At 47.2% G+C, this 57,671-nt stretch carries 47 protein-coding genes, 1 tRNA gene and 2 other annotated features; of the genes, 2 read left to right on the forward strand and 46 right to left on the reverse strand.

Going from position 1 to position 57,671, the window contains the following annotated elements; translation table 11 throughout:
• Positions 1-607: 607 nt before the first annotated feature.
• The 44 genes from HF638_RS28410 to HF638_RS12250 all read right to left on the reverse strand — a co-directional run bounded on the left by HF638_RS28410 (position 608) and on the right by HF638_RS12250 (position 50,531).
• Complete coding sequence (locus HF638_RS28410) at positions 608-2,236, reverse strand: LysM peptidoglycan-binding domain-containing protein (protein WP_348982100.1); 1,629 nt, start codon at positions 2,234-2,236, stop codon at positions 608-610.
• 194 nt (positions 2,237-2,430) lie between these two features.
• Positions 2,431-3,315: a branched-chain-amino-acid transaminase gene (gene ilvE / locus HF638_RS12040; protein WP_017692630.1), complete on the reverse strand. Its 885-nt coding sequence runs from the start codon at positions 3,313-3,315 to the stop codon at positions 2,431-2,433.
• Positions 3,316-3,463: 148 nt separating this feature from the next.
• Complete coding sequence (gene pheA / locus HF638_RS12045) at positions 3,464-4,336, reverse strand: prephenate dehydratase (protein ID WP_169480439.1); 873 nt, start codon at positions 4,334-4,336, stop codon at positions 3,464-3,466.
• Positions 4,333-5,301 (reverse strand): homoserine kinase, encoded by a 969-nt coding sequence (gene thrB / locus HF638_RS12050; protein ID WP_169480440.1) that lies wholly within the window; start codon positions 5,299-5,301, stop codon positions 4,333-4,335. Before thrB ends, pheA begins: the two co-directional genes overlap by 4 nt.
• Positions 5,298-6,368: a threonine synthase gene (gene thrC, locus HF638_RS12055; protein WP_169480441.1), complete on the reverse strand. Its 1,071-nt coding sequence runs from the start codon at positions 6,366-6,368 to the stop codon at positions 5,298-5,300. Before thrC ends, thrB begins: the two co-directional genes overlap by 4 nt.
• A gap of 115 nt (positions 6,369-6,483) precedes the next feature.
• Entirely contained in the window at positions 6,484-7,770 is a 1,287-nt protein-coding gene (locus tag HF638_RS12060; protein ID WP_169480442.1) for a homoserine dehydrogenase, read from the reverse strand.
• A gap of 58 nt (positions 7,771-7,828) precedes the next feature.
• Complete coding sequence (locus tag HF638_RS12065) at positions 7,829-8,266, reverse strand: ACT domain-containing protein (protein WP_017692625.1); 438 nt, start codon at positions 8,264-8,266, stop codon at positions 7,829-7,831.
• A gap of 227 nt (positions 8,267-8,493) precedes the next feature.
• A complete protein-coding gene (gene obgE / locus HF638_RS12070) occupies positions 8,494-9,804 on the reverse strand; it encodes a GTPase ObgE (protein ID WP_169480443.1) in 1,311 nt (436 codons plus the stop codon).
• 17 nt (positions 9,805-9,821) lie between these two features.
• On the reverse strand, positions 9,822-10,619 hold the full coding sequence (locus tag HF638_RS12075) for a Spo0B domain-containing protein (RefSeq protein ID WP_248278126.1): 798 nt from the start codon (positions 10,617-10,619) through the stop codon (positions 9,822-9,824).
• Between the two features lie 90 nt (positions 10,620-10,709).
• The gene (gene rpmA, locus HF638_RS12080; protein ID WP_017692622.1) at positions 10,710-11,021 is read right to left on the reverse strand and encodes a 50S ribosomal protein L27; all 312 of its coding nucleotides are present in this window, start codon (positions 11,019-11,021) and stop codon (positions 10,710-10,712) included.
• A gap of 23 nt (positions 11,022-11,044) precedes the next feature.
• A complete protein-coding gene (locus tag HF638_RS12085) occupies positions 11,045-11,374 on the reverse strand; it encodes a ribosomal-processing cysteine protease Prp (RefSeq protein WP_036605912.1) in 330 nt (109 codons plus the stop codon).
• Between the two features lie 14 nt (positions 11,375-11,388).
• The gene (rplU, locus tag HF638_RS12090; RefSeq protein WP_017692620.1) at positions 11,389-11,700 is read right to left on the reverse strand and encodes a 50S ribosomal protein L21; all 312 of its coding nucleotides are present in this window, start codon (positions 11,698-11,700) and stop codon (positions 11,389-11,391) included.
• Between the two features lie 14 nt (positions 11,701-11,714).
• Positions 11,715-11,799, reverse strand: a sequence feature (ribosomal protein L21 leader region).
• Between the two features lie 56 nt (positions 11,800-11,855).
• On the reverse strand, positions 11,856-13,106 hold the full coding sequence (locus HF638_RS12095) for an Rne/Rng family ribonuclease (RefSeq protein WP_169480444.1): 1,251 nt from the start codon (positions 13,104-13,106) through the stop codon (positions 11,856-11,858).
• A gap of 106 nt (positions 13,107-13,212) precedes the next feature.
• Positions 13,213-14,073 (reverse strand): M50 family metallopeptidase, encoded by an 861-nt coding sequence (locus HF638_RS12100; protein ID WP_169480445.1) that lies wholly within the window; start codon positions 14,071-14,073, stop codon positions 13,213-13,215.
• Positions 14,066-14,914 carry a M23 family metallopeptidase gene (locus HF638_RS12105; RefSeq protein WP_169480446.1) on the reverse strand — a complete coding sequence of 283 codons (849 nt, stop codon included), beginning with the start codon at positions 14,912-14,914 and terminating at the stop codon, positions 14,066-14,068. The genes HF638_RS12100 and HF638_RS12105 overlap by 8 nt, the downstream gene beginning before the upstream one ends.
• Positions 14,915-15,062: 148 nt before the next feature.
• Positions 15,063-15,857, reverse strand: coding sequence for a septum site-determining protein MinD (gene minD / locus HF638_RS12110; protein WP_017692616.1), 795 nt, complete (start codon positions 15,855-15,857; stop codon positions 15,063-15,065).
• 3 nt (positions 15,858-15,860) lie between these two features.
• Positions 15,861-16,523: a septum site-determining protein MinC gene (minC, locus tag HF638_RS12115; RefSeq protein ID WP_017692615.1), complete on the reverse strand. Its 663-nt coding sequence runs from the start codon at positions 16,521-16,523 to the stop codon at positions 15,861-15,863.
• 74 nt (positions 16,524-16,597) lie between these two features.
• Complete coding sequence (gene mreD, locus HF638_RS12120) at positions 16,598-17,131, reverse strand: rod shape-determining protein MreD (protein ID WP_062837799.1); 534 nt, start codon at positions 17,129-17,131, stop codon at positions 16,598-16,600.
• A complete protein-coding gene (gene mreC, locus HF638_RS12125) occupies positions 17,131-18,003 on the reverse strand; it encodes a rod shape-determining protein MreC (protein WP_169480447.1) in 873 nt (290 codons plus the stop codon). The genes mreD and mreC overlap by 1 nt, the downstream gene beginning before the upstream one ends.
• A gap of 186 nt (positions 18,004-18,189) precedes the next feature.
• Positions 18,190-19,224: a rod shape-determining protein gene (locus HF638_RS12130; RefSeq protein ID WP_063568116.1), complete on the reverse strand. Its 1,035-nt coding sequence runs from the start codon at positions 19,222-19,224 to the stop codon at positions 18,190-18,192.
• Between the two features lie 183 nt (positions 19,225-19,407).
• A complete protein-coding gene (gene radC, locus HF638_RS12135) occupies positions 19,408-20,097 on the reverse strand; it encodes a RadC family protein (RefSeq protein WP_169480448.1) in 690 nt (229 codons plus the stop codon).
• Between the two features lie 40 nt (positions 20,098-20,137).
• Positions 20,138-20,749 (reverse strand): Maf family protein, encoded by a 612-nt coding sequence (locus HF638_RS12140; protein ID WP_169480687.1) that lies wholly within the window; start codon positions 20,747-20,749, stop codon positions 20,138-20,140.
• Between the two features lie 93 nt (positions 20,750-20,842).
• Complete coding sequence (locus HF638_RS12145; RefSeq protein ID WP_169480449.1) at positions 20,843-21,085, reverse strand: DUF4321 domain-containing protein; 243 nt, start codon at positions 21,083-21,085, stop codon at positions 20,843-20,845.
• Positions 21,086-21,230: 145 nt separating this feature from the next.
• Entirely contained in the window at positions 21,231-22,454 is a 1,224-nt protein-coding gene (locus HF638_RS28890) for an SPOR domain-containing protein (protein WP_169480450.1), read from the reverse strand.
• Positions 22,455-22,574: 120 nt separating this feature from the next.
• Positions 22,575-23,894 (reverse strand): UDP-N-acetylmuramate--L-alanine ligase, encoded by a 1,320-nt coding sequence (murC, locus tag HF638_RS12155; protein ID WP_047841184.1) that lies wholly within the window; start codon positions 23,892-23,894, stop codon positions 22,575-22,577.
• Positions 23,895-23,950: 56 nt separating this feature from the next.
• A complete protein-coding gene (locus tag HF638_RS12160) occupies positions 23,951-25,327 on the reverse strand; it encodes a bifunctional folylpolyglutamate synthase/dihydrofolate synthase (protein ID WP_169480451.1) in 1,377 nt (458 codons plus the stop codon).
• Positions 25,328-25,405: 78 nt separating this feature from the next.
• Positions 25,406-28,072, reverse strand: a complete 2,667-nt coding sequence (locus HF638_RS12165) for a valine--tRNA ligase (protein WP_169480452.1) — start codon at positions 28,070-28,072, stop codon at positions 25,406-25,408.
• Between the two features lie 60 nt (positions 28,073-28,132).
• Positions 28,133-28,414 (reverse strand) — a binding site (T-box leader).
• 155 nt (positions 28,415-28,569) lie between these two features.
• Positions 28,570-30,111 carry a LysM peptidoglycan-binding domain-containing protein gene (locus HF638_RS12170; protein ID WP_169480453.1) on the reverse strand — a complete coding sequence of 514 codons (1,542 nt, stop codon included), beginning with the start codon at positions 30,109-30,111 and terminating at the stop codon, positions 28,570-28,572.
• A gap of 365 nt (positions 30,112-30,476) precedes the next feature.
• Positions 30,477-31,382 (reverse strand): RluA family pseudouridine synthase, encoded by a 906-nt coding sequence (locus HF638_RS12175; RefSeq protein ID WP_169480454.1) that lies wholly within the window; start codon positions 31,380-31,382, stop codon positions 30,477-30,479.
• Positions 31,379-32,683, reverse strand: a complete 1,305-nt coding sequence (hemL, locus tag HF638_RS12180) for a glutamate-1-semialdehyde 2,1-aminomutase (protein ID WP_169480455.1) — start codon at positions 32,681-32,683, stop codon at positions 31,379-31,381. The genes HF638_RS12175 and hemL overlap by 4 nt, the downstream gene beginning before the upstream one ends.
• 21 nt (positions 32,684-32,704) lie before the next feature.
• Positions 32,705-33,706 carry a porphobilinogen synthase gene (hemB, locus tag HF638_RS12185; RefSeq protein WP_169480456.1) on the reverse strand — a complete coding sequence of 334 codons (1,002 nt, stop codon included), beginning with the start codon at positions 33,704-33,706 and terminating at the stop codon, positions 32,705-32,707.
• Positions 33,707-33,808: 102 nt separating this feature from the next.
• Entirely contained in the window at positions 33,809-35,371 is a 1,563-nt protein-coding gene (cobA, locus tag HF638_RS12190; RefSeq protein ID WP_169480457.1) for a uroporphyrinogen-III C-methyltransferase, read from the reverse strand.
• Positions 35,372-35,375: 4 nt separating this feature from the next.
• Entirely contained in the window at positions 35,376-36,332 is a 957-nt protein-coding gene (gene hemC / locus HF638_RS12195) for a hydroxymethylbilane synthase (protein ID WP_169480458.1), read from the reverse strand.
• 2 nt (positions 36,333-36,334) lie between these two features.
• Complete coding sequence (locus HF638_RS12200) at positions 36,335-36,985, reverse strand: precorrin-2 dehydrogenase/sirohydrochlorin ferrochelatase family protein (RefSeq protein ID WP_169480459.1); 651 nt, start codon at positions 36,983-36,985, stop codon at positions 36,335-36,337.
• Between the two features lie 5 nt (positions 36,986-36,990).
• The gene (locus HF638_RS12205) at positions 36,991-37,818 is read right to left on the reverse strand and encodes a cytochrome c biogenesis protein CcsA (protein ID WP_445255349.1); all 828 of its coding nucleotides are present in this window, start codon (positions 37,816-37,818) and stop codon (positions 36,991-36,993) included.
• A gap of 14 nt (positions 37,819-37,832) precedes the next feature.
• Complete coding sequence (hemA, locus tag HF638_RS12210; RefSeq protein ID WP_169480460.1) at positions 37,833-39,218, reverse strand: glutamyl-tRNA reductase; 1,386 nt, start codon at positions 39,216-39,218, stop codon at positions 37,833-37,835.
• Positions 39,219-39,499: 281 nt separating this feature from the next.
• Positions 39,500-40,159, reverse strand: a complete 660-nt coding sequence (gene yihA, locus HF638_RS12215; protein ID WP_169480461.1) for a ribosome biogenesis GTP-binding protein YihA/YsxC — start codon at positions 40,157-40,159, stop codon at positions 39,500-39,502.
• A 156-nt stretch (positions 40,160-40,315) separates the two neighbouring features.
• The gene (lon, locus tag HF638_RS12220) at positions 40,316-42,655 is read right to left on the reverse strand and encodes an endopeptidase La (RefSeq protein WP_169480462.1); all 2,340 of its coding nucleotides are present in this window, start codon (positions 42,653-42,655) and stop codon (positions 40,316-40,318) included.
• Positions 42,656-42,741: 86 nt separating this feature from the next.
• Complete coding sequence (lonB, locus tag HF638_RS12225) at positions 42,742-44,496, reverse strand: ATP-dependent protease LonB (protein ID WP_169480463.1); 1,755 nt, start codon at positions 44,494-44,496, stop codon at positions 42,742-42,744.
• Positions 44,497-44,664: 168 nt separating this feature from the next.
• Positions 44,665-45,762, reverse strand: coding sequence for a flavodoxin-dependent (E)-4-hydroxy-3-methylbut-2-enyl-diphosphate synthase (gene ispG, locus HF638_RS12230; RefSeq protein ID WP_017692591.1), 1,098 nt, complete (start codon positions 45,760-45,762; stop codon positions 44,665-44,667).
• 121 nt (positions 45,763-45,883) lie between these two features.
• Positions 45,884-47,137 (reverse strand): ATP-dependent protease ATP-binding subunit ClpX, encoded by a 1,254-nt coding sequence (gene clpX / locus HF638_RS12235; protein ID WP_062837817.1) that lies wholly within the window; start codon positions 47,135-47,137, stop codon positions 45,884-45,886.
• Positions 47,138-47,149: 12 nt separating this feature from the next.
• Positions 47,150-47,740, reverse strand: coding sequence for an ATP-dependent Clp endopeptidase proteolytic subunit ClpP (clpP, locus tag HF638_RS12240; protein WP_169480464.1), 591 nt, complete (start codon positions 47,738-47,740; stop codon positions 47,150-47,152).
• A gap of 379 nt (positions 47,741-48,119) precedes the next feature.
• Positions 48,120-49,460 carry a trigger factor gene (gene tig, locus HF638_RS12245; protein ID WP_169480465.1) on the reverse strand — a complete coding sequence of 447 codons (1,341 nt, stop codon included), beginning with the start codon at positions 49,458-49,460 and terminating at the stop codon, positions 48,120-48,122.
• A gap of 138 nt (positions 49,461-49,598) precedes the next feature.
• Positions 49,599-50,531, reverse strand: coding sequence for a hypothetical protein (locus HF638_RS12250; RefSeq protein WP_481856157.1), 933 nt, complete (start codon positions 50,529-50,531; stop codon positions 49,599-49,601).
• Between the two features lie 233 nt (positions 50,532-50,764).
• Here HF638_RS12250 and HF638_RS12255 point away from each other — a divergent pair.
• Together HF638_RS12255 and HF638_RS12260 are read left to right on the forward strand one after the other, a co-directional pair.
• Positions 50,765-50,838 (forward strand) — tRNA-Arg (locus HF638_RS12255).
• A gap of 286 nt (positions 50,839-51,124) precedes the next feature.
• Positions 51,125-52,354: a CynX/NimT family MFS transporter gene (locus HF638_RS12260; protein WP_169480466.1), complete on the forward strand. Its 1,230-nt coding sequence runs from the start codon at positions 51,125-51,127 to the stop codon at positions 52,352-52,354.
• Positions 52,355-52,478: 124 nt separating this feature from the next.
• Here the strand turns inward: HF638_RS12260 and HF638_RS28815 are convergent, their stop codons facing one another.
• Positions 52,479-56,426 (reverse strand): S8 family serine peptidase, encoded by a 3,948-nt coding sequence (locus HF638_RS28815; RefSeq protein WP_169480467.1) that lies wholly within the window; start codon positions 56,424-56,426, stop codon positions 52,479-52,481.
• A gap of 379 nt (positions 56,427-56,805) precedes the next feature.
• A complete protein-coding gene (locus tag HF638_RS12270; RefSeq protein ID WP_169480468.1) occupies positions 56,806-57,579 on the reverse strand; it encodes a class I SAM-dependent methyltransferase in 774 nt (257 codons plus the stop codon).
• Positions 57,580-57,671: the final 92 nt, after the last annotated feature.

Consider the following 57,671-nt stretch of genomic DNA (forward strand, 5'->3'; position numbering starts at 1 on the left):
GCATGTATTAGGCATGCCGCCAGCGTTCGTCCTGAGCCAGGATCAAACTCTCCAATAAAGTATTGAAAAGAGCGATAAGCTCATTTTGAATCTGACGAGATTAAAAATCTCATTTGTGCTCCAGTCGATTCAAGCCAAGGCTTGTCTCAAACTTTTGCGTTCATTCTGCAAGCAGAATGTTTACTCACTCGTTGTTCAGTTTTCAAAGATCAAACTTGTTTCATTATTTCTTTTGTTTCCCGTGTCAGCCGTGTGTTTCAGCGGCGACTTAAATAATATATCATACGGCTGAATCTAATGCAACAGTTTTTTTCATTTCTTTTCTGTTAGTAGTTTTGCACCAGCTAAAGCTATCGTATCCGTTCCCTAATTTGTCCTATCATAATGGTGCGCTCATAGGGTACAAATATTCTAACACACTAATGAAAGGGTTTACAACACTTTCGTAATAAAATGCTCCTCATCAATCCTAAATAGCCACATCTTCGTTATACATGCGTGAATCAATCTATACTCAAACAAACGATAAGCCAGCTCACAATTACAGAGCTGGCTTCCCGCTGATATAACAATCACCCTACTTCTTCAACAATCACAAACTTCTAGATTAGTTTTGTATCCATGGATTACGACGCTTTTTGTTTGATTTCCGTTGGTTGGAGGTAGTCGCTCCTTCTCTGGATGTTTTCCCAGACACGGTCACCTTGGATTTATTCTTCAGAGGAGCCTTGGTTGTTCTGCGTTTCGTAGCTGCCGGCTTATTCCCGGCTTGCTTGGACTTCGCCTCCGAATCCGCTCCAACCTCTTCAAGCGCTACCTGACTTAAGTTAGCGTCGTCACGGCCCCCTTTTTTACCCCCCTTACTTTGGCCTTGTGGAGGGTACAATTCACCAAAAGCACCAAGCGGAGACGGCGGAACCATGTTTTGGGTTGGGTACGGATTTTGATAAGCATACTCGATAGGCTGGTTTGGCATCGTTGATGTGGACATTTCAGGCGGCATACCGTACGAAGGACCATACATATTCCAAGCCGGATCCTGATAACCATGTGAAGGATAAGTATACTGAGGCACATGTGTATGTGAACCACATCCGCATGGAGGGTAAGGAAGCATCGAATATGGGGATATAAAAGGCGGCTGATGATTCATATGACTAGGTGCGACATACGATGGGAATGGACTATTCACATGGGCAGCTGGCGATATTGGAAATGAGTTGTTTTGCATTTCTGGGGACAAATTCGGCACAACGTTGTTGTGATTATGGCTCTGCTCCGCCCCAGTCCACGGACTGTTCGGCAGATCACTGCCACTATAAGGACTAATTTCCGGAATCCCTGGAAACGGTGCATTGTTGCTCGCTCCTGCCGTGTACATGTCTTGTTGAACACCATACACCTCTTGTACAGGAACGGGGATTTGAACATAAGGGTGCTCCGCTGGCGCATGATGTAACTTATTACCACAACCACAAGGTTTTTTCGTCGCTGGTGCAACCTCAACTGGAGACTTTGTATTAGGCATTACAGGCAAAGGCATAATTTCAGGCGAAAGATTGGGCATTGTGTATTTCTTGGATTCTGCTACAGGTTTTACATGAACTTCAGGTTTAACCTCTTCTTTTTTGTGCGTTTCCTTTTCAGGCTTCACTTCAGGAAGCTCAGGCAACTGTGGCAGTGCCTCCAGTTCAGGTTTCACATTTGGCTTTACCGGATTGGCTGGTGGTGGAGCAGGCACTGGAACTGGAACTGGAACCTCAGCTACTGGAGCAGGAGGAGTTGGTACAACTGGCGCCGGTGGTTCCGGTTCTTTGACTCCTGTGTATTCCTTACCTTCAGGCGACAATTTTTCATGCGCAGCAATGTTGCTGGCACCCGAATTAGATGTGATGTTTCCTTGTGCGTGCATGGATGGAATATAAACAGTCTCCCCCACCAGCAGAGCGTTCGGATTTTTCAACTGTGGATTGGCATTGATCATATCTTTTAAAGGAACTCCCCAGGCTTGTGACAACTTCCATAACGAATCTCCTTGCTGAACCTTGTGACTGTGCAGCACGCCTTCCGGTTTCGGTGTTACTGGCTCTGCAGGGATTTTGACCTTCATGCCAATATCCAGCTTGTCGGGATTTGTGATTTGCGGATTAGCCGCGATCAATTTGTCCAGCGCTACATTGTATTTTTGGGACAGCAGATATAATGTGTCGCCTTTTTTCACCATGTGTATTTTCACAGGGAACTAACCTCCTAGACGTCATACTTGGGCAGTACATTCGCCCATACCGTTACTACATCCTATGCAGAAACCGGGCTAATGACATCAACTAAACAAAAAAAATCCTCCTGTCTCTAAAATCCCCATACGCCAGGTATGTTGAATTTTATCGGACAAGGAGGATTCCTGTTCCCTATGCTATTCGCTCAAACTTAAGATTCCCACACTTTATAGCCATCTTTGTCAACAATCTGACGGAATGCTTCCAGCAGTCTCAGCGTTACCGGACCTGCTACACCCGTACCAATTGTTCTTCCATCGACTTCATATGCAGCGATAACTTCTGCAGCTGTCCCGGTGAAAAAGACTTCGTCTGCGATATACACATCATGCAGGGTGAATGGCACTTCTTTTAATTCAAGCTCCAGTTCTCCACATAGATCGATAATCGCTTGACGTGTAATTCCTTCAAGTGCTCCGAGATAACAAGGCGGCGTGTACACTACACCATTTTTGATGATGAAGATGTTATCACTTGAACCCTCAGTAACGTAACCTTGGGAGTTCAGCATAATCGCTTCACCAGCACCTGAATAGTTAGACTGGATTTTAACCAGGATGTTATTCAGATAGTTCAATGATTTAATTTTCGGATTCAATGCGTCCGGAATGTTCCGGCGTTGGGATACAGACACTGCTTTCAATCCAGTAAGATACGCTTCCTCCGGATAGATCGCCAATTGTTCCACGATGATGATCACAGATGCCTTAGGGCAACGTAACGGGTCCAAGCCCAGATTACCAGGGCCGCGCGATACAATAAGACGAATATAACCATTACGCATATCATTGCGGCGTACCGTTTCAGCCATGACTTCCAGCATCTCATCAATGGACAGCGGGATGTTCAAACTGATGGATTTCGCCGAATCATACAAACGATCCAAGTGGGCCTTACATCTGAAAATGTTTCCGTTATAAATCCGAATACCTTCGAAAATCCCGTCTCCATACAAAAATCCATGATCATATACCGAAACGGTTGCGTTCTCCTTGGTCACATACTGACCATCCAAATAGATCCATTGTTCTGCCACCGATGACTGCACCTCCATAAAATATCCATTCCCTAAACTCCGAAACGTTATTAACCCGTCCATTGTACACCAAATGACAAGCGATTACTCGCTCATTCTACCCCGACTTATGACAACCTTCTAACATTCACAACCACCATCAGGTCGATTACCTCGAAGGATATGTATAACAAGGATAGCTACCAAGAACGCGCACCTGACAATTCAATGCCTCAATCTCGGCCATGGCTGCGGTCAGCAAAATCGAATCGACCGTTTCCACAACATCAATGTAAAAATAGTAACTGCCCAATCGTTTCTTCGTTGGACGAGACTCGAGACGGGTCAGGTTCAGCTTCCGCCAGGCAAAAGCCGACAATACCTGATGCAACGCACCCGGTGCATCTTCTGGCAACGTCACCAGCAAGCTGGTTTTTACATGATCCGGTTCACGCGGAATGTTCACAGGTTCATGGCCGATGAGCACAAAACGGGTATAGTTGTTGTCATGATCTGTAACTCGTTCAGCCATAATGTCCAGGCCATGCTTCTGAGCAGCAAGCTTTGTACCGATCGCCACCCAGCCCTTACCCGGATTCTTTTTCACAATTTCTACAGCTTCGGCTGTACTGTTCACACCTTCAAGGTCTGCCCCAGGCGAATGCAGCCGAATAAAATTCTGACACTGCGGAATAGCCACAGGATGGGACATGATCTTAGTAATTCTACTGAAATCATACTCGCCACTCTCTGTCTTAAATTCCGAGCCATGTCCAATCACATTCTGGATGGATGGGTATACCCACTCTGCTTGCATCGGAATATCCACTTCATTCACAAGCCAGTCCATATGAAGACTAACGGAGCCTTCAATGGTATTCTCAATCGGAATAACACTGTATTGTGCATTCCCACTATCCGTTGCTCGAAAAACATCCGAAATCAGCTTGAAGTGAAGCAAATCTAACGGTTCACCGTTAAACAAGAAATCAATCGCTTCATGAGAAACGGAGCCTTCAGGTAATACTGCAATTCGTTTCATGCATTAACTTCCCCTTTGATTCTGTCCAAAAAAGGACGTTCGTCTTGATCAGGTAGCAAGGTTACACCGTCCAAATCCGGATCGAGCCACAGTGCAGAAGCAGTTATGCCCTCCCGCTCCATGGTGTTCAGCAAATATTGTTCCAATTCCGCTTTGCGGGTGTCATGACGATCTACCAAAGTCAACACGGTCGGTCCAGCTCCGCTCAGGGCAGCTCCCAACGCTCCATGATCGACGGCATGTTCCAATATCTCAGCCATGCCTGGCACTAAGGATGCCCGATATGGTTGGTGAATTCGATCTGACATCGCCTTCTGAATCATGTCCAGTCGTCCACTTGCCAAAGCGGCAACGAGCAGTGAGGATCTGCTAATGTTATGCACCACATCAGACATGCCAAATTGCTCTGGAATCACATTCCTTGCTTTTGAAGTAGACAGCTGGAATTCAGGTACAATAACCAAAGCCTGCAAATCCTGGTGTGGTTCAATACGTATATGATCTACCTGTTGACCATTCCATGCAGCCGTAATAATACCGCCATACAGAGATGCTCCCACATTATCAGGATGCTTCTCAAGGGATGTGGCCATATCCAGGAGCTTGGCATCCGATAAAGGAGCGCCAATTAATGCATTCGCTGCCGCCAGTGCACCAACGATGGCTGATGCACTGCTCCCGAGTCCCCGCGTAAGCGGAATATCGGAATACATGGAAATCTCCAATTCAGGTACAGACACCCCAGCTTCATTGAATACCATCTGTGCAACTTCGTATATCAAATTCGATTTATCTGTTGGCAGGCCTGTCAAATGATTGCCATGAAGATGAAATGTCGTCTGCTCGGCAGGTTTCATTTCCAACCAGGCATACAAAGACAATGCCATGCCCAGGGTATCAAACCCTGGACCGAGATTGGCTGTGCTTGCAGGTATTTTTACGGTTACCTTTTCACGCAAACTCATACAGATTGCTGCTCCAGTTGTGCAATGGCCGCCATTACTGCTTCTTCCGTATCTTCAACAACAAGTGGCTCAGTCGCTACTGTTTTGATCGCAATATTAGGATCTTTCAGGCCATTACCAGTGAGTACACAAACGACAGTCTCTCCGCCTTTAAAGTACCCTTCACTCTTCAGTTTGTATACACCGGCAAGGGAAGCAGCAGAAGCAGGTTCTGCAAAAATCCCTTCACGAGAAGCAAGTGTACGATACGCCGTCAGGATTTGTTCATCAGTTACATAGTTAATCTGTCCGCCAGATTCCTCAGCTGCAGCTACTGCTGTTTTCCAGCTTGCCGGATTACCGATTCGAATCGCTGTTGCCACCGTTTCAGGTTCAAGGATCGGTTCGCCTTTGACAATAGCCATCGCACCTTCAGCTTCGAAACCAACCATGCGTGGCAGCGTGTTGGATTTGCCTGCCTCTTTATATTCTTTGAAACCTTTCCAATAAGCCGAGATATTACCCGCATTACCGACTGGAATAGCCAGAACGTCCGGTGCTTCGCCAAGTTGTTCAATCACTTCAAACGCCGCTGTCTTCTGTCCTTCAATCCGGAACGGATTCACAGAGTTTACAAGTGTGATCGGATGTTTGGCTGTAATCTCACGCACAATCTCCAGTGCACGGTCAAAGTTACCATTGATCGCAATCACTTTAGCTCCATAGATCATGGCTTGGGCCAGTTTACCCAGTGCAATGTTGTTATTCGGGATCAGCACGATACAATTGAGACCGCCACGTGCGGCATAGGCCGCTGCAGCTGCTGACGTATTACCTGTAGATGCACACATGATCGTGCGACTGCCCTCTTCCAGTGCTTTGGCAACAGCCATAACCATTCCGCGGTCTTTGAAAGAACCCGTAGGGTTCAAGCCTTCGTATTTGAAATAGAGGTTCAAACCGAGTTCCTCAGACAGATTCTCTGCATGAATCAACGGTGTGTTTCCTTCCTGAAGCGTAAGCAGGGGTGTATTTTCATTAACCGGAAGGTGCTCTCTGTATGTTTGCAAAAGTCCTTGATATCTCATTGTGGGTAAACTCCTTTATGTTTTAATAATCTAAAATAATGACCTGTTGTTACGCATATGATTAACTTGTACGTTATAACTGAAATAATTGTGATGCTCTAAGTGATACGGAAACTTATCCTTCCACCCGATACACACTCTTAATGCGCCGAATGACGCTGAGTGATTCAAAATGTTTTAACACTTTATCCATGCTCGCTTTACTTGCATTATGCGTAACGATAATGATTTCGGCATCCGGGTTGTGCTCATTCGGCTGTTGAACAACCGAGGCCAGACTGACATCATATTCTGCGAAAATTTGTGTAATTTGTGCCAATACTCCGGCTTTGTCGTCTACGTGTAGTAAAATAAAGTTTTTCGACACGATCTGCTCGTCGCTTTGCAGTCGCTTCGTCTTATAAGACACAATCGCTTTTAGACCGTTTACGCCAAGCTTAAGGTTTTTGGTGACCGCCACAATGTCAGCTACAACAGATGTTGCCGTTGGGAGTTCTCCCGCACCTGCACCGTAGAACATGGTCTCCCCTACAGCTTCGCCGTGTACATATACTGCGTTGAATACACCGTTGACTGAAGCAATAGGATGATTCTGTCTAACCATAGTCGGCTGTACGCTAATCGTGATCTCATCGTCAATACGGTCCGCAATACCAAGTAATTTCATCTCATACCCTAGTCTTCTGGCATACGTAATGTCTTCACGGGTCACGGAGGATATGCCTTTAACGGTTACATCCTTCAACTCCACATTGGTACGGAAACCGAGCGTACTCAAGATCGCCATTTTGCGAGCTGCGTCAAGTCCTTCCACATCGGAGGTTGGATCGGATTCGGCGTATCCCAAAGCCTGTGCTTCAGCCAGCACTTCTTCATAGGATGCACCTTCCTGACTCATTTTGGTCAAAATAAAGTTCGTTGTTCCGTTCACAATCCCCATAATGCGGGTAATCCGGTCGGAAGAGAAACCTTCAATCAGTGTACGAATGATCGGAATACCTCCCGCAACACTCGCCTCATAGAACACGTCACATTGTTTTTCCTGTGCCTTCGCCAAAATCTCCGAACCATGCAGAGCCATGAGATCCTTGTTCGCTGTTACGATGTGTTTCCCACGTTCCAACGCTTCGAGAATATACTCCTTCGTCTGATCAATACCGCCCATGACTTCAACGATGACATCAATATCCGGATGACGAATGACTTCCCAAGGATCTTCCGTAAGCTTGGCACGGTCTACAGCAATGACACGGTCTTTCTCTGTATTTTTCACTGCAATCTTCTCGATGATAATCGGCGATCCAACCTGACTGCTCAGATCCTCCTGATTTCCCTCCACAATGCGAACGACTCCCGTTCCGACAGTTCCCAGACCCAACAATCCGACTTTTACCGGTTTCACTAACGATCTACCCCCTAATGTCTATTCTTGTCTGTCAGTCCTGTATGATAAAGCCTAATTAACCTTGGCCTACAATACGTGTGCGTCTCACTCCAGGCATATCTTGCATCCGATCCAGCATTTCTCCAATTTCTCCGTGAAGATGTGTCGTCTCCACTGAAATGACGACATTGGCTCTTCCCTGAAGCGGGATACTCTGATTAATTGTAAGTACATTGGCCCCATAACCAGCTACATGTCCAAGCACACGAGACAAGATACCCGACTGATGCTCCAGATCAATGGAAATCGTTACAATTCTCTCGCGCTCAAGCTGGTTGATCAGATGAATTCCATCCTTGTACTTGTAAAAGGCACTCCGGCTTAATCCGACCTGCTCAACCGCCTCATGCACTGTTTTAACATCACCGGAAGCCAGTAGCTCTTTTACCTGCATGGTCTTCACCACAGCCTCTGGTAAAATATCTTCCCGTACTAAGTAATAGCGTTCGTTCACAGAACGTCCTCTCCTCAAAGACTCATGTATTCATATAGTGGACATTATATAGGATCTACGCCAAAAGGGCAATACATGACACGCCTATTTTTTGAAATACGTTCCTCACAGTATACAAGTTTATCCCTCTCCCATGTCAGGAAAAACAAAAAAACGCAGAGTTGTGGGTCAACTTCCCACTTCTCTGCGTTCATATATCTACTGGTCTCTCCACGGAAGACGGCTACTTAGTAGTAACTGCTACCTTCCACGAATTCGAATTCAAAGTCTCCGATGCGCACGATGGTGCCTTCTACAGCTCCGCGCTTACGCAACTCAGCATCTACACCCATATAACGCAGTGTACGTGCGAGTTTCAGTATAGCCTCGTGCGAGTTCAGTTGCATCCGTTTCATCATGCGGTCAATCTTGGCACTTTCGACAACGAACATTTCATTCTCACGCACAATTTTGAAACCATCGTCTTCTTTTTTGTCCAGACTATATACTTTACGTTCAGATACATCTGCTACCTCTTCAACCACTCGCTCGTCTGGAGCCTGATCTAGCAGATCAGCTGCACGATACAGAAGTTCTTGAATCCCTTTACGAGTCAAGGATGAAATTGGCATCACTTCAATATCAGGTTGAACTTCACGAACTTGCTGTAAAAATTGCTCCAGGTTCGCTTCAGAGTCTGGCATATCCATCTTGTTAGCTGCTACAACTTGCGTTCTCTCGGCGAGAAGCGGATTGTACAACTTCAATTCGTCATTGATTTTCTGCCAGTCTTCAAAAGGATCGCGTCCTTCCGAACCCGACATATCTACGACATGAACAATAATACGAGTGCGCTCGACATGACGCAGGAACTCATGTCCCAGTCCGATCCCTTCATGCGCACCTTCAATCAGTCCAGGCAAATCGGCCATCACGAAGCTTCGGCCTTCTCCTACACCGACTACACCCAGATTCGGTGTAATGGTTGTGAAATGGTAAGCACCGATCTTTGGCTTGGCTGACGAAACGACAGAAAGCAATGTGGATTTCCCGACACTCGGGAAACCAACAAGACCAACATCTGCCATAACTTTTAGCTCTAATACGATGTAACGCTCTTGGCCTTCTTCACCATTCTCGGCAAGTTCAGGTGCAGGGTTGTTCGGTGTGGCAAATCGGATGTTACCCCGTCCGCCCCGACCACCACGAGCAATAACAACCTGCTGACCATGACGTGTCATGTCCGCCAGTACTTCTCCACTGTCTTCATCCAAAATGATAGTTCCTGGTGGAATCCGCACAATCATGTTCTCAGCGTTTGCACCGTGCTGACTCTTATTACGTCCCTTCTCACCACGTGGGGCCTTGAAGTGACGCTGGTAACGGAAATCCATCAACGTCCGCAAACCTTCATCCACGCGGAAAATGATGTCAGCTCCTCTGCCTCCATCGCCCCCGGCAGGTCCGCCGTTTGGTACATACTTCTCACGACGGAACGAAATAATTCCGTCCCCTCCGTCTCCGGCTTTCACATAAATCTTCGCTTTATCTACAAACATTGGTTAACCCCTTCTTCCTATATTCCACACGCCATTCTGAATTGTATAAACGTATCCTCAGACGGAAGCTGCTCCGTTCTGACTTTTTTCCCTTTGAGTACGGCACTAAGCTGCCGTAGTGTTTCCGGATCGGGTGTTTGATCCCCATCCAGTCGGACAACCACATCTCCATGATCCTGTCCGAAATTTAAGGTCAGTTTGCGAACCTCTCCCCAAGAAGACCGGCCGCCGCCATATTGATAGGCCCTGATTGCATCCGCAATCGCCCCGGTAAGTGACTCGCCATCCTCGGGAGAGACCAGAGCACTAAGCTGCAACTCATCTTCTATTTCCACATGCAATTCCAGCGCAATTCCACTGGCGCGAAAAGACTGAAGATAAAATACGAGGGAAGGAATACCTAATCTGGAGATTCGGCTTTCTTCTGTAACCCGCTCTTTTATTCTTTCCACACATTGCAAGGATTTATCAAGTTTGCCCAGCCGAAGATATCCATATAACACCTGAAGGTCGTTCATCCAGTCGTGTCGATGATGATTTAATGAAGCAATTGCTGTCTTTTCCATGGATTGTATGATGGCTCTGCGTTCCGCCTCCGCCTGTTTCTTCATCGCATTCACAGAAATGAGCAATACTGCGACGGACCACAATGCGCACACGACGCTTGAGATCATCGCCGGATACAACATAACGAAAACCAAAGGAATCAGAAGTGAACATGCCGCAATCCACGGCACTCTTTTCCAAGATTTCATGGCTTCTCCCCGTTCTACAAAACTCGGTTGGTCTACACCCACCGTAACCAAGTATAACATGTCTTTTCTGCCAGTTCATTATCGAATAACCGTTGAATACAAAAAACCTCCGGCAAAAATGCCGAAGGCTCCTTAGGCGGAATGCCGATATTACGCTTCTACTGCAGCTGCTACAGGAGCAACGTTAACAGGATAGATGCTTACTTTTTTACGATCGCGTCCCCAACGTTCGAATTTTACAACGCCGTCGATTTTCGCGAACAAAGTGTCATCTTTACCGATACCAACGTTAGTTCCTGGGTGAATTTTCGTTCCGCGTTGGCGAACGAGAATGCTACCACCAGTTACAGTTTGACCATCAGCACGTTTAACACCCAGACGCTGAGCATTACTGTCACGTCCGTTCTTCGTGGAACCTACACCTTTTTTCGATGCGAATAACTGAAGATTTAATTTCAACATGATTGGTTGTCCTCCTTCTTTGCTTATTTGAATTGCTGTATTTTAATATACTTCCCGTATGACTCTGCAATATTAGAGAGCATAACCACCATGGATTCGAGTAACAATTGTACCTGGGACCAAGTTTCCCCTCTCTCTAACAAAGGTAAAGAACCGCTTAAAAAGCCATTCTTCATCTTGGCATCCATTTCGACACCGGTCAATGTTTCAATCGAGTTCACCGTACCCACTGTAACAGCGGATACCCCGGCACATACGATGTCTTCTCCACGCTTGGCAAAATTAGCATGCCCTTCGATGGAAAAGCGTTCGATGTTCCCGTCCTCATCACGAAAGATTTGAACGATAATCACTTATCGCACCTTCTTTACGCTTTGATTGTTTCGATAGTTACTTTAGTGTACGGTTGACGGTGACCTTGCTTCACATGGTAGTTCTTTTTAGGTTTGTATTTGTATACGATAACCTTTTGTCCTTTGCCATGTTTCTCCACTTTAGCCGTTACAGTAGCTCCGGAAATCAATGGTGTACCTGCTGTCAAACCTTGATCGTTAGATACAGCCAGGACACGGTCGAACGTTACGCTTTCGCCATCGTTCGCAGTCAATTTCTCGATGAACAGAACATCGCCCTCTTGGACTTTGTACTGTTTGCCGCCTGTTTCAATAATTGCGTACATTTGCCTTGCACCTCCTCATGTCTCAGACTCGCCCGTTCTCAGGTGACAGTGTCCTTGCGGAACTGTTCTTATACCCGGCCAGTGCGGTTACAGCATGTGCAAGACCATTAGGCTAAACACATACTTGAAGATTATATCACGCAATATTTCAAAAATCAATGCAAAGGTGAAATATATCTTTTTCCCGTACCATGACAGGAAGAACACGGCTCCACATAGGGTAACGTACTCTCTTCCCGCACTTTTTTGCGTGTCAGTTCAAGCAAGCCCAGCTTGGTCCAACCCATCACGAACGCTTTGGTCCGATCCTTTTTAAGCTCGCCCTCCAAGGTTGCCGCCACTTCATGCCGATTCGAAGCTTCCTCCATATCAATGAAGTCGACAATAATCATGCCACCAATATCCCGCAGGCGCATCAGACGGGCAATCTCCACTGCTGCCTGCATGTTGGTCTCCGTCACGGTCTCTTCCAGACTGTCACCGCCAGCTCCCGTATATTTGCCTGTGTTCACATCCACTACAGTCAGAGCTTCGGTATGATCAATAACGATATATCCGCCTCCAGGCAGCCATACTTTCCGAGCAAAATCCTTGTTCAACTGCTCCTGCACACCATAAGCAGCAAAGATGGACTCTGTTCCCCGATACACCTGTACTTTGGGTTGATGACCGGGACTCATCTCTTCCAGCAATGCTTTTACCTCGCGAGCTTGTCCTTCACTATCGGTGATGACCTCATCACTGCCTGGCGTATACACATCTCTGATAATTCGCTGTACCATGCTATGATCCCGATGCAATAGGCTCGGGGAAGGCAAACTATCCGCTTTTTCACGAATCAGGTACCACTGCGCACGTAATGTTTCCAAGTCAGCTTGAATGGCTTCGTGCTGTTCTTCTGCAGATACGGTTCGGATAATAAGCCCTTCTTCATCCCGTCTCAGTTGTTCTCCAAGTGCCTTGAGGCGGGAACGATCTCCCTCACGGGCAATTTTCTTGGATACCGCCACATAGTCGGCAATAGGCATGTAGACAAGCCAGCGGCCCGGGAGTGAATAATGAGTCGTCACCCGGGCTCCCTTGCCTCCTACCGGTTCCTTCAGAACCTGAACAATGACTTCCTGACCCGGACGAAGCAACTCCGAGATGGAAGGCTTCACCTTGGCCTGCTTCTCCAGATGGGGATGCAACACATCGTCCACATATAGAAACGCATTCTTTTTCTGACCAATATCCACAAAAGCAGCCTGCATACCCGGTAACACATTCACGACCCGTCCCTTGAAATAGGACCCCAGAAGTCCACGCTCGCGTGTACGTTCTGCCGTGAATTCCACAGCTTTGCCTTCTTCCAGAAGCGCCATTTGCATGAGGTTATGTTCATTATGTACAATCATTTGTTTCATGGCTTCACCTCTAGAAGACAATTCAATTCATCCACATCCATTTCAGTATCTTTACATTTCTCATCGTACATGTATTAACCCATTTCAGAACAGGTCCACCAGAACACTACAATTTATCGCCATTTTGTTGAAAATAGGAACCGATAATGCGTTGTTCAGGCAATACTGCCATAATTCGTCCCTGTCTGTTCATCACGTATACCATATGGTATCTTTCTCTCTTTAATAGACGCAAAATAGTGTCCAAAGGTTTCGCTGGAAATGAGATTATTGGCTGCGCCAAACTGCCAGTAGCCGCATGCCGAGCGAAAGCACCCTCCCGATTCATGAGAAAACGGATAAAGCGATAGGGCACATTTCGGTAATCCGTCAGGTTGGAATAGAACAAAAAAAGACCGATTAACAGAATGTTGAGTGGTAGACCGTAGTCTCCGGTAAGCCACCGGCTGATAGCATATAGAATAACCCCTGCGCTGCACAGGATACTAATTCTGTAAGTCCACATTAATGTTGTATAGTAGGGTGCCCACAGACTGACAAGCGCTTGAACAATTTTACCTCCGTCCAGGGGCAGTACGGGTAGCAGGTTAAAGAGCGCAATGAGCAGATTCCCCTGAATGATGTAGTTCAGAAAAACCGGATCGCCCAGATTGCCATACTGCAGCAGCCAAACCATGCCAACCATCAGCATGTTTTGCAATGGACCTGCCAGAGCGATCATGATTTCTCTGAAGGCCGTGATGTTGACTCCATCTTCAATTACCGCTACTCCTCCAAAAGGAAGCATCTGGATCGACAAGACACGATAGCCAAGAAGGGCAGCAGCCGCAGCATGTCCACATTCATGAATGAATACGATGGCAAACAACGTAATGAGTTCAATAAAATGTCCTGTCAGAAGAGACGCCATCATGATAATCACAAAAAACGGATGAAACGTAATACGTACTCCCCACACCCTAATCAAGGGCAACGACTTCCGCTGGGTCTACGTAATCCTCACCCTCTTTGACCGCAAAATAGAGCGTGGCCGGTTGTTCACCACCAGTAGTCTTGAGACTCCCAACCGCATTCCCCGCTTCAACCCAATCGTTCACGATTACTTCACTCTCGTTCAATCGACCATATATTGCCGTGACATTGCCTGTATGCTGGATGACAACCGTGAACCCACTTGCTGCATCGCCGATAACCTCCATGACACGCCCTGCATCAGAACTTGCGACCTGTATACGTTCTGCACCTGCGGCATCAGGAACGATCTCAATTCCCTTCATACTCAGCGCAAATGGCTGAACTACTGTGCCCGAGATGGGTTTGCCCAGTAACTGCCGAATGCCGGAACCATTAACAGCATCTGTCGTATGTCCGAGAACCGGAAGAAACGAAGGTGTTCCTCCAAAGTGCCGTTCATACCAGGCTGCAGCAGAGGCAAAATCCATATCTCGATGGAGTGCATCGGCTATTACTGTTTTGGGTGATGTCGTCCATGATGTATCCAACTGAAACAGACCCCATACTCCGCCAAATATTAAAGCGCTAATGACCATCCGCCTTAGAAGTGACTTGAACAGGTTGAATCTTGAATGCCCCCCTGGAACGAAATGACCATTCTCTTTTTTCCACAGCCATTCCGGATCTCTTTCCTGTGTCCCCTCACCAGTTGTATACGGCTTCCGTTGTATGATCTCGTTCTTGTCCAATAGCGAACCTACTTTTTGCTCCTGTAAAACTTCAACAGTCGCACCGTCCATCAGTCGCCGAATGCGTTCTTCTCTTCTTTGCTTAATTCTGAGTTTCGTGTTCATGGAATGTCCTCCCGCCGAGGCTTGTTTACTACATCCTATGAAGAGGCGGTTGATAATATGAACAAGCCTGCCAGCAGGTAACAAAAAAAGCCGGGCTATAAGCCACGGCTATCATGTAGTCAGTTGATGAATAATTTCGTTTAACGAATTAACCCATTCCCAAGAACTTTTTGAAACGAGTAAAAGCGCCCTTTTTCTGCTCCAGTTGCATCAATGGGACCGTATCTCCCAGAATGCGTCGAGCAATGTTGCGATACGCTATCGCCGCAAGTGAATCCGGATTCATGACCGTAGGTTCTCCTGAATTGGCCGCTTTGATAACCAGCTCATCATCAGGTACGATGCCAATCAGGTCAATATTAAGTACTTGTAAAATACCATCGATATCCAGCATGTCACCTGATTTAACCATATTATTGCGAATTCGATTCACCACCAGCTTCGGTGATTGAATGTGTGAACTCTCCAACAGGCCGATGACACGATCCGCATCACGTACTGCAGCATTTTCCGGTGTAGTGACCACGATGGCCTGATCTGCTCCTGCTACCGCATTTTTGAAGCCCTGCTCTATGCCGGCTGGGCAATCAATAATGACGTATTCAAAATCTTTTTTCAATTCAAGGATAATATCCTTCACCTGTTCTGGCGACACCGAGTTTTTGTCTCTCGTCTGCGCCGCAGGCAACATATATAATTCTTCGAAACGCTTGTCTTTGACCAAAGCCTGATTCAGACGGCAGCGGCCGTCTGCAACGTCGCACAGATCGTAAATAATACGGTTTTCGAGTCCCATCACGACATCCAAATTACGAAGGCCGATATCGGTATCTACCAGACAAACCTTTTTGCCGAGCAGCGCCAGCGCTGTCCCGATGTTTGCCGAGGTGGTTGTTTTACCCACGCCGCCTTTACCCGAAGTGATCACGATCGCCTCTCCCATGAGCTACACTCCTTTAAACACATTAAAATCTCGGCGCAACCGAACGATATTGCTCATCTTGTCTATCTGCATCTGATTGTCCTGTAAGTAAGCAAATTCCATTCCGGTCTCTCGGCTCTCCCATTCATCGGGAGGACGACTGATGATATCCGCAATCCGCAGCTGCGTCGGTGCAAACACCGAAGCGGCAATAATAGCTTCTTCGTCCCCGCCAATTCCGGCATGAGCCATACCTCTGAGTGAACCCAACACATATATATCTCCGGTACACGTCACCGTGCCCCCCGGATTGATATCCCCAAGAAACAGGAGATTTCCTTCATGATGAAGCACCTGACCTGAACGCACCATACCACACATGGTCACAATCGGCGGCGGTCCTTTAACCTCCGGTTGGAGTGCAGGTGAGTCGATGGATCGAATAAGCAGATTCCCTTTTTGTTTCAATATATCGAGGATTGCTTCTTTCTGGTCCTCTGTCACTTCGCGGGCACCCAACTTGATATCCACATGAACAATCGGTCCGGTCAAAATATTTTGATGGCTGTGTTCCAGCTTATAGCGGAGCTCATAGAGCAATTCCTCGAATTCACATTGATCGTCCAACAGGAAAACCAGGCCGTCTCGGATGCCTTTAATCGTTACGTGATTCGATTTTACCGTCATAAGCCTGTCCCTCCCATCTCATTACATTTCGTGCCCGGGGCCCCAAGTTCCTGCTTTGCGCTCCATAAATGTATTTAAGAAGCTTCTTCTGTCTTGCTCCGTCTCTTGCCGATCCGCTCCAGTTGTTTCCGAAGCGGGACGTAAATGATCAAGGCAAACACAAAATGAACGAACAAATTAGGAATCATGTATTCAAGCAACGCCCAGTCAAAGGTCACGTGGTTAAGTTGGAAGAGCTTGTACAGGAAGAATAGCATGGTGTCATTAAGCAGACTTCCCAAAATGACAACTGATACCATAACCGGCAGTGGTGCTCGCGGTGCTTGAAAAATGAGTCCCATCATGTATGCCGATAATCCCATAGAGAATCCGTAAGGTCCAATCATCTCGCCGTAGAATACGACGTCATGCAATAGTCCAAAAAATATACCGAGTACTAGTGCCGTGTGCCGGTGATGATATACAGCGATAAACAAAATTACGATATAAACCAGATTGGCAGAAATACGCATCTGCCAGCCAGAAGGAATGAGCAGCGGCAAAATCGTGCCTTCCGCAATGAACAAAACGAATAGCAACAGGAACAAGACTTGCTTGCGCGTCACCATTATTCTTTTACCTCAGGCGGGATAATGACAATCAGCTCTTTCCAGTCAAGGAAGCTAGCGTATGGCTCAATTGTAGCTGTTTGCGTTAAACCATATTCACTTTTCTCGACACTCTTCACTTCACCAATCCGCATATACTTCGGAAAATTATTGATGATTCCGGAGGAGATGATCTCATCGCCCTCTTGGATGTCAGAATCCTCTGAAATCTTGGTCATCTTGAGCATGCCTGTCTTCGGATCATAACTCTCAATCATACCAAACACTTTTTCCTTACCTACTGCCGTTGCTGCAATGGCATTGGATGTTGGATCATTGGCGTCCATGGACGTTAACAGATTAACCGTTGATGTATATGAGCTGACATGACTGATCACGCCGACCAGCCCTTCCTGCGAGGTAACGGCCATCCCCGGCTTTATTCCCGCATTTTCACCGATATCAATGTTAATGGTTCTGCTGTTTGGATCCGAATTCGCACTGATAACTTGAGCAATTCGTGAACCGTAATTATACCGATTCTTCTGTTCCTCTGTGAAATTGAGCGCTTTCTGAAGTTGCTCATTCACTTGCTCCATATCATTATACTTCAGCCGATCTCGGGTATAGTGCCCCATAGCGATGCGAAGCTCTTCATTCTCTTCATATACCGTACGCATGTTCGCCACATCTTTGAAAAAGCCCGCTACATAAGAAGCGGGCTTGTAAAATACGTATTGTACAAATCCAACTGAATCCTTCAGGAATTTCTCCGGCCAGGATAGAGTGGTTCGCGGACTGAGCGTAAAGCCCATTAACGCGATAAATGTAACAAGGCCCACCAGCAAAACAAAAAGTCTTTTGTTGCCTAGCAGTTTAAACAGTTCGAACACCCTCTAACATCCATTATTCTCTTCCGAGCCATGCCCGGCGGGGAGACTGTCAGACTTGTAGTCCCTGCGAGAATATCAGCTGATCCTCCCCTGTTAAGCGGGTAATAGCTCATCCCCGGGGTTAACCGGGTACTCTATAACGATACCTTGCCACTTAGTCGCAATGCCAAGTTAGGCAAATACCAATTAACGTTTGGAACGAACTGCCGAACTGCTTCTGCTTTTGAACAAATGAATATTCTCTAGCGCTTTACCTGTTCCGATCGCTACACAATCCAGCGGGTTCTCAGCCACAATGACAGGCATTCCTGTCTCACCAGCCAGAAGCTTGTCCAGGTTGCGTAGAAGCGCCCCACCACCTGTAAGAACGATACCGCGGTCCATGATATCAGCCGCAAGTTCAGGCGGGCATTTTTCCAGTGTTACTTTTACCGCTTCAACAATCGCATTCACCGTATCAGCCAACGCTTCGCTGATCTCGTCCGAAGTAATCGTAATCGTCTTCGGCAGACCTGTAACGAGGTCACGTCCACGAATTTCCATCGTTTCTACTTGCTCTAGTGGCATTGCTGATCCGATATCCATCTTCAATTGCTCTGATGTACGCTCACCGATCATCAGATTGTATTGGCGTTTGATGTACTGGATAACGGATTCATCCATCTCGTCACCCGCTACACGAACCGAACGGCTCGTAACAATACCGCCAAGTGAGATGACAGCCACTTCTGTTGTACCACCACCAATATCAACAACCATACTACCCGTTGGTTCCCATACAGGCAGATCTGCACCAATGGCAGCTGCAAAAGGCTCTTCAATCGTGTAGGCTTCACGTGCTCCAGCCTGTTTGGTTGCATCTTCAACCGCGCGTTGTTCTACTGCCGTGATCCCGGATGGTACACATACCATCACGTTCGGATGACGCTGGAACATGGAGCGTTGTTTCTGAGCCTCACGAATGAAATATTTGATCATCGTTGCCGTTGTATCAAAATCGGCAATAACGCCATCTTTCATTGGACGAATGGCACGGATGTTACCTGGTGTACGTCCAATCATTTTTTTGGCGGCTTCACCCACTGCCTCGATAGTTTTTGTATCTGTCCGTATAGCGACAACCGAAGGTTCGCGCACCACAATTCCTTTTCCTCGTACATAAACCAACGTATTTGCTGTCCCCAAGTCAATACCCAAATCTTTCGTAAAACCACCAAACATAACATAATCTCCTTTTCTGCCTCATATAGCCGCCCTATTCTGATCCAGAGCGTAACAATTTCATTCCCACGCAACCCGTGGAGCTAATATTCGCATTTGTTTTTTTGCATTTGTAAAGTGAACCTATCTTTTACGGACAACGCCGTTAACATTCATAGGAAAACATCAACGCCAACCATTATATTATACTAAGCCCTTCTCCTTCAAACTTACGTACGTTCCATCTCCGATAATAATATGATCAAGCACGTCAATGCCAACAATAGCACCTGCTTCAATCAATCGCTTGGTTATTTGGATATCCTCCGGACTCGGCGTAGGATCACCACTGGGATGGTTGTGTGCGCACACAATTGATGCGCTGCTGCATTTGATGGCAGCCCTGAACACTTCACGCGGATGTACAATCGAAGCGTTAAGGCTACCCATGGAGAGTGTTTCCTGGGCAATAATATGATTTTTGCTATTTAGAAAGAGACACACAAAATGCTCTTTCTGCAAGTAACGCATTTGTTCCATTAGGATATCGGCTGCATCACGCGGTGTACGAATTGAAGTCGACTGTATGAGTCTGCTCTTGGCAATTCGATGCCCCAGCTCAATGCCGGCTTTCAATTGCACAGCCTTGGCATTACCGATCCCCTTCATTGCAGTCAATTCTTCCAGACTCAGATCCACCAACGAGCGAATGCCACCCGCTTCGGCCAGAATCCGCTGTGCCATATGCACCGCGGATTCCTGTCTTGTGCCTGTTCGAAGTAAAATCGCCAGCAATTCAGCATGGCTTAAGGCGCCCGCCCCGTATTCCATCATGCGTTCTCTCGGGCGTTCTTCCTGGGGGATGTCGCGCATCATATATTGAGGCGACTCCATATGTTCCCTCTTTTCAGTTCAAAACGTCAATTGGCTTCATTCATGTTCGCGGCAACACATGGACGCCAAACCCATCCAACATATCACTCAGCAAGGATAAGGGCAGGCCAACCACATTAAAATAACATCCTTCAATACGGTCGATCAGTGAAGCGCCAATGCCCTGAATCGCATAAGATCCTGCCTTATCCGAAGGCTCTCCTGTCTGCACATAGGCACGGATGGTCGCATCCGACAGTTCTTTCATCGTTACATCGGTCTGGCGATAATGAACTACAGACTGTCCATTGCCTGCATCAATACAAGCGACGCCGGTAAACACCCGATGTTCACGTCCCTGTAACCGGGATAACATACGTTCAGCATCCGCTTCGTCTACGGGTTTGCCTAGAATCTCACCATCCAGAACAACAACGGTGTCACTACCCACAATGATGGCTTCCTGCTCACGGCCTTCAAGCCCGCGATACACGGCAAGCGCCTTGCGCAAAGCAAGCTCCTGTACCGTCTGTTCAGGTGTCCACTCTGGTGGTGTATCTTCATCGGCATGACTTGGTATTACATCAAACGCTAAGTGGAGTGATGCGATCAGTTCTTTGCGCCGAGGCGATGTGGAAGCCAGAATAATAGGGCGCTGCTGAGTGTTATTCATCATGAACGGCTCCTTATGCTACGGCAACATCCTGTCCTTATCACGATAATAGATGTCACTGGTTTATTTTTTTCGTCATAACTCGTCATTCTCCTACAGTCTGCGATACAGCCACACAGCGGCAATAATACCGATCAGACTCAGGAGGCTCATTTGAAATTGAAGTGAAATATCATAACTGATAATATCCAGATCAGCCTGTGGCGACCAACGTATGGTCGTGGCTTTCGTAAGAAAGGCTACTGCCTTTACAGGCTGCAGTGCCTTGGCGATCCACGCTCCGGCTATCCAGCCGAGCAGTAGAAACAGCAATAACATGCCGAAGTTTTTTTTCATCGGTAATCTTCCCTCGCCATTTTTTGACACCCACATTATTATACGGGGTTTTGTACGTCAATACAAACACAAATCCGGCAAGGGGAACTATTTCCAGTTCCTTGCCGGATAGGTATTTCCAAGCGTTGTTATGGGAAAGAGCATGTTACTGCTTAATCGCTTCTAGCCATTTTTTCTGCTGCAGTACATATTCCATCAGATCAGATTGTACGGACCACATATGCACATCATCCGGGTTTTTGTTATACTCCGCAATAGCCGTAATTGCACTGTTCATCGATTTCTCCATTCCGCCAATAATAGGTTGTACCTCTGCGGTCAGGCCGGGTGAAAGACTATTCAAACCGGTCAACCATGACTGGTGCTTATTCTGGATCGCGGTCATCGCTTCTGCGGAGACTGCTGCCGGAGCAGACTGTCCCAGCTGCTGTATGGACAAGGTAGACAATTGTTCGACCAATGCAGAACTGTTCGTGAAGAAAAGCTGCACATCCTCTTGTTTGCCTCCGAATATAGCTGGATTGATCTCAGGGTTCACGATCTCTTTGACGTACAGTTCGACTCCCTGAGCTTTAAGCCTGGAGCTTAGCAGCTTGGCCTCTTCACGATCAGCCGAAATGCCTGCATATACCCGATTGCCATCTTCAGGATCAGAACCTGCGGCTATACCTGCCTGTGCCAGCTCAAGCTTGGCCTGCTCCGCTCGTTCGGGGGAACTGAACACACCGTATTGAAGTGCATAATACGTGCTGCCAGTTGCAGCTGTCTGGAGCTGCTGCTCTGTGCCTGCAACCCCCTCCTGACCTGTCACGGTGGAAACAGCCTGATTGACGGGAAGAAGCTCGCCTGGCTTCGCAGCTCCTTCTTTATTGAAAAATGAGAGAATAACCATGCCAAAGAGTGCTCCTGTAACGAGTGCCCCAGTAACTGAACCAATCATTTTCCAGCCCCTTGGGGGGCGATTGCGCTTATAGGAATAGTTCTCCGAATCTGCAAGCCAGTCATGGCCTTGATCATCATGCGTATTGGACAGATCGCGACGTTCTTCCTCCGGATCATCTGTGTGATGCTGATAACCATGACCAGATCGGTTCCCAAGATAGTGGACTTCATCGAAGCTCGAATCATGGCTCACCCGCTCGTCAGGTTCAGGTACAGTAGAGCTTGTCAGCACCGTCTCTCCCCAGTCTCCAGGGATATCCTCTGGCGTCCAAGACGGGGTTGTATCCATCCGCTTAGGCGTTAGCGGTTGATTGTACGGCAAATCTTCACTCAACGTCACCAATGGACTGGACGCGGATATCCCCTTGTTTTCAGGCTTGTCCGACTCATGATCCCCGAAGCGAAACGTCATTCTAGCATTGCTCACCCGTACCCTCTCCTTTGTCCCATTTATATCAGCTATATGCAGAGAGGGGAGAATACATTCCATGTAACGCAAAAAAAACGCCTGCTTCTTATATCGAAGACAGGCGGTTTCTCAATTGATTTATTTCAAACCTTTGGCAAGTGTATCGCCGACTTTCCAGATATCACCTGCGCCCATAGTAATCACAAGGTCTCCTGGCTGCAGACGATGCTGCAAATCAGCCACAACTTCCTCTTTCGTTGGGAGGTAACGTGCAGAAGCATTACTGTTTTGAACGATCAGTTCAACCAGTCTGGCTGAGGTTACCCCTTCGATCTGTTTTTCGCCCGCAGGAGAATAGATATCGGTAATAAGCACTTCATCCGCTTCCGCAAAAGCACGACTGAACGCATCCAACAGGAAGAACGTCCGCGTATAACGCTGTGGCTGGAATACAGCAATAATGCGTTTGCCCGTTGCTTTGGCCGCACTAATGGTAGCTTCAATCTCAGTCGGGTGATGAGCATAATCATCGATGATCAGCATATCACGCGCCTCGCCCAATACCTGGAATCTGCGTTTGGCTCCGTGGAACTGGATGATCGCTGCCACGATCTTCTCAAATGGAATGCCTGCTTCCAAACAGGTAATTACAGTAGCCATCGCATTATATACGTTATGCTTACCTGGCACCGATAACTCCACCGTGCCCATAGCAGCACCCTGATGATTCATCGTAAAGGAGATCCGGCGATCGCCCAGTACGATATCTGTTGCCGTATAATCCGCTGCACGATCAATACCATACGTTGTAATCCGTGACTTGAGTTCTGGCAAAATCGCTTGAACATTCTCATCGTCAGAACATACAATCGCTGTTCCTTCTGGACGAATCTGACTCAGGAACTGCACATAAGCCCTTTTGAGCTCCTCAAAATCACTATTGTAATTCTCCAGATGATCTGCCTCAATATTGGTTACAATACCGAGCCATGGATGGTACTGCAAAAACGAACCATCGCTCTCGTCCGCTTCAGCGACTACCCAGTCGCCTTGACCGGCTTTCGCGTTGGTACCCACATTCATGATTTCTCCGCCAATAATGTATGTCGGGTCTGTATCACATTTATCCATAACAAGTGCAATCATGGATGAAGTGGTTGTTTTACCATGAGCCCCAGCTACAGCCACACCTTTACGTTCGTTCAACAAACGTGCAAGCATCTGCGAACGATGCAGAATCGGAATGTTCAGCTCTGCAGCTGCTACCCGTTCCACATTATCCGCAGGCGCTGCCGTAGAGTAAACAACCAGGTCTGCTCCAGTGACGTGCTCTGCCGTATGTCCGATATATATTTTCGCTCCCTTGGCTGCCAACTTCTCGGTCAACTCTTGTGAAGCGACATCCGATCCGGTAACGGTGTATCCCATTTCCAGCATAACTCTTGCGATGGCACTCATGCCATATCCGCCAATACCTATAAAATGAACGTGTTCCGATGTATTTAACAAAACTTTCACCAACCTTTTTCAGAATCGGTTTGATGCAAAAGGGCTGCCCGCACATCCGCAATCAGGTACAGTGTGCCGGAGACCACCCCCAGATCTTCCGCTTCCGTCCGTGACTTCAATAGATCAAGTGCCTTTGCCCATTCGGGCTCGACGATGATTTCCAGCTCCTGCTTCGCAATGGCGGGACGTACCCGTTCGACAATTTGCAGCAATTCGGCTGCATCCATTTTGCGTCGGAAATCTGGCTCGGTCAGGATCAGCGTATCCACTAGTGGCAGTATATGCTGCAAATACGCTTCGTGATGCTTATTCGCCAACATACCCATCATCAAAATTAACTTGTTGTAAGGATATACTTCTCTAATGCTCTTGGCCAGCGACTCAGCACCCTCCGGATTATGTGCTCCATCGAGCACAATTCGGGGTTCATCGACGACTTTTTCGAATCTCCCTGCCCAGAAGGCATTCTCCAGTCCAAGTGCAATATCGTTGTCATCCAGCATAAACGCCATGTATTGTCTGAGCAATTCAAGCACCATCAGTGCGGCCGCTGCATTGTCACATTGGTGTGAGCCCTGCATGCGGATGCGAACGTCCAGGTCACGAAACGGTCCTGAAAAATGAAAAGATTGTCCGCTCTCATTGCTCTCCAGTCTATGATAAGAGAAACGATCTCCTGCCAAATACACGGTTGATTGAAGCTGCTGTGCTTTCTCCTGAATCACCTTCACAGCTTCGGGTTGAGTCGCGCAGGTCACCACGGGTACTCCCGGCTTGATAATCCCTGCCTTTTCGCCAGCAATCAGCTCAATCGTATCTCCAAGCACATCCGTGTGATCCATACCAATGTTGGTGATGACGGACACAACAGGTGCAACAATATTCGTTACGTCCATCCTTCCCCCTAGCCCCGTCTCCCATACCACAACGTCAGGGTAGCACTCTTCTGCATAATACAGAAGCGCGAGAGCCGTAGACACCTCAAACATGGTTGGTGATCCAAGCGGAGTGGAGGCCATTTCGATGACCAGTGGACGTAACCGATTCGAGAGCTTAAGCAGAATCTCTTCGGGAATATCCTCACCATTGTATTGAAAACGGTTCGTAAACTTGGTGATATAAGGCGACGTAAAGGTGCCCACATCATATCCAGCTTGAAGAAGCACTGACGTCAAAAAAGCGCAAGTCGAACCTTTGCCGTTCGTTCCCGCGACGTGAATAAATTTGAGACGTTGGTGTGGATTGCCTAACATGGACATCAGACCCTCGATTCGTTCCAGTCCAGGTCGGATGCCAAAAGGAATAAGGCCATTGATCCAGTCCACGGCCTCGTCATACGTAAGTAAAGGAGCTGCTGCATCTGTCCCGTCTAATTCCGTCATCTGATTCACCTTCGGTCCCGAGTTTGATTGAAAAAAGCGGCCGGATGGGATACTAGCTCTCCATCCGACCCAGATATATTAACCTTTCAGTTCCTTGATTCGTGCAATCACTTTATCCCGTTTGTCGGAATAATCGGCTTGCTTGGCGCGCTCTTCCTCAATAACCTTGGCAGGAGCTTTGGCAACAAAGCCTTCATTCGCCAGCTTTTTCTCCACACGGAGTACTTCGCCCTCAAGGTTCTGCAACTCTTTCTCCAGGCGAGCCACTTCCTGTTCGATATCAATAAGACCTGCGAGCGGCAAGTATAGTTCTGCCCCCGTAATGATCGCAGTCATTGCCTTATCCGGTGAGCTTAGATCCAGCCCACTATCGAACTCGGACGTATTACAGAAACGTTTGATGTAATGGCTGTTACGCTGAATGATGCTGGACGTCTCAGCACTGTTAGCTTTGACCATCAACTCGATCTTTTTACTCATCGGCACGTTCACTTCTGCACGAATGTTCCGAACTGCACGGATGGTATCCATGAGCAGGTTCATCTCGGCAACAGCCTCTGGGTTCTCAAGAGCAGGATCGTATACCGGCCAAGATGCCAGCGTAATCGTCTCACCTTCATGCGGCAGATGCTGCCAGATCTCTTCGGAGATGTATGGCATGAACGGATGAATCAGGCGCATGGTCTGATCGAGCACATAAGCCAGCACGGATTGCGTTTTCTTCTTGGCAACCGGATCTTCTCCATAGAAGGACAGTTTCGCAAACTCAATGTACCAGTCACACAGGTCATCCCAGATAAAGTTATACAGTACACGGCCCGTTTCCCCAAATTCATACGCTTCGATTAGACGCGTAATATCGCGGGAAGTTTCGTTCAGACGGTGCAAAATCCAATAATCGGCTGTACCAAGCTCTCCGCTAATGTCACGTTCCTCATAGGTGAATCCTTCCAGATTCATCAATGCAAAGCGCGAAGCATTCCAGATCTTGTTGGCAAAGTTACGAGCCTGCTCCACCCGTTCCCAACGGAAACGCAGATCCTGACCTGGCGTGCTGCTGGTTGAGATCATGTAACGCATTGCATCTGCACCGTATTTCTCAATTACATCCAGCGGGTCTACACCGTTACCCAGTGATTTGGACATTTTGCGTCCATCTGCGTCACGAACAAGACCATGCATCAGCACATCCTTGAACGGAATCTCATCGGTGAATTCCAATGCAGTGAAAATCATACGTGCAACCCAGAAATATATGATGTCATACCCTGTCACAAGTACACTTGTCGGATAATAACGTTGCAGATCTTCCGTATTTTCCGGCCAGCCCAATGTGGAGAACGGCCATAATCCGGAGCTGAACCAAGTATCGAGTACGTCTTCGTCCTGTCTCAGCTTGCGACCAGCATTCTCTGGCAGCGTCGTCGGATCTTCAGCAGATACGATGATTTCACCCGTTTCCTCATCATACCAGGCAGGAATACGATGTCCCCACCACAGTTGACGGGAAATACACCAGTCACGAACGTTCTCAATCCAGTTCAGATACGTTTTCTCAAAACGGTCTGGAACAAAATTAACCCCTTCGCCGCTCTGTTGCTTCTGAATCGCTCTCTCTGCAAGTGGTTTCATCTCAACAAACCACTGTGTAGACAGATACGGCTCAACAACTGCTCCGGTTCGTTCACTGTGTCCAACCTGATGCGTGTGATCCTCAATGTTGATCAATACGCCCTGTTCTTTCATGTCAGCAACAATCTGCTTGCGACAGTCACTGCGATCCAGTCCCTGATACTTGCCGGCCTCTGCATTCATTGTGCCGCTCTCATCCATTACCGTAATTTGAGGCAGATCATGACGAAGACCTACTTCAAAGTCATTTGGATCATGAGCAGGCGTGATTTTAACCGCACCACTTCCGAACTCTTTATCCACATAATCATCAGCGATAATTGGAATTTCACGTCCGATGATAGGCAGTACTAGTACTTTACCAATCATATCTGCATAGCGCTCATCCTTCGGATGAACAGCAACCGCGGTATCACCCAGCATCGTTTCAGGACGCGTCGTTGCCACGGTAACGTAGCCACTTCCATCTTTGAGCGGGTAACGCAGATGGTACAAGTGACCCTGAACCTCTTTATATTCAACCTCAATGTCGGACAGTGCTGTCCGGTTCACCGGGTCCCAGTTAATGATCCGTTTGCCTCGGTAAATAAGGCCTTTTTCATACAATTGAACAAATACTTTGCGAACCGCTTGGGAAAGACCTTCATCCAGCGTAAAACGTTCACGCGAGTAATCAAGCGACAGTCCCATTTTGCCCCATTGTTGACGAATGGTAGTGGCATACTGATCTTTCCAGTCCCATACCTTCTCCAGAAACTTCTCGCGTCCCAGATCATAACGAGTCAGACCTTCTTCACGCAATTTCTGCTCTACCTTGGTTTGGGTAGCAATACCTGCATGGTCGGAACCCGGAAGCCATAGCGCATCATAGCCCTGCATCCGTTTCGTACGGATTAGAATATCCTGTAATGTAAAATCGAGCGCATGCCCGATGTGCAGCATCCCGGTCACATTCGGGGGTGGGATAACAATCGTATACGGCTCGGCATCTTTGCGTTGACCGGCTTTGAAATATCCACGCTCCATCCAGGTGGAGTACCATTTATCTTCTGCCGCCTTTGGATCGTAAGTGGTCGGCATTTCTGTTGCAGCTGATTTTTTTTCCTCAGACATGTGTCATTCCTCCGTTACTTCATCATCTTCGCCAAAAAAACAAAAAAAACCTTTCATCCATCAAAGGACGAAAGGTTAGCTTTCGCGGTACCACCTTTGTTTCACGCCGACAGCAAGATAGACTTCACCCTCTGTACATGACGTGACACTTCAAGCAGATAACGGCTGCTACCGGCCCATCCTACCTCAGCAATAAATGACGATACATCTCATTCATCCCTTGTATTCAAACAGGCAACTCCCGGGCGACTTCGATCAGTTGGTTCCTGCGGAATCTCACAGCGTTGCAATTCCACTCTCTGAAAGGTCATACTGTCTACTACTCCCGTTCCACGTTGTTCATCAAAAAACCTACACACATCATACCTTGCTCGTGCGCGATAGTCAACCTGACAACAGCGGAAAAAGAGCGCTGGAATGCAGGTTTAGGACGAATCATGCAAAAACCCGCAATCCTCAAGGGGATCACGGGTCGTAACGAAGGCTTTAACTACGAATTAAGGGATGTACAATATCTGACCTTCTTCCACAACCTGTTCAGATAATCGGTTATACAACTGAAGTTCCCTCGTGCTCAATTGGTATCGATCTGCAATGGCATCCAGTGTATCTTCTCGCTGAACGATACATAGTTTCACCTTGCGGAATGGGGTCTGATCCACGATCGTTCCCAGGAACAGATTTTTCCATTCTACATCATCAGGTGGATACGTTTCTTCCTGTACTACACCAGCAGGAACCTCGTCACCTCGCTCCACTTCAGCATCGCGTGCCGCTCTGCCAGAGGATAACAAGGAAGAGATACCTACGCCCTCCTCTTGCCGTGGTGCAGATTCTTTTTTGCTGCCAAAAGCAACCTTCATCTCCGGCTTGTCTTCCGTCTCAGCTACAGGTTCAGGAACAAATGCTTCGTTCTGCACGAACTCGTCTACCCCAGTCGCTTCAAAAGCCGGCCGCTCTTCCTCGGCGTTGCCTGGTTCGGACGAAGCGAATACACCCTGCCAGTTCTCTGCCTGTGATTCAACCGGAACATCGGCAACTGCCTGATTCTCCTGCTGAGGAACAGATCGGGCTGATTCGAAGTGCCATACGTCCGGTGCGTCCGGTACATCTGGTGCTGCCAACTCATTAGATGATTGAGCAGTAGGCTCAGGGACTGCTTGATCTGAGCTTCTCGGGTTCGCAGGCAATGCATCCACGGAGGGCTCGGACCACGCAGAAGGCTCTTCCTCCAGAGGCAGCAATGGTTCCGACTCAGGGTAAGAAGCTAGCCGATCAGCGGTCTCGGCCATAAATGACGAGATAGGAGAAGGTTCGCTGTATTGCTCATGGGATGCCAATTCATCTCCATTCGCTGCCAGAGATGCAAGATCTTCGTTTGCATCAGGTTGTCTGTTTTCGTTAGCGTACTCCGCACTTTGCTCCTGGGACTGAAGTGGCTCGGCCGAAGACGCCTTCGCATATTCCTGCAGATCAGCGAATTCCGGGGCACCATATGCAAGTTCTGCTGCATTCGCAAGTCTCTCTTCCTCACTCCGCTGGAGCAGATACTCTTGTGCAAATGCATTGGGATCGCCGGCTGGCTGGTCTGCTTCATCGGAACGGTTGGATTGCTGAGGGTCAGGTGAGTGAACAACTGTAAACTCATCTGCCGACCATACTTGAGGCTCCTCAACAGGAAAACCCTCGATGCCTCGCAGTGACAACACGCCTGTAATGTTCAGACTACGGTTGGACAACAGATCCACGTCAAAATTTTCGATCTCGATGGAAATATCCTCAATCGATCTGACCCGGTTCAGCGGCACCGTGATCTCCACAGGAATGAAATGTTTGAGCTCCTCTGAAGCCTCATTTTCTCCTCTGTACGCACCTGTAAGTAAAAGATGCCCTCTTAACGTGGCATGATCATCCTGCCCTATGACTTGAATGCGCGGGTATAGTTCAATTTCCTCCAATTCCTCAATTGCAGGGACTCCCTCAGACAAATGAACGCGCTCATAAATATCGAACCGCAAACCATAAGGTTGATTCAACAAAGGTGGCGTCCTCCTTTCGGCATATGTTCACCATGATCCTTCTCATGGGACTGATCCATGGTCCAAATCCTTCGTTACCCCATCTATATGCCTTGAATGAGATGAGCATGCCACCTTTTGAAAAACCTTGCTATATATGTTCAACTCATGGTTATTTACACTGTCACTCCAATGACAGAACAACCTTCTGATCGCTGTTATCCCCAGATTTTTTTCATTCCTTTTTATAAAGGGAAAATCCGGGGATAGCTTATGCTTCCGAAGCAGCTTTCTTTCAGAAAGCTTTTAGGCGAACGCTTTTCTTCTTCGGTTGTTTCTGTCCTTTCCGTTTTCGTGTAAATAGTTAGTCGAACTTATATAGTGTATTAGTAAGCCCCCTCTAGCTCTGCCAATTGTGTGAAATCGGATGGCCAAGGGTCATTCACTTCAATCATGGCTCCAGTTAACGGGTGGCTAAACCTCAACACTTCTCCGTGAAGCGCCTGCCGCCCAATGACATCCGCTCTCCCACCATACAACTCGTCACCTATAAGCGGATGTCCTACATAACTCAGATGTACGCGAATTTGGTGTGTTCGTCCTGTATCCAGTTTCAATCGTACAAGGGTTGCTCGTTCCCACACTTCGCTGATCTCCACATGGGTAACCGCTTCCTGTCCACCTTCCGAGACACGTCTGCGCTGCTTGTGATGTCTATCCTTGCCAATCGGAGCATGAATTTTGTGAAGTTCAAGGGGGATTTGTCCACCTGCAATGGCTACATAATGGCGGTCAATCTCTTTGCGACGCATCGCTTCATCCAGTTTAGCGAGGGCAAACGCATTTTTGGCATACAGGACAGGTCCGGTTGTATCCTCATCCAGTCGATGAACATGGCGTACGCTCGCCTGAATTCCGTTCATTTCATAATAGGAGGCAACCGCGTGATCCAGCGTGATCGCCTGATCAGCACGGCTTCCATCTGGATGCAGTTTCATGCCTGCCGGTTTGTGCATAACCAGACAGAAATCATCCTCATACAGTACATCTACCTCAGCCCAGCGTGGCTCAACATCGATTGGCTGGGACGCAAAAAGGGCCAGCCGAAGCCGGTCCCCTGCGAGTTGTATTCCTCGGTTTGCTTTAAGCTGACGGAGCAGTTTCTCCGGAAACTGAAGCTCAGACAATAGCCACTGCTCTGCGGCCATCTGTTTGTCGGAACTACTTGTTACGGCTTTCCCTGGCATCAACTCAAGCCATTCCCCGCGGCGTTTCCAACTTTTGATGGTCATAGCGATTGAAGAGCCTTCCGATTCGCCTCGATCGTATCATCAATATCTTGCTCCGTGTGCACACCAGAGACAAACATACCTTCGTATTGCGAAGGCGCAACACTCACACCTTGATCAATCATGGCCGCGAAATAACGACGGAATTGATCCAGATTGCTTTCTTTGGCAATATCATAATTGGTTACGGGAACGGCACTGAAGAATGGACAAACCATGGAACCCACACGGTTAATGGTTATCGCGATACCCGTCTCCGCTGCATTTTTCTCAAAGCCTGCTTGCAGACGTGCGGACAGTGTCTCCAGACGGTCATAGACCTCTGGTGTTAACAATTTTAGCGTCGTATATCCTGCTGCCATAGCCAGCGGGTTCCCGCTCAGTGTACCTGCCTGATAGATTGGTCCTGTTGGAGCAATCTGTTCCATCAGATCCCGACGACCACCATAAGCACCAACCGGGAGTCCGCCACCGATAACTTTACCTAGACAAGTCAGGTCAGGCGTAACACCAAACCGTCCCTGAGCACAGTTCAACCCAACACGGAAACCGGTCATAACTTCGTCAAAAATGAGCAGGCTGCCATATTGCGTCGTCAAACTGCGCAAGCCTTCTAGAAAACCGGATGCCGGAGGTACAACCCCCATGTTGCCCGCCACAGGTTCCACAATAACAGCGGCCAGTTCTTCCCCATAACGTTCAAAAGCAAGTCTCACGGACTCCAGATCGTTATAAGGCACCGTAATGGTATTCACAGCTACGCCTTCAGGCACGCCCGGACTATCTGGCAGACCCAACGTTGCAACACCTGAACCCGCCTTGATTAGCAAGCTGTCCGCATGTCCATGATATGATCCTTCAAACTTCAGAATTTTACTGCGTCCGGTTACCCCGCGTGCCAGTCGAATGGCACTCATCGTTGCTTCTGTACCGGAATTCACCATCCGTACGATATCGATGGAAGGTACACGCTCACAGACCAGTTTGGCCATCTCGGTCTCCAACAAAGTAGGTGCACCAAAGCTTGTTCCTTTAAGAGCTGTTTCACGCAAAGCTTCTACAACATCAGGGTGTGCATGTCCCATGATGAGTGGACCCCACGATCCCACATAGTCAATAAAAACATTGCCATCAATATCGTAGATTTTGGACCCTTCGCCACGCTCTGCATAGATCGGGGTAAGTCCCACCGATTTGAATGCGCGTACAGGGCTGTTTACACCCCCGGGTATGTATTGCTTTGCTTCTTCAAATGCGCTGCGTGAGCGCTCATCATTACGACGATTACCTTGTTGTGCAGTCATGAGTATCCTCCTTAATCTAATTTATTTCTCAGCCAACCAGCGGGAGGCGTCTTTTCCGTAATACGTAATAATCATATCTGCACCTGCACGTTTCATGCTGAGCAGAATTTCCATCGCGACTTTCTTCTCATCGATCCAGCCTTGAATCGCCGCTGCCTTTACCATGGCATACTCGCCACTAACGTTATAAGCGACAAGTGGAAGATCAAATTGATCTTTGATGGTACGCATGACATCCAGATACGAAAGGGATGGTTTTACCATCAACATGTCCGCTCCCTCGAGCACATCCGTTTCGGCTTCACGCAAAGCTTCGCGTGCATTGGCCGGGTCCATCTGATACGACTTGCGATCCCCGAATTGTGGCGTTGAGTCTGCTGCCTCGCGGAATGGGCCATAGAATGCGGATGCATATTTTACGGAATAGGACATGATCGGAATGTGACTGAATCCATTCTCATCCAGCCCGGCACGGATCGCTTGTACAAATCCATCCATCATGTTGGATGGTGCAATAATATCCGCTCCTGCTTTGGCTTGGGACACCGCTGTTTGCACGAGCAGATCCAGTGATTCGTCATTCAACACATCTCCGCAGATGTGACCATCAATCTCCACGGTGTGTACCATACCGCAGTGACCATGATCCGTGAATTCACACAGACAAGTATCTGCAACAACCAACAGCTCTGGATACCAGGATTTGATCAATCTGGTCGCTTCCTGAACAATGCCATCTTCAGCAAAACCAGATGAACCCACACTGTCCTTGGTCTCCGGAATACCAAACAATAACACCGCTGGAATTCCAAGCTCGGCAATTTCCGTAACTTCCTCTTGAAGACGATCCAACGAGAAGCGGAACACGCCAGGCATCGATTTGATTTCGGATTTTACATTTTCTCCATACGTCACATAGATCGGTTGAATAAAATCATCTACGGTTAGATGGGTCTCTCTGACCATATTACGAATACCTGTGGATTGGCGTAAACGGCGATGCCGTGTAATAGGAAAACTCATATGTGTAAAACCTCCCTGAAAGTTAAATAGAGCAAAAAGGGAAGCGCGCTGGTATCCTGTCGAATTCAGCACGCTTCATATGTTGACATGATTACATGTGTATTAATTTCGAAGTGCGCCTTCTTTGGTGCCTGTCCGTTTCCAGTCGCATAGCACTGTGATCAAGCTATCCATCGTTGCTTCCTCTGCCATCAGTGTAACCTTTAGTCCAGCGGCCTCTGCCGTCTTCGCTGTAACAGGTCCGATACACGCAACCTCCACATCTTTCAATAAAGGCAGTGGATCTTGCAATCCCATACGTTTCAACATGTTCATGAAGTTGGTAACCGTCGATGAACTTGTAAAGGTCACCGCATGAATGCCGCCTTCTTCAAGCAGCTTGAGCAGTTCGTCATCATCCTCACCAGCGAGGATTGTATCATAGATGATAGCTTCGGTGACTTGAAGTCCTCGTTCTCTCAACTGGTCACGTAACCACGTACGTGCCAGATCGCCGTGCGGAAGCAGCACTTTCTGACCTTCCTTCAGCTCACTTTCAAAAGCCTCAAGCATGCCTTCGGCCTGGAAAGGACCTTTGACGACCTCAGCTACGATGCCATGTTTGCGTAAAGCATCTGCTGTAGAAGGTCCTACGGCAGCAATTCTCGCTTGATGAATCGAGCGAATGTCTTTGCCTTCCTGTTCCAGATGACGGAAGAAAAACTCAACGCCGTTCACACTTGTGAAAAACACCCAGTCATACGTATTTAAAGCACTTAAGGCGTCTTTGACACTTTGCTGCGCAGATTCACTGGACGGCATAACCGTCTCAATGACCGGAAACTCATACGGTTCCCCGCCAAGCTCCTCAATGCGATTCACGAGTTCACTCGCCTGACTGCGAGCACGAGTCACCAGAATTCGTTTGCCAAACAGCGGCAGCGCTTCAGCCCATTTCAACTGTTCCCGTTGATTCACGACATCCCCCACCACAATAACAGCAGGCGGTTGGAAATTGGCCGCAATCACTTTCGCTTCTATATCTTCAAGGGTACCTGTAATGGTATCCTGTTCCGCTCGTGTTCCCCAACGAATCAGAGCTACTGGTGTTTGCGCTGGACGACCATGACGAATCAATTGTTCGCTGATATATCCAATTTTGGCAACCCCCATCATAAATACAAGTGTGCCCGTTGCATTCGTCACTTTATCCCAATGGATGCTGCGATCAAGCTTGTCCGGACTCTCATGCCCCGTAATGATAGAGATAGAAGAAGCATAGTCACGGTGAGTCACAGGAATTCCGGCATACGCAGGTACACTTATTGCAGCTGTAACCCCAGGTACAATCTCAAACGGAACTCCGTTTTTGTGCAGCAAATCCGCCTCTTCGCCCACACGTCCAAAGATCGTCGGATCGCCACCCTTAAGCCGAACTACAACCTTACCTTCCAGAGCCAGATCAACCAACAGTTGATTGATCTCTTCCTGTTTCATCGTATGCCGATCGGGGCGCTTGCCCACATAAATCTTGACCGCACCGGGCTTCATTTGTTTTAACAACCTCGGACTTGCCAAACGATCATAGACTACAGCATCAGCTTTACCGATGGATTCCCATCCTTTTACCGTAATCAGCTTTGCATCGCCAGGACCTGCTCCTACCAAAAAGACCTTTCCCACCATGTCTTCATCCCCTAACTTCTGCCAGTATCTGCTCTGCTCCCCGTTCAATCAATCTCCAAGCCACTTCTTCTCCCAGACGAACCGGATCTTTCCCGGTCAGAGCTTCCTTGAGAATCAGTCCACCATCTGGCGTGCCAACCATACCTGTTAATTGTAACGTGTTTTCTCCATTCAGGGAATCCGCATCTTCCTGAGGCAGCCATACCGCATGAGCACCAATCGGAACCTGACAGCCCCCATTCAGTACACTGAGAAAACGGCGTTCCGCCTGTACAGGAAATGCTGTCTCCGGATCGTTATACAGCTGTAACAAGTGCAATAGTTCGTCATCGTCTTCACGACATTCGATACCAAGCGCACCCTGACCCACGGCCGGGAGACAAGCTGTTTCGGTCAAGTACTCGGTAATCCGGTCTTCCCAGCCCATTCGGTACAATCCTGCTGCAGCCAGAATAATCGCGTCGAGTCCTTCGGTCTCCAGCTTCCGCAGACGGGAATCGATATTGCCACGAAGCGATTCCAATTGTAAATCTGGGCGATAGGCCTTCAATTGACTGGATCGGCGCAAACTGCTTGTGCCGACTCTTGCCCCTTCTGGTAATTGATCGAGAGTAAGTCCCCCATTGGAAATCAGCGCGTCCCGTGGATCTGCACGTCGGGGAACAGCGCCATTGATTAATCCTTCGGGTAACTCGGAAGGCATATCCTTCATGCTGTGAACGGCCATATCAATGGTATGATCAAGCATCGCCTGTTCAATCTCTTTGACGAACAATCCTTTGCCTCCCACTTTTGACAACGTTACATCCAGAATGAGATCTCCCTTCGTAACAATCTTATGTACTTCAAAGTCAAAAGCTAATCCTTCCCGCTCACAAATGTCGCGTAAATCCTGAATGACATGGCCTGTCTGGGTTAGCGCAAGCGCGCTCTGTCTACTACCAACTTTAATTGTACGCATATCTACACTTCCTCCTGATTACGGGATATCCAGTCCCCGATTTCTTCTTCGGTCCACCACCGGAAATGGCCTGTACGAATATCTTCTAATATGTTCATTTCAGTTAATTGCCGAAGCAACGTGCTTCTAAGACTCGGAGAGGATACGCGTGACTTCACCTCAGTCCTCATCTGATGCAAAAACTCCAAGTACGTCTCATACTCATCACCGAACTGTTGTTCAAGTGTAGCACGTATCTCGGCAGCTGCTGCTGGCCCCGCTCCTGCTGTGGATATAGCTATGCTTAATCTCCCACGTCTGACCACGCTTGGCGTAATAAAGTTGCTGTGCTCGGAAGACATCGCGTCATTCACCAGTATGCCCGCGGCCTCAGCATCCCGAACCACACTTGAATTGACCTCTGAACGGTCAGTGGCTGCATATACGAGAAAGGCCCCCCGCAAATCTCCATTGCGGTAGGACCGGTCTATCCATTGAATTCGGGATTCATGATGCAGTTGTTTTAATGAGGGAGTAAGCTCCGGACTAATGACCGTAATTTGTGCCTCGGCATGCAGCAATCCCTTTATTTTACGCTCGGCAACACGTCCACCACCAACCACGCAGCACTTCTTGCCTGAAGTATTTACAAATATCGGCGTGTAACGGTCCATACCTTTCACTCTCCCGTCCAACGATGAAACGCTGAATACGCATTGGATAAAAAACTCATTATGACAAATCCGTATCCGATCAGTGTCCATCTTGCCATAATAATCGTAGAGAACTGTTTTCTTCTCTTGGATATGAAGTAACCCACATAGATGGCTATAGCAAGACCTGTCGCAATAACTTTGAGATCCAAGAGCAGTGTCCAGCGTGTTTCCGCTACAATGGACAATACCGCAAGCATCACAGAAACGCCCAGGAGCGGTGTACCTATGAAATTAGCACCATCCATGTATTTGCCGATCACTTCCAGGCTTGGCATTCGCCGCATCGTATCATTCCACTTTTTTTTCTTCAGCTTGTGGTGCAAAAACAGATATAACAAGGCAAATACCGTACCAACGGTTAACGCCGCAAAACCGAGATTCGCCAAGGTAATATGCATAATGAGTAATCCATGTACCGTTTGCCAATTGTGCAGTGATATCTCTCCAGCCGTGAACCACAGTCGGTTCAATACAGTAACGGAAAAACCAACAACATTCAGCAACAGAATCACAAATTCAGAACGCTGGATGCGAGTCATGGCGAGAGACATCAGCACAATGCTGAATGAAAATATAAACAAAAAATCAAAGGTCGTGTAGATGGGGAAATGACCTTCGGTCCACATGCGCAATATGACATGCGTGACCTGTAGCCCCCAAACCACAACAAGAAACCCTGTGCCTGTCCGCTTCGCCCCCGCATTGCGTCGAATGCAGTCCGAGAAATAGAACAGTAGGCTCAGGGCATACATATAGATTAGAGCTTCATAGACTTGTTCAGCAAGGGTCAAGCTGCCCACCCGCCTTATACGCCTGCCGGAGCATAAGCCGGCACGGGGTCTTGCCGGTTTTCGTTAAGGTGAGCGGCTGGTTTGCCCAGAGCCGTGGCATCACTCTGATTTACTTTTTCAGCAGCCGTCTCTACGGCATCTTCCAGAGCAAAAATCTGAGTAAACATGCGCAGAGCTTCATCACCTTGCTTCGTACCTGCCATTTCCTTGATCCGGTTAATCGGATCTGTCGTCATTTGATTCACTATACTCTTGGTCAAACGACGAATGACTTTACGTTGGTGTTCATCGAGCTCAGGCAGTTTATTGAACAGGCTATCCATTGTTTCTTCATGAATGGAGACACCTTTTTCCTGCAAAGCGCGAATGACGGGACGAACGCCCAACGTTTTGAGCCAATGGTAATAATCCTCCATCTCAAGCTCAATCATTCTCTCAATCTTGGCAGCTTCCACTTTACGCATCTCCAGATTGCTCTCCACGATTCCTTCCAGATCATCAATATCGTAGAGAAATACGTTGGATAATTCACCAATCGCCGGATCAATATCACGTGGAACCGCAATATCAATCAGGAACAATGGACGAGATTGACGACGCTTCATACTCTCCCGTACCACTGCTGCATCCATGACATAACGTTCAGCTCCAGTGGAACTAATCACAATGTCAACTTCATTCAGTCGCTCTAATGCCTGTTCCATCGTACAAGGTGTTCCCCGGAACTTGGCTGCCAATTCTTCGGCTCTTGCGAGCGTCCGATTCGCCACGATGACTTCGGATGCCCCGTTGGCATAGAGATGTTTCACGGTCAGTTCACTCATTTTTCCGGCCCCCAAAATGAGTACCTTCTTGTCTGTGAACATACCAAAGATCCGCTTGCCCAGCTCAACAGCAGCATAACTGACAGATACGGCGCTCTCCCCGATGGAAGTCTCCGAATGTGCCCGTTTGCCCAGCGTAACTGCCTGTTTGAACAGCATATTAAACCAGGTACCTGTTGATTTCTCTTCCTGAGCTTTAAGAAAAGCCTGTTTCACCTGTCCAAGAATCTGAGTCTCACCAATGACCATGGAGTCTAGTCCGCAGATCACACGGAACAGATGGCGCATGGCTTGATCATCTTCATATATATATAAGTGCTGCGTAAATTCTTCCCGTGGTACATTAAACCATTGTTCCATGAAAGTTCGAATAAAATAACCACACATGTGAAGACGGTCTACCACAACGTACAACTCGGTACGGTTACATGTGGCCACGATTACACCTTCCAATACACTCTTGGTCAGCTTGAGCTGCTGCAGCGCTTCAGACAAGTCCTTTTCTGCAAATGTGAATCGTTCCCTAACCTCTACAGGCGCCGTGCGATAATTCAAACCAACGACAACGATGTGCATTGCAAGTTCACCTGCCTAATAAATTTCCAATCAAAGTGCTTACTGCATATGTCTATCCATTTATGATTGACAAGGTTAATTATATCACACATCATAGCCGTCACCGGGTCATTTTTATGAAATGTTTATGAAATCACCATGTTCATCATCATATGCACTGTCATTTATTGTAGTGTCTCACCAAAGTTCACCGTTATGCGTTAAAAAATGCTTATCATGAATATTCATAACGATTGGATAATAAAACAAATAGCCATGGAATCATTCCATGACTATTACGGTTATCCGTTAATTTCGTTGGTTTCTTCCTCTTCAGGAGCACCCTCTACATCCAGTACTTCTGGTGCATACTTATCGATGCGGGCATGGCGGGTGATAATGTCCCATAACTCTTCTTTCCCCAATCCTTCTTCAGATGAAAAAGGTACAAACAGATCCCCTGAACGAAGACCCAGTGATTCCTTAATAACTTTGATATATTTGGCTCTGCGTGTTTTTGGAATCTTGTCCATCTTGGTTGCTACTACAACCAAAGGCAGTCCATTATGACGAAGCCATTCGTTCATCATCTTGTCCTCTTTGGATGGTTCATGTCTCATATCCACCATCTGCATGACCAGTTTCAATTCCTCGCGTCCCAACAAATATTTCTCCATCATTTTGCCCCAGGCAAAGCGCTGCTCTTTCGAAACTTTGGCATAACCATACCCAGGGAAATCGACGAAGTAGAGATCCTGATTAATTTTATAATAGTTCAGTTGCTGCGTCTTACCCGGTGTTGAGCTTGTCCGAGCCAGATTTTTACGATTGATCAAACGGTTGATCAGTGAAGATTTCCCGACATTGGAGCGTCCCGCCAAAGCAATCTCTGGCAGACCGTCCTCAGGGTATTGTTCAGGCCGAACGGCACTGATAATAAATTCAGATTGATTTACTTTCATATTGTATCTTTCCTCTCTTGAACGCCTGTGCTAAGCATAACCTGTTGATGGTATTATGCCATGGATTGTTCTATCATACCAAAAAAACCGTTCCAGCGGACGCCGAAGCCTCCGCAGAACGGTCTACTCTTCATACGAACCTTTCGGATATGTGGATTACAGGTGAATTCCTGCCTGTTCAACAAGTGCATGCTGCAGCACCTGATCCATATGGGCTACTGGGACAAATTCCACATCTTCCTTGATGCTGTCTGGAATGTCACGCAGGTCCCGTTCGTTATCCTTGGGCAATAATATTTTTTTATAGCCGGCACGATGCGCTGCCAGTGATTTTTCTTTCAGACCACCAATCGGCAGTACACGCCCACGCAGTGTTATTTCACCAGTCATGGCGATATCCTTCGAAACATGTTTGTTCGTCAAGGCTGAGATTAACGCTGTTGCCATCGTAATTCCAGCAGACGGACCATCCTTCGGAATGGCTCCTTCCGGAACGTGGATGTGGATATCGTTCTTCTCATGGAAGTCAGGTGCAATCCCCAGCTGTGTAGCTTTGGAACGAGTGTAACTGAATGCGGCTTGTGCCGATTCCTTCATGACATCCCCCAGTTTACCTGTGAGAGTCAATTTACCTGTTCCAGGTACAACCGTCACTTCAATGATAAGGGTATCTCCACCCACTTCAGTCCAAGCAAGACCTGTTACGGTACCAATCTGATCTTCCAGTTCGGCCATACCATAACGGAACTTGCCAGGTCCAAGGTAGTCTTTGACCGCATCTGATGTGATGTTGATCTGACCTTCTACACCTGATACGACGTTCTTGGCAGCTTTCCGGCACAACGAAGCCATCTGCTGTTCCAGATTACGCACACCGGACTCCCGTGTATATTCACGAATTACACGCAACAGCGCGTCATCCGGGATTTCCAGTTGCTCTTCTTCCAGACCATGGTCCTGTTTCTGTTTGGGCAGCAAATAGTTTTTCGCAATCTGCAGCTTCTCCAGCTCCGTGTAACCAGGGATGTTGAGCATTTCCATCCGATCCAGCAAAGGACGCGGAATGTTGTGTACCGTGTTGGCAGTTGTTATAAACATAACGTTGGATAAGTCAAACGGCAATTCTACAAAGTGATCACTAAACGTATTATTTTGTTCCGGATCAAGCACCTCAAGCAGCGCTGCGGAAGGATCTCCGCGGAAGTCTGAAGCCATCTTATCAATCTCGTCCAGCAAGAATACCGGATTGAGTGAACCTGCCGTTTTCATCCCCTGGATGATACGCCCAGGCATAGCCCCTACATAGGTACGTCGGTGACCACGAATCTCGGCTTCATCACGCACGCCGCCAAGAGATATTCTTACAAACTCCCGACCTAGCGATCTCGCGATCGAACGGGCAAGTGATGTTTTACCGACCCCTGGAGGTCCAACCAGACAGAGAATCGGCCCTTTGAGCTTCTTGACGAGCTTCTGGACAGCCAGATATTCAAGCACACGCTCTTTGGGCTTTTCCAATCCGTAATGATCTGCATTGAGCACGTCCTCGGCTTTTTGGATATCCAGATCATCTGCTGTCATCTGACTCCAAGGAAGGCCAAGAAGCCAATCCACGTAGTTTCGAATGACTCCACCCTCGGCTGAACTTGCAGGCATTTTCTCCAGTCGATCAATTTCTTTCTCGACCTTTTCTTTCACCTTGTCCGGCAAGCCGAGTTCTTCCATCTGAGTGCGAAGTTCCTCAACCTCACCCGCACGGCCTTCTTTTTCACCCAGTTCTTTCTGGATCGCTTTCATCTGCTCGCGCAAATAATATTCCTTCTGCGTTTTCTCCATCTGTTTCTTCACACGTTGGCTGATCTTGCGTTCAAGCTCCAGCACTTCGCGTTCGTTGTTCAGGATGTCGAGTAATTTCTCCAAACGTTCCCGAACGTCGATGGTCTCCAGAATTTCCTGCTTATCCTTGATCTTCAAGGACAGGTGACTCGTGATGACATCGGCTAGGCGCCCCGGTTCTTCGATGTCGGACACTGCTGCAAGTGTCTCGGGTGTCACTTTTTTGGACAGATTAATATAATTTTCGAACTGGTTCAGAACGGTACGCATCAAGGCATCCGTCTCCGGATGCGTATTCTCCTCTTCAGGCAGTTCTTGTGCCAGCACTTCGTAATATTCCTCGTTGTCCGTATATTCAATAATTTCAGCCCGTTCCAAGCCTTCCACGAGTACACGAATCGTACCGTTCGGAAGCTTCAGCATCTGTCTGACCTTGGCCACGGTTCCGATTCTGAAAATGTCTTCTTGTGTTGGTTCTTCAATATTTACCTCGGCTTGGGAACATAGGAGAATCAAATGTTCTTCTACCATCGCTTTTTCTAAAGCCTTGACCGATTTCTCCCGGCCCACATCGAGATGCAGTACCATACTCGGGTAGACGAGAAGTCCTCTTAAAGGCAGTAAAGGAAAACGACGACCTTTCGCTTTGCTCGGTCCCATCGCTTTCGCACCTCCAATGGCTCTCAGGTTGTAGTCATTCATTATTCTATCAAATGTTCACATAAAAAACCAATGAAGGGAAGCGCTTAGCAGCTTCCCGAATCTGTAACCTGTCCTGGACGAGGCACGTCAGCACGCAAATAGGAAGCGGATGCCGGTGGAAAAATCTCCGTTGCAGGTGTAATCGCCTCATCTGCAAGCTTCGTTTGTTCCATCTGTTGCGATTCTGGAACCCATGCGAATACCTCACGAAATACGTCCTGCACCGTATCTACCGGAATAACGCGCAAGCCCTCCAGATTCTCAAAAATGGACTGCCAGTTCTCCGCCGGAATAATAACGGTCTTCGCTCCTGCCTGAAAAGCAGCCTCCACCTTGGCCAGTACGCCACCAATCGGCTTGACCCGACCATGGATGCTGATCTCACCAGTCATCGCTGTCTCATGATCCACAGGGCGTCTCTGAATGGCTGATGTAATGGCAGTCGCCATAGCGATCCCGGCTGATGGACCATCAATAGGCGTCCCGCCCGGGAAATTCACGTGTAAATCGTAATCATTCGGACGAATACCCATGGCTTTTAATACGGTTAACACATTTTCAACCGAGCCTTTAGCCATACTTTTTCGCCGGAGTGTCCGTGAACCGCCTCCAATCTCTTCTTCATCCACAACCCCCGTAATGTTGATCCGGCCTTGATCTTTGAGAGCCGGAACAGCAGACACTTCGATTTCCAAAATGGTTCCCATATTCGGTCCGTATACCGCCAAGCCGTTAACAAACCCCACCTGCGGCTGTGAAGGGACCTTACGATCAGGTCGTGGCTGAATCTGGCTGCTACCAGCCACCCACTCCACATCGGACGCCTGAAGCGTCTCACGTTTCTCTGTCAGCGCAAGCCCGGCAGCGAGCTGGATAATATTGACCGCTTCACGTCCATTGGTTGCATATCGCTTGACCACATCAACGGCATCCGGGCATGGGCTGAACCCAATTTTCTGCACAGCGTCTTCTGCAATTCGCCCAATCTCCTCAGGTAATAAAGGACGGAAATAAACTTCCATGCAGCGCGAACGCAAAGCTGGTGGCAGTTCATGAGGCGAACGTGTCGTTGCTCCAACCAGGCGAAAATCGGCCGGCAGGCCATTTTGAAAAATATCGTGGATATAAGCAGGAGTATGCGTGTCTTCCGAGTTATAGTACGCACTCTCCAAAAACACCTTGCGATCCTCCAGTACTTTCAACAGCTTATTCATCTGAATCGAATGCAATTCACCAATCTCATCAATAAAAAGCATTCCCCCATGCGCTTTCGTGACAGCGCCCGGTTTCGGTTGGGGAATACCTGCAACGCCCATGGCTCCTGCTCCCTGATATATCGGATCGTGGACCGAACCAATTAAGGGGTCCGCAATACCACGTTCATCAAAACGAGCTGTTGTTGCATCCAACTCCGTGAATTTCGCGTCTGGCTTGAAAGGAGAAGTTGGATTCTTCTTGGCCTCTTCCAACACGACCCTTGCGGCAGCTGTCTTCCCGACTCCGGGAGGGCCATAAATGATAACATGTTGCGGATTCGCACTGCATAAAGCAGCTTTAAGGGCACGCAGCCCGTCTTTTTGCCCAACTATATCGTTAATAGTAGCTGGACGCGTCTTCTCCGACAACGGCTTGGTGAGTGAGATTGAACGCAGCTTACGCAGCTTCTCCAGTTCCTTGCGAGATTCACGCTCAACAGCACTGCGGTTCGTTTTCTGGCCACGTAGCAGGTTCCAGAAATACAAACCAATCACCACTCCAAAAAATAACTGAATCAACATGATGACCATACCAAATTCCATGTCTTCACATCCTCCTATTTTGTCGCTATTCTCATATGAGATCATGCTAATACTTGGTAGTATAGCCTTTTCAACGCGACGTAAACGGGCGATGCAGAATTTGTATGCGAGAAAATAAAAAGCCCACCATCGCTGGCGGGCTGTTACAAAAAACAAGATATGAATCAATCAGTGCGAACGACCAGGAATAACCCCTGTCTCTTCATAGGCTTCGACGATTTTGTCGATCTCTTTTTTCAATTCCTCAACCATGATTTCTTCAGGCACTTTACGAATCATCTTACCATGACGGAACAAGAGACCTTCTCCACGAGCACCAGCAATGCCGATATCCGCTTCTTTGGCTTCACCTGGACCATTAACTGCACAACCCAGCACCGATACTTTAATCGGCACCTTAAGTTTGGAGATATACTCTTCCACTTCGTTGGCAATGGAGAACAGATCGATGTCCAAACGTCCACACGTCGGGCAGGAGATCAATGTAGCTGCATTTGTAATAAGTCCAAAGGTTTTGAGCAAATCACGAGCAACCTTGATTTCTTCCACCGGGTCCGCACTCAGCGAGATCCGCATCGTTGAACCAATACCCATGGACAACAAGGCTCCCATACCTGCAGAGCTTTTAATTGTACCGGAGAACAGTGTACCTGCTTCGGTAATCCCGAGATGCAACGGATACGGAATGATTTGCGCTGCTTTGGTATACGCTTCAATAGCCATAGGCACATCCGATGCTTTGAGAGACACGATGATATCATGGAAATCAAGCTCTTCCAGAATACCAATGTGATACAATGCACTTTCTACCATAGCATCAGCTGTAGGATACCCGTACTTCTCAAGCAGATGGTTTTCAAGTGAACCTGCATTTACCCCGATGCGAATCGGAATGCCGCGGTCTTTACAAGCCTTAACCACTTCTTCCACTTTGGCGCGTTTACCGATATTACCGGGATTAATCCGGACTTTATCGATACCATTCTCAATCGCCAGTAAGGCCAGCTTATAGTTGAAATGAATATCTGCTACAAGCGGTATGTTAATGCGTTTCTTGATTTCCTTGATGGCTGCGGCAGCTTCCTCATTATTCACTGTTACACGTACCACTTGACAGCCGGCTTCTTCCAGTCGCAAAATCTCTGCAACCGTCGCCTCAACATCTGCCGTTTTGGTCGTACACATACTCTGGATAATGACTTCGTTACTGCCACCGATCGTTACGTTTCCCACTTTCACGGGACGTGTATCTTGTCTTAAATACATGAGTGATTTCTCTCCCCACAACGTCAAAGCTCCACCCTGACAGAGACACGAATTCGCCTTCTGCCAAAGTGGAGAACTGACAAGTCTATATTTCAGAGTTCAAACAGGATTCAGGCTTTCATTAGGCGCTTTCTTCCTGCTTATCGTCCTTCGATTGGCTTAGTTCAGGCACGACTCTTTTCTCAACGACTTCTTCGGTAATAACACAGTTCGTAACATCTTCACGTGAAGGCACTTCATACATGATTTCAAGCATGATGCCTTCAATGATGGCACGCAAACCACGTGCACCTGTGTTACGTTTGATTGCTTCTTTTGCAATCGCGAGCAATGCAGCTGGTTCAAATACCAGATTCACATTGTCCAGCTCAAGCAGTTTTTGGTACTGTTTGGTAAGCGCGTTTTTCGGTTCGGAAAGAATCCGTACCAACGTATCTTCATCCAGTGGCTCCAAAGTGGAGATGACTGGCAGACGGCCTACAAATTCCGGAATCAGACCGAATTTCAGCAAGTCTTCCGGCAATACCATGCCCAGATATTCACCTGGTTTCAGATCTTGTTGCTCAGCAACGGTATTGAAACCAATGACTTTTTTACCGATCCGGCGTTTGATCATTTGCTCCAGACCATCAAAGGCACCGCCGCAAATGAACAGGATATTCGTTGTATCAATCTGAATGAATTCTTGATGAGGGTGTTTACGACCACCTTGTGGTGGTACAGAAGCCACGGTTCCCTCAAGAATTTTCAAGAGTGCCTGTTGAACACCTTCACCCGATACATCACGAGTAATGGATGGGTTTTCGGATTTACGCGCTACTTTATCAATCTCATCGATATAAATAATGCCACGCTCTGCTTTTTCCACATCATAATCAGCAGCTTGGATCAGCTTGAGCAGAATGTTCTCTACATCCTCACCCACATAACCCGCTTCTGTTAATGAAGTAGCATCAGCAATAGCAAAAGGTACATTCAGGATTTTTGCCATCGTTTGCGCAAGCAACGTTTTACCAGAACCCGTAGGTCCTAACAGCAAAATGTTACTCTTCGACAATTCAACATCTTCAATCTTGCTTTGCGTGTTGATCCGTTTGTAGTGATTATACACTGCAACAGACAATGACTTCTTCGCTTGCTCCTGACCAATAACATATTGATCCAGGATATTACGAATTTCTTTCGGTTTTGGAATATCTTTGAGGTCTACTTCTTCATCATGACCGAGTTCTTCCTCAACGATTTCGGTGCAAAGTTCGATACATTCATCACAAATGTACACGCCTGGTCCAGCGACCAGCTTACGTACCTGTTCCTGAGATTTACCGCAAAAAGAGCATTTCAGTTGCCCTTTCTCATCGTTAAATTTAAACATGAAACCACCCCTTTAGGAATTGATCGGTCTACTGAGCACCTGGTCAATAATGCCGTACGTCTTAGCTTCGTCAGCGCTCATGAAGAAGTCACGGTCTGTATCCCGCTCAATTTTATCAAGAGACTGACCCGTACGATCGACGTATATTTGATTCAGTTTCTGACGTGTTTTAATAATCCATTCTGCGTGTATCTTAATATCCGCAGCCTGTCCTTGAATGCCGCCGAGCGGCTGATGAATCATCACTTCGCTGTTCGTCAGCGCATATCTCTTGCCAGGTGCACCGGCTGTCAGCAATAAAGAACCCATGCTTGCTGCCATCCCTACGCAAATGGTAGATACATCCGGCTTGATATATTGCATCGTATCGTATATACCCATCCCTGCAGTGACAGAACCACCAGGTGAGTTAATGTACAAGCTGATATCCTTTTCAGGATCGTCGGCTGCCAAAAACAAAAGCTGTGCTATGACAAGATTGGCTACATCGTCATCAATCGCACTGGTTAGAAAGATAATGCGATCCTTCAGCAAACGCGAATATATATCGTAAGACCGCTCGCCTCGATTGGTTTGTTCTATAACCATTGGCACCAGACTCATGAGACCAACCTCTTTTCTACATGTAATTAGACATAGGCCACCTGTAAAGCAAACCCAAATTCATTCTAACACTTTCCTGTGACAATGTCATTTTTCACAAGAGGTATCAGACATCAGTTCGTTTACTTTTTTGCCTGATCATATTTAACCATGTTTTCTATGTATGTGCAAATTGAAGCCATCCTATGCCGTATTGCGATTTTTTATTTGCACGAAGTGTCATAGGTATGTAAAAAGTGTACACGGATCAATAAAATTAGTACTCATCCATATTATTACTTCATTTTCTATAAAATGGATGTCGCAATTTAAAAATAAGGCACGCAATAATTCACGTGCCTTATCGTTTATTCAACTGACAAGTTGATAACAGCTTGTCTTATTTTTCGTCAGCTTCTGCAACAACTTCTTCAGCTGGAGCTTCAACCGGCTCAACAACTGTGCTGTTCTCAAGGAGAACCTCAATCGTTTTACGCAGTTTAACTTCATCACGAAGGCTGTCCAAGGAACCATTACCCTCGAGGATGCCACGGATCTCATCAGCAGGACGCTTGTAAGATTCAGCCATTTTTTCGAGTTCTTGATTCACTTCTTCGTCAGATACTTCAATGTTTTCCGCTTTACCTACAGCTTCAAGCACCAGGTTGTTGCGAACACGTTTGGAAGCATCTTCTTGCATTTGTCCTCTGAGGTCAGCTTGAGTCTGTCCAGAGAAGCTCAGGAACATTTCAAGGTTCATACCTTGGTTGCGCAGACGGTTGTCGAAATCACGCATCATGTTCTGTACTTCGCTCTCTACCATTGCAGAAGGAATGTCCACTTCAGCGTTCTCAGCCACTTTTTCTACAACTGCATTTTCTTGAGCAGCTTTGGCTTCGTCAGCTTTACGGGATTCCAATTGTGTTTTCAGGTCAGCTTTGTACTCTTCCAGTGTGTCGAATTCACTAACATCTTTAGCAAACTCATCATCCAATGCAGGAAGCTGTTTGCGTTTGATTTCGTGAATTTTCACTTTGAATACCGCTTGTTTGCCAGCAAGTTCTGCTGCATGGTAGCTCTCTGGGAAAGTCACTTCTACGTCTTTGAAGTCGCCTGTGGAAAGACCCACAACTTGCTCTTCAAATCCAGGGATAAATGTGTTGGAACCCAGTTCCAGGGAATAACGCTCAGCTTGTCCACCTTCGAAAGGTACACCATCAACGGAACCGTCGAAGTCGATTACTGCAACGTCGCCGTTTGCAGCGGAACCTTCGTCGATTACAACGAGTTCAGCGTGACGTTGTTGAAGACGCTCAAGTTCTTCAGTCACTTCTGCGTCAGTTACTTCACCTTTTGCTACAGCAACTTCGATTCCTTTGTAGTCACCCAGGGTAACTTCTGGTTTCACAGTTACTTTCGCTTTGAACTTGAATGTTTCTCCTTTAGCAAATTGTTCAACATCTACGTCAGGACGATCAACCGGGAAGATATCCGTTTGGTCGATTGCTTCTGTATAGGCTTCAGGAAGCAAAATGTCGATTGCTTCTTGATAAAGGCTCTCTACACCAAAACGTGCTTCGAAGATGGAACGTGGTACTTTACCTTTACGGAATCCAGGTACGTTTGCTTGTTTTACCACTTTATTAAAAGCTTTGTCGAGTGCTGCAGTTACACGATCTGCATCCACTTCAACCTCAAGAACCCCAAGGTTCTTCTCTATCTTTTCCCAAGTTGCTTTCATTGTATACTTTCCCCTCCAAAATTCACATGTTCACGTAGGCAATCACGTACAAAATAACCATTTTAGTATAAACAAGATTAGATTCTTTTTCAAGGGGAATCCCTTGATACAGTTTAAGGAAAACGTTTCCGGCCTCGTTTAACCGTCCAAACCAGCAGATACAAACTGTTTCATCGAACGATAAGCCTGCTCCAGTCGAAAGCGCATCGCGCCTGTCACAGCATACATTGAGCGGGTATTTTCCTCATCATGCGAGCCACCCAGACTGTCTGCAACGGTCATATGTAGAGCTGCTGCCCATATATCTGTCATGGAATCATTTTCTTCCAGCATCGATACATAATCACGGGTTCCATACACCGCCATGACATATTGTATCCACAGTTCCTGGGCAAAATAAAAGAGCGTAGGTTCATGAACCTCCGTCTGATCTGCCACTCGTTCCAGAATCTGAACGATTTGGAGCGGGAATTCCTCTGGTTTAAGAGGCACGGTATCAAGCTCCACCTCTACCTGCTCTTCGCCTCTCGTAAACAGGATCATACCTTGAACACCTCGACGACGCAAGGTTTGCAGCACCCGGAACTGAAGCAAAGGGTGAAGCGACTTATCTTTTAACCAACTCGTAAGTGCCTCGTCAATCTTCGGCAGATCAAGATAGGCCAGTTGCTCCAACGCCAGCATCGTCTGTTCAGACAACGGTTCTTCCATTACTGTACGAAGCATCTTATCAGCATAACCATCATCCTGTTCAAGCTTCAAACGGGCATGCTGCCTCGCCATGTCTTCCTCACTGACCTCTTCCTCTTCCTGTTCCTCATCAACGGCAGGTGAAGTTTCTTCATAATGAGGGAACGCAGCCTGAAGCCATTCGAGCAGGGCCCGCCACTCATCATAGTGGCGCTCTTCCTGTCCCTGACATTGCAGCAAAAAGTGAAGCAATTTCATCGCTTCACCATACCGTTCATTTTCAAGCATCACTGTCAATTGAATCTGGTAATAGTCCAGCGTCTTAGGAAACAGCACAATATTGTTGTTGTGCTCGGTTTCCGGGGTCGTGGATTCCTTAATGGGAGCACCTCCTCTATATCCTGAATCTCCAGTCGGAATCAACATAAATAGATGTATATATTTAAACGATTGTCGATCTATTTTCTGAGTTCTCCTGATATTCTAACATAACCTTAAATATAATGAAAAAAACGTTACTGCCGCCAAATATCATATACGAAAAATAGTTTAAAATAAAACGCTTGATATTCCTGTTCGCATATGATAGAATCAATTTTGCTTGAAAAATTCATGTCTCAGTAGCTCAGCTGGATAGAGCAACGCCCTTCTAAGGCGTCGGTCGGGGGTTCGAATCCCTCCTGGGACGTATTAAAAGAAACTTCCTTTGGGAAGTTTTTTTGCGTTCTGGGGGTGAGAACCCCAATGGTTCGTCGGAGCATTCGCTTCGTTAGCACTACTTCGCAGTCTCGACTGCAAGGAGAGTATCCCTCCTGGGACGTATTAAAAGAAACTTCCTTCGGGAAGTTTTTTTGCGTTCTAGGATGAGTTTGACCCATTTCATTGCTCGATATTGACATAGAATGTTATGCTTGCGGAGTGGATAATGTAACAATCCATACATATCAACTCATTAGGAAACAGGAGATTTTATCATGTCATCTTCAATACAGCAACACGCATCTATCCAAGCCGAAGAAGAACATTCTTCCGCATCCAAAAGATTCGGCCTGTTATTAGCAGGCATTATCGTCATCGCTGCTACCATGAGGTCACCGATCACGGCAACCGGTCCCGTTGTGGAGATGATCCGGTCCGACACAGGTATCGGTCATACGATGGCAGGGCTTCTGACCTCGCTTCCTTTGCTCGCTTTTGCAGCAGTCTCTCCTTTTGCACCACGTCTTGCGAAACGTTTAGGACTTGAATCAGCCTTGCTGATCGCTATCGTCATCGTAACTCTGGGGGTGGCGTTACGTTTATTGCCCTCTGTCTTAGCCTTATATGCAGGAACCGCAATATTGGGATGCGGCATTGCGTTAAGCAATGTGCTTTTACCAAGTTTGATCAAACGCGATTTCCCATTGCGTGTAGGCATCGTGACCGGACTATACTCTGTATCCATGAATATATTTGGCGCTATCGCCTCAGGCATGAGTGTGCCAGTAGCAGGAGCAACCTCCATCGGTTGGCGCGCTTCTCTGGGCATGTGGGCCTTGTTATCCATATTGGCACTTCTCCTGTGGCTCCCCCAAGTCGCTGCGGGACGCCAGCGACTGTTATATGTGGCCACCCAGAGTGAAGGGACACCTGTGCGTCTACGGACATCATCCCTGGCTTGGTTCATTACATTATTTATGGGTCTGCAATCTCTAATCTTCTATACGACGATTACCTGGCTTCCCGAGATTCTCGCCGAACAAGGCTTCAGCCCCACCTCAGCAGGCTGGATGCTCTCCTTGATGCAGATGGTTAGCGTACCCGTTACCTTTATCGTTCCAATCCTTGCTGGCAGAACGCGAGACCAGCGTGTTCTAACCATGGTAACGTGCTCCTCTTTAATTGTCGGGTATGCTTTATTGTTAAGCGGCCTCCCTTCACTCGTTACCATCGGCGTCACGTTGGCTGGAATAGGTGCTGGCGCTTCGTTTGGACTGGTGACGATGTTCTTCGTCCTTCGCACAAAAGATGCCAGACAAGCTGCCAGTCTGTCCGGTATGGCCCAATCAATCGGTTATATGCTGGCGGCAGTGGGACCTCTACTGTTCGGCATGCTTCATGACTGGACAAAAGGGTGGACCCTTCCATTGCTGATACAGGTTCTTCTCGCCATCGCTTTATTCATCGCAGGTATCCAGGCCAGCAAGAATCGAATGATCGGGTAGTCATACAATTCATTTAATAGAAAGAACAAAATGAAACGGCCTCCATCCTGCAAAATCAGGATGGAGGCCGTTTGTGCATAGAACAATTCCTTCATTAAACTAATCAGCTTGAATGAGGAAGAGCTTACTTCACTTTTACCGTAATCGTGTCTGTGCCGGTAACTCCGGCTGCGTTAATTAACTCAGCTCGATACGTATATGTGCCCGAAGCTTTCCCGGACAGTGTACTCACAGCACTTTGAGCAAGAGGTGTAACCGCACGGAGTTCTTGCGTGTCAATCAACTCATCATTTTCATAGAGACGGTACTCAGAGGCATTAGTCCCCCACCACAGGTTCATGGTCACCTTATAGTTGCCGTCGCCATCCCAGTTATCCTGAGAGAGAACTGCTTTGCCTGGCGTTGCATTGGTAACCTGAACAGTCAACGTCTGACTACGCGTTGTTCCCTTGTCGTTCGTTAGCTCGGCCACGTAAGTATATGTGCCATTGGCTTTGGCCGTAACCTTGGTTTGAGCAGACTGCGCGGAAGGCGCGTTATAAGTCAACTTCTGCGTATCAACCAAAACCCCGTCCTCATATAACTTGTAGCTAGTTGCGTTCTCGCCCCACCACAGGTTCATGGTGACGATATAAGAACCTTCTGGCAGGCCGTTGCCTACCCAGTTATTGTGTGACAATACTGGAGTGCCTGGTGCTTTGGTAGCCGGAGTTTCAGGTTCGGTCTCCACAGCTTCCAATTTCAATGCCGTATTAGCTGTACCTGAAAGCCCCTGTAGGTCTTTCACCGTAAGTACAACAACATATTCACCCGATTCAATCCCTTCCAAAGGAAGGCTGAAGGTGCCATCTGCTTGTACTTCAAAAATACCCTCTTTTTGAATCGAACCATCTTCTTTTTTCACAACATACGTTGCTTCCAAGGAAGCTGCTGGATCAAACGCAATATTCCATCCGCTGGCAAGCGCAGGGGCAACACGGAAGTACAAGTCTTCCACGCTACCATTAAGGACTGCAGACTCATCCACTGTGAACTCCAACGCTTCTGGTGCAGTTACAGCAGGAGCTGTCTTTTTCACCAAGAATGGAGAAGTATCTTCCTTGTAGGTTTTGCCGTCCGTACCAATGGTCGTGATATCCACGGTGTATAAACCATCCGGAATCTCAGTTACTTCATCGGTTGTGTAGTCTGCATATGTGCCGTTCCAAGCAAGGTTATATCTTGCATTTGCACTAAAGTTAAAATAGTTACCGAAAATGGAGCCGATATAACCGTCTTGATAATATCCACCTTCTGGGTTAAGACCATCATAAATCTCAATCAGGGCAAAAGTCATCGGATTATAGAATTCCATCGCTACATTCAGCGTATCCAATGTACCATCAGCTTTCAATGGATAGTGGAATGGATTTTTTTCAGTACCTTTTACCGTCTCAATATATTTCACTCCACTCAACGTAACGTTGAAATGAGCAACATATGGCACTGTAAAGGTATTGGTTCCGTTCGACAATTCAATGTATCCTTGGGCTTCTGTGACCCCAGTAACCCCTCGTGGAACGGTGATTGTCACTGCAAGTTCTTCCTCACCATTTAGTGTGAACGAACTCTTGTCTACGGCAACGGATACGCCAGCGACATTACGAGTCGGATTCACATTTACGGTGTAATCTCCACCGCTACCATTCAGCGCTTCAACTTTGATCGTTTTGGTAATCGTCTTTTCGTCAGTACTCAGGAAATTACCATAGTTGATGCTTCCGGTGATATTTTCCTTTTCAACAACAGAGCCACTCTCTGTGTATTGAGTAACATCAAGCACTTTCACAAAAGCAGCAGGATCGATGGTGTTCACAGCCTGAATGCGCCCTGCACCTTGATCAAATACATCAAACTTCGTCGTATCCAGCACTTTACTATTGTTCATGAGCGCAACTTTGATATCAAATGGCGTCCAGTCCGGATGCTTCTCAATCAACAGCGCAATCAAACCTGCTACATGAGGTGTAGCCATACTGGTACCTGTTTTACGATCATAAGCTTGTGCGTAATCTGCGTCTGGCTCATCCTTGCCGTAGGCAGGAATCGTAGACAGAATGCTTGTACCTGGTGCAACAATATCCGGTTTGATGTCCAGCGTGACCTTTGCAGGTCCACGTGAACTGGATGAATTCATTTCATCGCCCGGAGTTTGGGAACGTTCAAAATCACTAAAGCTCACTTCAACGGCTTGTCCTGCGTCCAGTTCAGCCTTGATCACATCCCCATCTTCCTTGGACATGCTCAATGTCGGAATGAGTTCAAAGTTATCGCCCAGACTTACACCGATCGGACCCGGAATGTTGTTATATACAATAACAGCCACGGCTCCAGCCGCTTTGGCATTGGCGATTTTCTCTACAAATGCGAGTTCACCCCGCTGAATCAATGCTACTTTACCTGTAAAATCCTTGCCTTCAAAATCAGTTGGTTTACCCAGTGCTGCATATTCAAGTCCAAATTTCCCTGTCAAAACAGTTTCAGGGTCTGCTGACAGGCTCCAGCCCATCAGATCCAGACGGTAAACCGACTCTGTGATAGACAGTGGAGCTTCAGTCGGAGCAATCACAGACTCTTCTTCCACAGGAGCAGCTTCAGGAGAAACTCCAACGGGTGCAGAAGGTGATGCAGATGGCGTATTTTCTTCTGTTGTAGCTTCTTCTACAGCTTCTTCAGAAACTACGTCTTCCACTGCTGCAGCACTTTCTTCAGTAGCAGTTGCCGGTACGCCTTGTTCTGAAACTTCAGGTGCTTCTGTTCCAGGTGCTGTCCCCAGTTCAGGAGATTGTTCAACCTCTGGCACCGGTTGTTGTTCAGGCAACGTTTCTTCGCCTTCTTCACCAATCCAGAAGTGAGTATCTGCTGTAATAAGCTGGCTAGGACCTGTAGAGTTACCTACGGTAATGGCCATGGCAGATGCACCCGGAGAACCGAGTGTATAACGGTTAGGTCCACTGTTACCACTTGCTACAACTGCTGTCACACCGGACAACATTGCATTGTTAAGGGCAACCGAAGTAACATAACTTGGATCGTTGGCGGAGTTACCCAACGAGAGGTTGATTACGTCCATGCCATCTTCAACAGAACGATCAATCCCGCCGAGTACCCATGACGTTTGACCACTACCATACGGTCCAAGTACACGGTAAGCATAAATATCTGCTTCAGGAGCAACACCAACAATGCCATAGTCCCCTGCTTCACGAGCAGCAATGGTACCAGCTACGTGCGTACCATGGGATGTATAATAGGCACTTCCATTAGCGTTAAACTCAGGTTCACCTGAACCTTTCCATTCTTGATATGTTGCTTCATACGGATCGCTATCATTGTCAACAAAATCCCATCCACCCTTATAGGCTGGCTGTAGATTAGGATGCTCATAGTCAATCCCTGTATCAATGACACCTACTTTGACGCCATTTCCTTTGTAACCCAGATCCCATACTTCAGGTGCACCAATAAAAGGCGCTGTGTCTTTCATATATGGGTTCACTTCATCTGTCTCGGGAGCTATTGTAACTTCAAGGTCAGGATATACGCTGACCACGCCTGGGATCTGAAGCAATTGTCCCACTTGGTTTCCTTTAATCTCAATGGCTACACCATTCAGAGCATATGCATACTCTTCCAATACTTCATGTTTGATTTTCTTCTGAGTGAGGCTATGTACAAATGACTGTTGTTGTTGCTCAACTTGAGTCACAGCCTTTGTTTCCATAGAGGAGGTAAATGATTTTCCTGAGAGGGTTGATTCACCTTGCGCTACTGCAACAGGTTTATTCGAAAGCTCAACGATAACTCGGGTGTTTTCTCCACCCAGGCCTTCCAAGCTCTTATCCAAAAATGGATCTGCGGCAAGTTTTGCTTCCCGTCCTGCAAGAATCTCTCTCCATTGTTTGGCTTCGGCTGTACTTGGTAGGTTCTCAAGCTGAATAACTGAATCTCCGGGAGCGGCTCCAGCCGCTGGAAGAATAATAGAAAAGACCATCAGAACACTTAATAACGTGGATATCAATCGTTTGCTCAAGGCTATGCCCCTCCTTTTAAATGTGAGTACCTCACCAAATGATGGGTTCCTGCTGTTCGCACGTACTGCAATACCTGCTCAATTTCACCACCTATCTGCAAGAAGATTGACCCTTGGTAAATTATTCTATCAAAATACCACACTTTCCTTCTAAATACTTACAAATATGATATAGAAATTACTTATATGGGTCTTGAGTATGATAAAAATATCCATTTGTAATTATTTGTCGTTTTAATATTTTATTTTTAAAATAGTGTATCAAAAAAAGACCCAGATCCTCTTTATCAGAAAGAGTTTCTCGGTCTACATGTGGAGGATTATTTTCATAAAAAAAGACTAACATATTTCTTTTAACAATGATAAAAAGATAAAAAACTTAACTTTCCGGCTTCACAGCTTCAATACGCAGACGCTTGTAATCGGCATACATCGCATCTTCTTTCCAAAGATGAGGCATCACGATCCGACTGGTTTCATGGCATATTTTTTGTATCTCATCATGGCTGAAACCTGCAAAATAGTCGCCTCCAAAATGAGTCAACCAGCCTACTATACCTTGCTCACCATCTGCCAGTCTGGTAGGACGGTCGTAGTGATAGGCCTGTCGTACCACAAACCCACTTTGTTCCAAAATATAGCTATATTCTCCGATCGAAGGGAAATACCAAGGATTTCGTTCTGGTGCACGAATGCCCGTGTTACGTTCCACGACCTCCTCTAGTGCATCCACAATGATCTGCACGTTCCCTTTACCGCCGAATTCTGCGACAAAACGCCCTCCGGGCTTCAGAGACTTCCAGATGTTATCTACAACAAGCTGCGGATTCCGCATCCAGTGCAGTGCCGCATTGGAAAAGACGGCATCATAGGGTCTAATCGTCTCATACTGATGACCATCTCCTTCCACGAATTCAATATGGGGAAATTTCTCCCTCGCACGGCGAATCATGTCCGGAGATGCATCCATTCCAATAACCTCAGCTTCCGCCAGAGAAATTTCATACGTCAAATCCCCCGTCCCGCAACCCAGATCAAGGATGTATTCCCCTTTCCGGGGTTGAAGCCATGAGATCAGGTTTTTGCCGTATCCGGATACAAAAGCCAGTTTGTTGTCATACTCATCTGCCTGCCATTGATTTAATGATTTCATGGATACCACCGCCGCTTTCTTCGTTGATAACCACATTGTTACACAGATTTTTTTATTGTTTAAATATATATAATCTATTCAATTGATAGGAT

The sequence above is a fragment of the Paenibacillus sp. SZ31 genome, assembly GCF_012912005.1.
Lineage (GTDB): Bacteria > Bacillota > Bacilli > Paenibacillales > Paenibacillaceae > Paenibacillus.

Bases quoted from the DNA above. Each gene is read 5' to 3' on its own strand.
- pheA (WP_169480439.1), bottom strand. From the start codon at position 4,336: ATGAAACGAATTGCAGTATTACCTGAAGGCTCCGTTTCTCATGAAGCG.
- thrB (WP_169480440.1), bottom strand. From the start codon at position 5,301: ATGAGTTTGCGTGAAAAGGTAACCGTAAAAATACCTGCAAGCACAGCC.
- thrC (WP_169480441.1), bottom strand. From the start codon at position 6,368: ATGAGATATCAAGGACTTTTGCAAACATACAGAGAGCACCTTCCGGTT.
- obgE (WP_169480443.1), bottom strand. From the start codon at position 9,804: ATGTTTGTAGATAAAGCGAAGATTTATGTGAAAGCCGGAGACGGAGGG.
- HF638_RS12075 (WP_248278126.1), bottom strand. From the start codon at position 10,619: ATGTTATACTTGGTTACGGTGGGTGTAGACCAACCGAGTTTTGTAGAA.
- rpmA (WP_017692622.1), bottom strand. From the start codon at position 11,021: ATGTTGAAATTAAATCTTCAGTTATTCGCATCGAAAAAAGGTGTAGGT.
- rplU (WP_017692620.1), bottom strand. From the start codon at position 11,700: ATGTACGCAATTATTGAAACAGGCGGCAAACAGTACAAAGTCCAAGAG.
- HF638_RS12095 (WP_169480444.1), bottom strand. From the start codon at position 13,106: ATGAAACAAATGATTGTACATAATGAACATAACCTCATGCAAATGGCG.
- HF638_RS12105 (WP_169480446.1), bottom strand. From the start codon at position 14,914: ATGAACACGAAACTCAGAATTAAGCAAAGAAGAGAAGAACGCATTCGG.
- minD (WP_017692616.1), bottom strand. From the start codon at position 15,857: ATGGGAGAGGCGATCGTGATCACTTCGGGTAAAGGCGGCGTGGGTAAA.
- minC (WP_017692615.1), bottom strand. From the start codon at position 16,523: ATGACGGTAAAATCGAATCACGTAACGATTAAAGGCATCCGAGACGGC.
- mreD (WP_062837799.1), bottom strand. From the start codon at position 17,131: ATGGTGACGCGCAAGCAAGTCTTGTTCCTGTTGCTATTCGTTTTGTTC.
- HF638_RS12130 (WP_063568116.1), bottom strand. From the start codon at position 19,224: ATGTTTGGTGGTTTTACGAAAGATTTGGGTATTGACTTGGGGACAGCA.
- radC (WP_169480448.1), bottom strand. From the start codon at position 20,097: ATGGAGTCGCCTCAATATATGATGCGCGACATCCCCCAGGAAGAACGC.
- HF638_RS12140 (WP_169480687.1), bottom strand. From the start codon at position 20,749: ATGAATAACACTCAGCAGCGCCCTATTATTCTGGCTTCCACATCGCCT.
- HF638_RS12145 (WP_169480449.1), bottom strand. From the start codon at position 21,085: ATGAAAAAAAACTTCGGCATGTTATTGCTGTTTCTACTGCTCGGCTGG.
- murC (WP_047841184.1), bottom strand. From the start codon at position 23,894: ATGAGTGCCATCGCAAGAGTTATGCTGGAAATGGGATACACCGTTACC.
- HF638_RS12160 (WP_169480451.1), bottom strand. From the start codon at position 25,327: ATGACGGAATTAGACGGGACAGATGCAGCAGCTCCTTTACTTACGTAT.
- HF638_RS12165 (WP_169480452.1), bottom strand. From the start codon at position 28,072: ATGTCTGAGGAAAAAAAATCAGCTGCAACAGAAATGCCGACCACTTAC.
- HF638_RS12175 (WP_169480454.1), bottom strand. From the start codon at position 31,382: ATGACCATCAAAAGTTGGAAACGCCGCGGGGAATGGCTTGAGTTGATG.
- hemL (WP_169480455.1), bottom strand. From the start codon at position 32,683: ATGACTGCACAACAAGGTAATCGTCGTAATGATGAGCGCTCACGCAGC.
- hemB (WP_169480456.1), bottom strand. From the start codon at position 33,706: ATGAGTTTTCCTATTACACGGCATCGCCGTTTACGCCAATCCACAGGT.
- cobA (WP_169480457.1), bottom strand. From the start codon at position 35,371: ATGGTGGGAAAGGTCTTTTTGGTAGGAGCAGGTCCTGGCGATGCAAAG.
- hemC (WP_169480458.1), bottom strand. From the start codon at position 36,332: ATGCGTACAATTAAAGTTGGTAGTAGACAGAGCGCGCTTGCGCTAACC.
- HF638_RS12200 (WP_169480459.1), bottom strand. From the start codon at position 36,985: ATGGACCGTTACACGCCGATATTTGTAAATACTTCAGGCAAGAAGTGC.
- hemA (WP_169480460.1), bottom strand. From the start codon at position 39,218: ATGCACATCGTTGTCGTTGGTTTGAATTATCGCACGGCGCCTGTAGAG.
- yihA (WP_169480461.1), bottom strand. From the start codon at position 40,159: ATGAAAGTAAATCAATCTGAATTTATTATCAGTGCCGTTCGGCCTGAA.
- lon (WP_169480462.1), bottom strand. From the start codon at position 42,655: ATGGGACCGAGCAAAGCGAAAGGTCGTCGTTTTCCTTTACTGCCTTTA.
- lonB (WP_169480463.1), bottom strand. From the start codon at position 44,496: ATGGAATTTGGTATGGTCATCATGTTGATTCAGTTATTTTTTGGAGTG.
- ispG (WP_017692591.1), bottom strand. From the start codon at position 45,762: ATGTATTTAAGACAAGATACACGTCCCGTGAAAGTGGGAAACGTAACG.
- clpX (WP_062837817.1), bottom strand. From the start codon at position 47,137: ATGTTTAAATTTAACGATGAGAAAGGGCAACTGAAATGCTCTTTTTGC.
- clpP (WP_169480464.1), bottom strand. From the start codon at position 47,740: ATGAGTCTGGTGCCAATGGTTATAGAACAAACCAATCGAGGCGAGCGG.
- tig (WP_169480465.1), bottom strand. From the start codon at position 49,460: ATGAAAGCAACTTGGGAAAAGATAGAGAAGAACCTTGGGGTTCTTGAG.
- HF638_RS12260 (WP_169480466.1), top strand. From the start codon at position 51,125: ATGTCATCTTCAATACAGCAACACGCATCTATCCAAGCCGAAGAAGAA.
- HF638_RS12270 (WP_169480468.1), bottom strand. From the start codon at position 57,579: ATGAAATCATTAAATCAATGGCAGGCAGATGAGTATGACAACAAACTG.